Genomic DNA, 56,308 nt, shown 5'->3' with positions numbered 1-56,308 from the left:
TGGTTTACGCCGACCACTGAAGTACCGTTGTGCGGGCACGCCACGCTGGCCAGTGCATATGTGCTGTTCGAGATCTATAAGGAAACCGCCGAGCGTATCGACTTCACTTGTAAGTCCGGGGCGCTGAGCGTCACTCGTGAAGGTGATCGGTTGTGGCTGGACTTCCCTTCGATTGTGCCGTCAGAGATTGGTGTGACGCTGGATATCGAACGAGCACTCGGCGTTGAAGCCGTTGATGTTCTCGGCTCCAACGAACTGTTTGTGGTGCTGGAGTCAGAGCAGGCAGTGCTTGATTGCAAGCCGGATATGGTCGCTCTCGCCAAACTGCCGTGGCTGGGCGCGATCGTCACGGCGCGGGGCAATCAGCACGACTTCGTCTCGCGTTATTTCGCGCCGGCGATTGGCATCAATGAGGATCCGGTGACCGGCTCGACGCACTGCAGCTTGATTCCGTACTGGTCAAAACGTCTGGGCAAATCGAGCCTGACCGCGTGTCAGCGTTCAGCGCGGGGCGGGGAGTTGTTCTGTCGGCTAGAGGGCGAGCGAGTAAAAATCGGCGGCAATGCGACGCTGGTTGCGAGCGGTACATTGTTGTTGGGCTAGCCCAAAAACACTGTGGGAGCGAGCCTGCTCGCGAATACGGCCGGTCAGTCAAATCATCTGTGACTGATACATTGCATTCGCGAGCAGGCTCGCCCCCACAGTTTTGATCCAGAGCGGATCAGAGGGCGGTGCTGTAACGGCGCACGCCGCTTTCCACTGCCGGGATCTGTGCGGCGGTGCTGCCGGAGGCCTGGAAAAGTACCAAGTGTTCGGCTACTACACGAATTCCCACTTCCGCCCCAACCTGATGATCAGCATGACTAGGGAAAATCGATTCCAGCTGCGCCCCCGTCGGCAATTGCAGGCGATACAGCGTCGAAGCGCCAAGGAACGTCTTACCGACAATCCGTGCCTTCAACGCACTGTCCGGCGCATAAACGATGTCATCCGGGCGCAGCAGTACATCCACTGCCCCGCCAATTGGCCAGGTATAAGCCCGATTGCCGCGCAGCTCACCCAGTTCAGTCTGCACCGATTCCGGGCTGTCCAACTGGCCGCGAATGAAGTAACCCTGACCGATGAAGCTGGCCACGTACGGCGTTGCCGGTTCGTGATAGAGGTTGTACGGCGTGTCCCACTGCTCCAGTCGACCTTCCTTGAACACGCCAACGTGGTCGCTGACGGCGAAGGCTTCTTCCTGATCGTGGGTCACCAGAACCGCACTGGTGCCTCGGGTCTTGAGGATGTCGCGCACTTCATGACTGAGTTTGCGCCGCAGTTCGCCATCGAGGTTGGAGAACGGCTCGTCTAGCAGCAGCAGTTGCGGCTCTGGCGCCAGGGCACGGGCGAGGGCGACGCGTTGCTGCTGGCCGCCGGACAATTCGTGCGGGAAGCGCTTGCCGAGGTTCTTCAGGTTGACCAGTTCGAGCAGCTCTTCGGTGACGCGCTCTTTGTTTGGATGCTTGCGAATGCCGAAGGCGATGTTGTCGGCGACGCTCAGGTGCGGGAACAGCGCGTAGTCCTGGAATACCATGCCGATCCGGCGTTTCTCCGGAGCGAGGGTGAAACCCGCGCTGGAGATGGTTTCGCCACCGAGGGTGATCTCGCCTTCGTGCACCGGTTCGAACCCGGCGATGGCGCGCAGGGTGGTGGTCTTGCCGCAGCCGGACGAGCCGAGCAGGCAGCCGATGTCACCGGCGTTGAGGTGCAGATTGAGGTTCTGCACCACACGTTGATCTTGATAGCCGCAAGCGAGGTTGCGCAGGTTCAGCAGTAATTCATGGCTCATGCGTGGTGATATGCCGGTTCGACGAGGAACTCGAGCAGGGCCTTCTGTGCGTGGAGACGGTTTTCTGCCTGATCCCAGGCGACGGAGCGCGGGTCATCAAGCAGGTCGAGGCTGATTTCTTCGCCACGGTGCGCAGGCAAGCAGTGCATGAACAGCACGTCCTCGGCAGCGAGGTCGAGCAGGGCACGGTTGACCTGGAACGGCGCGAACAGTTTGAGGCGCTTGGCAGTTTCCTCTTCCTGACCCATCGAAGTCCAGACATCGGTGCTCACCAGATGCGCGCCGCGCACGGCGTCCTGCGGATCACGGACGATGGTCACGCGATCGCCGGCCTTGGCCACGAATTCAGGATTGGGCTCGTAGCCTGCCGGGCAGGCGATGCGCAACTGGAAGTCGAACTGGATCGCCGCTTCTATATAGCTGTTGCACATGTTGTTGCCATCGCCGATCCAGGCCACGGTTTTGCCCTGGATCGAGCCACGGTGTTCAAGGAACGTCTGCATGTCGGCCAGCAACTGGCACGGGTGCAGGTCATCGGACAGGCCGTTGATCACTGGCACGCGCGAGTTCGCGGCGAATTCGGTCAGGGTGCTGTGGGCAAAGGTACGGATCATCACCGCATCGAGCATGCTCGACATGACGATGGCGCAGTCGCCGATCGGTTCGCCACGGCCCAGTTGGGTGTCGCGCGGCGAAAGGAAGATCGCCTGGCCGCCGAGCTGGATCATGCCGGCCTCGAAGGAGATCCGCGTGCGGGTCGAGGACTTCTCGAAGATCATGCCCAGCACGCGGTTTTTCAGAGGCTCGAACAGTACGCCGCGGTTACGCAGGTCCTTGAGCTCAACGCCTCGACGGATCACGCTGACCAGCTCTTCGGGCGTGCAATCCATCAGGGAGAGAAAGTGCCTTGCGCTCATCATTGACTACCTTTTTGCTACAAACCGCAGATGCTCAAAGCCTTGTTTAACGGAACAACGGGCGAGACCTGCGGCGTAAGCCGCACGGGGCGACGAAATAGGGGAAGGCGCGATATTGACACTAAATGTCGCGTTTTTCCAATAGGCTACGGTTTTTGCGGAAATCGAAGGGCGCACTGGATGTTGCAGTCGCGCATTTGAGGCCGGGTTCAGGACAGCAGCAAGTCCCTTTGTACACTGGCCTCGCGGGGCTTGGCAATGCGCTGTGGCGGGGATCGTGTCGCTTGCGTCGGTTTACCACCGTGGCGCCATGCCACCACTTGGTCGGATGCTCAGGCTGAAACATTTGCTAAAGCAAAGTGCTGGGTTATAAATAAGTTTCGAGCGACGCAGGAAGCCTCCGCATGGAATCGAAAGAAAAACTGTTAATGGAATTGCTGGGCCATACGGCTCGTTCTCTGACCCATCTCACCGCGTCGGTGACCTCAATGTCCTTCGAACTGCTGCGCAGCGAAGATGAGGTCGTGAAGACCGCCGGCCGGCACATGATCGACCGTATGGCGACCATCAGCGCCGGTCTCGACGAACACTGGCGCTTGATCGGCGAACTCACCGGCGTGCACGTCGCCCACGAGCAGATCGAAACCATTCAGGAAATTCAGATGGCCGCGCCGCCGCAGCTTCCATCCAGTTGACCGCGTTGCTCTATCGGCGCACCTGATAGGCATCGATTCACAAGACGAACGTCGCTGGCGCCTGACCTGCGCCGGGGCCATAGTTTTGATCCCGCGGGCGTGATTGCCCGCCCAGAACAAGACAGAGACTGGCCATGACCAAGACTCTCCACCACCGTGCCTGCCACCTGTGTGAAGCCATTTGTGGTCTGACCATCGAGACCACCGAAACCGATGGCAACGTGGCGATCACCTCGATCAAGGGTGATGCGCTCGACACCTTCAGCCGTGGCCACATCTGCCCCAAAGCCGTGGCCCTGCAAGACATCCAGAACGATCCGGACCGCCTGCGCCAGCCAATGCGTCGCGTTGGTAGCGAGTGGCTGCCGATCGAGTGGGACGAAGCGTTTGCGCTGGTGGCCGAGCGGCTGGCGGCGATTCAGGAACGTCATGGGCAGAACGCCGTGGCGGTCTATCAAGGCAACCCGAGCGTGCATAACTACGGGCTGATGACTCACAGTAATTACTTCCTTGGGTTGCTGAAGACGCGCAATCGCTTCTCGGCGACTTCGGTCGATCAGTTACCGCATCACCTGAGCAGTTATCTGATGTACGGCCATGGTTTGCTGCTGCCGATTCCGGACATCGATCACACCGACTTCATGCTGATCCTCGGCGGCAACCCGCTGGCGTCCAACGGCAGCATCATGACCGTGCCGGATGTCGAGAAACGTCTGAAAGCGATTCAGGCACGCGGCGGCAAAGTGGTGGTGGTCGATCCACGGCGCAGCGAGACGGCGGCCATGGCTGACCAGCACCTGTTCGTGCGTCCCGGTGGCGATGCGGCGCTGTTGTTTGGCATGCTGAACACGCTGTTCAGCGAAGGCCTGACCCGCGACAGTCACTTGCCGGTCGATGGTCTGGATGAAGTGCGCGCGGCAGTTGCATCGTTTACTGCTGAAAGCATGAGTGCGTTATGCGCCGTACCTGCCGAGCAGATCCGTCAACTGGCCCGCGACTTCGCCGCAGCGCCGAGTGCGGTGTGCTATGGGCGCATGGGTGTTTCGACGCAAGCGTTCGGTACGCTGTGCCATTGGGTCGTGCAGTTGATCAATCTGGTCACCGGCAACCTCGACCGGGTTGGCGGCGCGTTGTGCACCGAACCGGCTGTGGATCTGGTGGCAACGACCTCGGGCGGGCATTTCAACAAATGGCAGAGCCGTGTTTCCGGGCGTCCCGAGTACGGCGGTGAGTTGCCGGTTTCGGCGCTGGCGGAAGAGATGCTTACCGAAGGCGAGGGCCAGATTCGCGCGTTGATTACCGTCGCCGGTAATCCGGTGTTGTCGACACCGAACGGGCGGCAATTGGAGCAGGCGCTGGACGGTCTGGAGTTCATGGTCAGCATTGACCTGTACATCAACGAAACCACGCGCTATGCCGACCTGATCCTGCCGTCGACCTCGGCGCTGGAGAATGATCACTACGACACCACTTTCAATCTGTTCGCGGTGCGCAACGTCAGCCGCTTCAACCGCGCGATCCTCGCCAAGCCCGAGGGTGCTTTGCATGACTGGGAGATCTTCGTGGGCCTGGCCAAGGCGTTTGCCGAGAAGACCGGCAAGGAGCTGAAACCGACGATGCCACCGGCGAAGATGATCGACATGGGTCTGCGCATGGGCCTCTATGGTGATAACGCTGAGCAAAAACTCTCGCTGGCAACGCTGTTTGATCATCCGCACGGTATTGATCTGGGGGCGTTGAAAGCCAATCTGGCGCCGCGCCTGAAAACGCCTGATCAGCATGTGCAGGCCGCTCCGCCGGAGATCCTTGCGGACCTCGCGCGTTTCGCCGCATTGCAGGCACCGGCCGCCGATGAGCTGTTGATGATCGGCCGCCGCCATGTGCGCAGCAACAATTCCTGGATGCACAACTACCACCGTCTGGTGAAGGGTAAACCACGTCACCAGTTGTTGATGCACCCGGACGACCTCGCCAGCCGAGGGCTCAACGATGGTCAGCGGGTGCGCGTCAGTTCGCGGGTCGGGCAGATCGAAGTTGAAGTGATCGGCAGTCTGGACATGATGAAAGGCGTGGTCAGCCTGCCGCACGGCTGGGGCCATGCGCGGCCGGGTGTGCAAATGGCAATTGCCAGTAGCCAGCCGGGGTCGAGCGCAAACGATCTGACCGATGAATGCCAGCTCGACGAGTTGTCTGGTAACGCGGCGCTGAATGGCGTTCCAGTGACGGTGGCGGCGGCTTGATCTAGTCTGTCGGGGAGACCGAGCATGGCGCTCGGGATTCCGTTACAATGCGCCACCGTGCCGACCCATGAGTCGGAAAGTTCAGCCGAGGTGCTCCATGGATATCATCGAAACGATTAAAGAGCAGATTGCCAACAACACCATTCTGCTTTACATGAAAGGCTCGCCGAATGCCCCACAGTGTGGCTTCTCCGCGAAAGCTGCGCAGGCTGTCATGGCGTGTGGCGAAAAGTTTGCGTACGTGGACATCCTGCAGAACCCGGAAATCCGCGCCAACCTGCCTAAGTACGCCAACTGGCCGACTTTCCCGCAACTGTGGGTCGGCGGTGAGCTGGTCGGCGGTAGCGACATCATGACCGAGATGGCTGCAGACGGTTCGTTGCAAACCACCATCAAGTCGGCTGTTGAAGCGGCAGCGGCGAACAAGTCCGAAGCCTGATCCGGCTTTTGTGGGAGCGAGCCTGCTCGCGAATGCTTCCTGCCGCTGACGACGTTGTCGGCTGACATGACGCTATCGCCAGCAGGCTGTCTCCCACAGGGATTACGGTATGACCGCAATCCGGGCAATAAAAAGCCCCGCGCCTCGAAAGAGGGCGGGGCTTTTTAGTGTCTCGAGTTTAGCGGGCGCTAACTTACTCTTCACCCATCTGCGATTGCAGATAGTTCTCAAGACCGACTTTATCGATCAGGCCCAGTTGGGTTTCCAGCCAGTCGATATGTTCTTCTTCGGATTCGAGAATGTCTTCCAACAGTTCACGGCTGCCGAAGTCGCCAACGGTTTCGCAATGCGCGATCGCGGCCTTCAGGTCAGCATGGCCGGTCTTCTCGATACGCAGGTCACACTCGAGCATTTCCTGGGTGTGCTCGCCGATGTGCAGCTTGCCCAGATCCTGCACGTTCGGCAGGCCCTCGAGGAACAGGATGCGCTTGATCAGCTTGTCCGCGTGCTTCATCTCGTCGATGGATTCTTTGTATTCGTGCTTGCCGAGCTTGTTCAGACCCCAATCTTCATACATGCGCGCATGCAGGAAGTACTGATTGATCGCGACCAGCTCATTGGCAAGGATCTTGTTGAGATGCTGGATGACTGTAATGTCGCCTTTCATGATGGGAGTCCTGCCCTGTATTAGCTGTATATACGGCAGAGTTTGAGCTTCGTACTTATAAGTGTCAAACCTAAGTTATTGAATAATATATGAAAATTAATCGGAATAAGAATGTTTGTGTTCCGCGTCTGGAGCCTAAGCAATTGATTTACAGGCATAAAAAAACCGGACATAAGTCCGGTTCTTTGAAATGGGGTGTTATTACGCAGCAGTAAATTCTACCGGATAGGGGATCGCGGCCTGAGCGGTTTGCAGCTTGGTCAGGGTTTCGCGTACGACTTCCTTGGCAAGGCAGGCACATTTGCCGCATTGGCTGGCGACGCCGGTGGCCTGGCGAACTTCTTTATAGCTGCAGCAACCTTCATAGATCGCTTCGCGGATCTGTCCGTCGGTGACGCCAGTGCAGAGACAAACATACATAAGTGAGAACCGTCGCTGGTTGTGACTCAATTGCGATGGATCTTAATGTTAACGAGAATGATTGTCAAAGTGCTTTCGGAAGGCTTCAGTCGATTAATAGTCATGACTGACGAACGGTAATTGCTGGCGATTTGCCTGGCCCCGTAAATGCAGCGCCGTTCTGCGCCCGCTTTGAAAAACCGTTGAGGACAGGCCAAATTCGCAGTGTATGATGGTCGGCCCTTGCGAAGGGGGTTCGTGTCACAGGGCTGTCGCCTGAGGGTGGCAGGCTGGCGCGGACCCTGAACTTCAAGTTTTTACACCAGGAGATATCAATGAGCGTACTCGTAGGCAAACAAGCCCCTGACTTCACCGTCCCGGCCGTACTCGGCAATGGCGAGATCGTTGACAGCTTCACCCTGTCCTCGGCCATCAAAGGCAAATACGGCCTGGTGTTCTTCTACCCACTGGACTTCACCTTCGTCTGCCCGTCCGAGCTGATCGCTCTGGACAACCGCATGGCTGACTTCAAGGCACGCAACGTTGAAGTGATCGCTGTGTCGATCGATTCGCACTTCACTCACAACGCATGGCGCAACACTCCAGTGAACAATGGCGGCATCGGTCAGGTGAAATACACCATGGCTGCCGACATGAAGCACGACATCGCCAAGGCTTACGACGTTGAATCCGAAGGCGGCGTGGCTTTCCGTGGCGCGTTCCTGATCGACGACAAAGGCGTTGTCCGCTCGCAGATCATCAACGACCTGCCGCTGGGCCGTAACATGGAAGAGCTGATCCGTCTGGTCGACGCTCTGCAATTCCACGAAGAGCACGGCGAAGTCTGCCCTGCCAACTGGAAAAAAGGCGACAAAGGCATGAACGCTTCGCCAGAAGGCGTTGCTGCCTACCTGACCGAGAACGCTGCTGCCCTGTAAGGCGCAACGTCGAGGTACAAAAAAACCGGCCCACGTGGCCGGTTTTTTTATGCGCGGGATTTGCCCGACGACCACCAATCAGTCGTCGAAATCTTCCCAGCCGCCCATCTGCTTCCAGCGATTGACGATGCCGCAGAACAGCTCAGCGGTTTTCTCGGTGTCGTAACGCGCGGAGTGCGCCTCACGACCGTCGAAATCGATGTCGGCAGCCTGGCAGGCTTTCGCCAGCACGGTTTGACCGTATGCCAGACCGGCCAGCGTCGCGGTATCGAAGCTGGAGAACGGGTGGAACGGGTTGCGCTTCATGTCCAGTCGCGCGACGGCGGCATTGAGAAAGCCAAGGTCGAAGCTGCTGTTGTGGCCGACCAGAATCGCGCGCTTGCAGCCGTTGGCCTTCAGCGCCTTGCGGATGCCACGGAAGATGTCGGTCAGCGCGGTTTCTTCGCTGACCGCCATGCGCAGCGGGTGATCGAGCTTGATTCCGGTGAACTCCAGCGCCGCTGCTTCGATGTTGGCGCCTTCAAACGGCTCAACGCGGAAGAAGTAGGTGTGATCCGGGTAAACGAAACCCTTTTCATCCATGGCGATGGTGGTTGCGGCAATTTCCAGCAAAGCATCGGTGGCCGAGTTGAAACCACCGGTTTCTACGTCAACGACAACCGGCAGGTAGCCGCGAAAGCGTGCTGCCATCGGGTGACGGGAACCGCCACCACCACTTTGACCGTCCAGTTCGTCGTCGAAATGGTCTTCACTCACGCGTGTTCCTCCAGCAGGCGCCAGCGCAGTTTTTCACCGGCGCGCAGCGGGATAACGGTCAGCTCGCCAAACGGCAGGCTGGTCGGGGCAGTCCATTCTTCACGAACCAGGGTGATGCGATCGGTGTTCGCCGGCAGGCCGTAGAAACGCGGGCCGTTGAGGCTGGCGAAGGCTTCGAGCTTGTCCAGCGCGTTACGCTGTTCAAAGGCTTCGGCGTACATCTCGATGGCGGCGTACGCGGTGTAGCAGCCGGCGCAGCCACAAGCGGCTTCCTTGGCGTGCTGGGCGTGTGGCGCCGAATCGGTGCCGAGGAAGAACTTCGCGCTGCCGCTGGTGGCGGCGTCGAGCAGGGCTTCCTGATGCGTGTTGCGTTTGAGGATCGGCAGGCAATAGAAGTGCGGCCGAATCCCGCCTACCAGCATGTGGTTGCGGTTGTAGAGCAGGTGATGCGCGGTGATGGTCGCGCCAACGTTGGCCGAAGCCTCGTTGACGAACTGTACGGCGTCGCCGGTGGTGATGTGTTCAAACACCACTTTCAGCGTCGGGAAACGCTCGACCACGCGGCGCATGTGCTCATCGATAAAGATCTTTTCGCGGTCGAACACATCGACGTCGCCACGGGTGACTTCACCGTGGATCAACAGCGGCATGCCGACTTCGGCCATGGCTTCCAGCGCCGGGAAAATCTTGTCGATGCTGGTCACCCCGGAATCGGAGTTGGTCGTGGCGCCGGCAGGGTACAGCTTGGCAGCGTGCACAAAACCACTGGCCTTGGCTTCACGAATTTCTTCGGGCTGGGTGCGGTCGGTGAGGTACAGCACCATCAGCGGCTCGAAGCGACTGCCAGCCGGGCGGGCAGCGAGAATCCGCTGGCGATAGCCGTCGGCTTCAGCGGCGTTGCGCACCGGCGGTACCAGGTTGGGCATGATGATGGCGCGGCCAAACGTGCGCGCAACATCGGCAACGGTATTGGTCAACACGGCACCATCGCGAAGATGAATATGCCAGTCGTCGGGACGCAGCAGGGTCAGGCGGTCGGACATGAGGGGATTCCAGGCGGGTCAAACTGAGGCGAATGCTACCGGAAAAGACTCTTGCAGGCACTCGCTATCAAGTTTTGCGGGAACCTTCCGATATCCCGTAGGTATGCCGTAAACATAGTGTGAATCGGTCTTTGTGTTTCAGAAGCCAATGGAGCCTCCCGTGCGCCAGCGTTATTTAGCCTTGCTCAGTGTGTTCGCCAGCCTTCCGGCGATGGCGCTCACGTACCAGACCCGTCTGGAGAACATTGAGTGGACGGTCGCCGGCGACAAGTTCGAATGTCGTCTGACTCAACCGATCACTGATTTCGGCTCGGGTGAGTTCGTGCGCAAGGCCGGTGAGCAGGCGATCTTCCGTCTGAATGCCTACAACGCCATGCTTGGCGGCGGTTCGGCGACGTTGCTGGCAGCCGCTGCGCCTTGGCAGCCGGGGCGTGGTGACATCAACCTGGGTTCCGTGAGGCTCGGCAGCGGCAACGTCTTGTTCAACAGCTCGCAATCCCAGGCCGGGGGCCTGATCAGCGGTCTGCTGGATGGTCGCAGTCCGGTCGTACGCCGCGCGTCTGGCGATGGCCGCGTCTCGGAAGTGCGTTTGTTGCCGGTGAAATTCAGCAAGGCGTTTAATGACTACCAAACATGTGTAGCGAAATTGCTGCCGCAGAATTTCGACCAGATCAAGCAGTCGCAGATCGGCTTCCCTGGCGAGGGTGTTGACCTGGACGCCGCCGCCAAGGCCAAGCTGCAAGTGATGCTCGAATTCATGAAGGCCGATCCGACGGTCAATCACATCGAGCTCGACGGCCATTCCGACAACAGCGGCAATCGTCTGACCAACCGTGAACTGTCGCGGCGCCGGGCGCTGGCAGTGGTCGACTTCTTCAAGGCCAACGGCATTCAGGAATCGCAGATCACCGTGCGTTTCCATGGCGAGCAATATCCCATTGTGCCGAACACCAATGCGGCCAATCGCGCGAAGAACCGTCGGGTCAATGTCAAACTGGCGCGGGTGGCTCCAGTCGCAACTCCGGCACCGCAAGCGAGTACGCCAGCGAGCACTGCAGCGACTTCCTGACCCGCCGGTCATCGTCGCGCTCTCGACAGATTCTGTCGCTTTGTCGTCTTAAGCTGTCGCGCCTCTGTAAATTATCGCGTTTGGGCGTTAGACTCCTCGGCTTTCCGTAGAACCCCGTGGAGTGATGGCATGGCGGACGTAAACAAGGTCGTTCTGGCGTATTCCGGCGGCCTGGACACTTCGGTGATCCTCAAGTGGCTGCAGGATACTTATAACTGTGAAGTGGTGACCTTCACCGCTGATCTCGGTCAAGGCGAAGAGGTCGAGCCGGCCCGCGCCAAGGCTCAGGCCATGGGCGTCAAAGAAATCTACATCGACGATCTGCGCGAAGAATTCGTGCGTGATTTCGTGTTCCCGATGTTCCGCGCCAACACCGTTTACGAAGGCGAGTACCTGCTGGGTACCTCCATCGCACGTCCGCTGATCGCCAAGCGTCTGATCGAAATCGCCAACGAAACCGGCGCTGACGCCATTTCCCATGGCGCCACCGGTAAAGGCAATGACCAGGTGCGTTTCGAACTGGGTGCCTACGCACTCAAGCCTGGCGTTAAAGTGATTGCCCCTTGGCGTGAGTGGGACCTGCTGTCCCGCGAGAAGCTGATGGACTACGCCGAGAAGCACGCGATCCCGATCGAGCGTCACGGCAAGAAGAAGTCCCCGTACTCGATGGACGCCAACCTGCTGCACATCTCCTATGAAGGCGGCGTGCTGGAAGACACCTGGACCGAGCACGAAGAAGACATGTGGAAATGGACCGTCTCCCCGGAGAACGCTCCTGATAAAGCGCAATACCTGGAACTGACCTACCGCAACGGCGACATCGTTGCACTGGACGGCGTCGAAATGACTCCGGCCACCGTGCTGGCGACGCTGAACAAGATCGGTGGTGCCCACGGTATCGGCCGTCTCGACATTGTCGAGAACCGTTACGTCGGCATGAAGTCCCGTGGTTGCTACGAAACCCCGGGCGGCACCATCATGCTGCGCGCTCACCGCGCCATTGAATCGATCACCCTGGACCGCGAAGTCGCTCACCTCAAAGACGAGCTGATGCCGAAATACGCCAGCCTGATCTACACCGGTTACTGGTGGAGCCCAGAGCGTCTGATGCTGCAGCAGATGATCGACGCTTCGCAGGTCAACGTGAACGGCGTTGTGCGCCTGAAGTTGTACAAAGGCAACGTGATCGTCACTGGCCGCAAGTCCGACGATTCGCTGTTCGATTCCAACATCGCGACCTTCGAAGAAGATGGCGGTGCTTACAATCAGGCTGACGCTGCGGGCTTCATCAAGCTCAACGCGCTGCGCATGCGCATTGCTGCCAACAAGGGCCGCAAGCTGTTCTAAGCGTTGCAGACTGACGCGCAATGAAAAGGGCGGCCTTGTCATCGAGACAAGGTCGCCCTTTTTGCATGATTCTTTGTCTGCCTCTGGTCGAGCCGTATTCCTGGTCTTCGCACGTGTGGCTACGACTCATCTTTCATGCCCGTCCCATTAGCGTCACCGCTTGTGAGCACAGGTTATAAACAATACACAGTGTTTTGCGTGAGCCTTTTTTTACCTGCCTGATTTGCAGCAACGTATTTTTTGTCAATACAACGTCCGACACGTGATTGGAAAGGAATACCACCACACGGGCAGTTTTCCTGTCGAGGTTTCGGATATTTTCCAGAATCGTGGCTAACTCTTTCGACGCATCGACATCTCGCGCATCAATGAGGTGCAGGTGGCTGATCCACGCGGGCAACTGAATGTTGTGCTGAACAATCAGACTCGACTTTGTGTTGGTGTCCGCAGGTGGGTCGGGCGCGGTGTGCACTCTACACGAGTCTTTGCATTCCACTGTGCCTGACTCGCTGGGCACGATACAACTTGATAGTCCAAATGTACCTTGCGCGGATGACTCCTGAATCGAAGTGTTTCGTTTGTTCTCGCGATCATTGTTGTCGATGACTTTTAGAAAGTTCTTGTCTTTGTCGAAATCTGATGGTGAGTAGAGGGAGCGATAGTTGAAGTTTAAAGTTATAAAGAATAGAAATAGCAAATAGAATGGAAAGCTGATCAGGAACCACACATATATCTCTCTGTCCTTATTGTCGAGAAATGGCAGGGAAATCGCGGCGGATGTTTCCGAGATGGCTGCGAATATGGCAATCACTGTCATTGGGTTAGTGATCTTTTTTTTTATTTTCAGCATGGTTGTACTCTTTTGTCTGGTCTTTCTCATAGTTGATGATTTTGTTTTGTTGGTTGTCTGATAGTTGGGTCTCGGGTGTTTATATTTATAGCAAAAGTATTTGCTTAGGTATAAATATCTTGTTTCAAGTGTTTATATTCTGCTCGGTGTTATCGAGGGCGTGTCCCTGCTATTGCCTTATATTTCTAATACTGATCTACGTCGTCGGTCGGGCGCAGACATGAAGATGTCAAGGTCGCTTGGGCCTGACGCAGATCAGCGGCGAGTGGCGAATTCGGTGTCGTCAGTCGTAGTCTGCGACAAGTTAAAAGAGAGCGATTGCGTTGAGCGGAGGAGGGAAATAACGTCGGATGTTTAGAGGGGGGGAGGTTTTTTGTAGGATTAATCCGCGATGGGTGTAGGGGATGTCTCTCGATGCAAGTGCATGATAACCCCGGCATGCCATAGATCAAGTGACTGGGCTATTGTGCGTGTTCTAAAAATTCGAACAGCGAAACTGGACTTGCCCATGAATAAAGTGCTGATCGTGGATGATCACCCTGTCATTCGTCTTGCGGTACGTATGCTGATGGAACGTCATGGCTACGAAGTCATCGCAGAAACTGATAATGGTGTAGATGCGTTACAACTTGCTCGAGAACAAATGCCGGATATTGTCATTCTGGATATTGGAATACCGAAACTTGATGGTCTGGAAGTTATTGCGCGCCTGACCTCAACCGCCATGCCCGTCAAAGTACTGGTATTGACTTCCCAGGCTCCCGGGCATTTTTCAATGCGCTGCATGCAGTCGGGTGCAGCCGGTTATGTCTGTAAACAGCAGGACCTGACTGAGTTGCTGAGTGCTATAAAGGCCGTCTTGTCTGGCTACAGTTATTTTCCCAACCAGGCTTTGCATACAGTGCGTACCAGTCTGGGTAATGCCAGTGAAGCCGATATGGTCGATCGTCTGTCCGGTCGGGAAATGATGGTGTTGCAGCAGTTGGCGCGGGGGAAGACCAACAAGGAAATCGCCGATGGCATGTTTCTGAGCAACAAAACCGTAAGTACTTACAAGACGCGTTTGTTGTTGAAGCTCAATGCGCGTTCTCTGGTTGATCTGATCGAGTTGGCACAGCGCAATGGTCTGGTGTGAATCTATCGATAGCTGACAGGGTCATGGGCCGATCGAACTCAGTTAGCCGCAGAAAGTGAAAAGCCTCCGGTTCGGGAGGCTTTCAAATGTCAGTCATCAAAATCGTATTCGGCCAATTGCTTTTGCAGTCGGCGCTCCTCAAGCAGGTTATCGATCGTACGGCGCTTGCTGAGATTGGTCTTGGCGACTTCGACCACTGGTTCTGCATCATCGAGGTCAGCGGCAGTAAACTCGTCCTCTACGTCCAATTGCTTTTCATCGGTACTCATAAGGTGAACTCCCGGCTAAGACTGCCTTTGGCGCTCCTTATATCGATATTCCTGCGGCGGGTAAAAAAGATTTTTTCAATCGACTCATCAATTATTCCAATAGCGGGTCAATCGTCAGAAGTTTTGTCCTTATACTCGCACAAATCCTCGATGCGGCAACTGCCGCAGCGTGGCTTGCGGGCCAGACACACGTAACGGCCGTGAAGAATCAGCCAGTGGTGGGAGTCGAGCAGGAAATCTTTGGGTACGAACTTCATCAGCTTCTTTTCCACTTCAACCACATTTTTGCCCGGTGCAATGCCGGTGCGATTGCTGACCCGGAAGATATGAGTGTCGACCGCCATGGTCAGTTGGCGGAAAGCCGTGTTGAGTACGACGTTGGCGGTCTTGCGGCCCACTCCCGGCAAAGCTTCGAGTTCCTCACGGGTTTGCGGGACCTCGCTGCCATGGCGCTCGACCAGCAAGCGGCAGGTCTCAATGACGTTCTTGGCCTTGCTGTTGTAGAGGCCGATTGTCTTGATGTATTCGGATAGACCTTCGACACCCAAAGCGTGGATGGCAGCCGGCGTATTGGCGACCGGAAACAGCTTTGCCGTGGCCTTGTTGACGCCGACGTCAGTCGACTGTGCTGACAGAATCACGGCAATCAGCAGTTCGAACGGCGAGGAGTAGGCCAGTTCAGTCTTCGGCTCCGGATTGTCTTCATGCAGGCGGCGGAAAATCTCCAGACGTTTTGCAGCATTCATGGGCGATGCGTTTCCTTGGATATCGAGTGCGGGCGAGTCAACGCCCGACGCGCCGCCAGCAGCAGCGCCAACAAAATAAAAGCACCGGGGATCAAGGTGATCAGGTGCAGCCCTTCGCTAAATACAACAAGACCTGGCCAGTATTCGGACAGCCCCCGACCGAGACTGCCGTGACCACTGAGTTCACGCAGCCCGGCGAGCAGCAACATCAATCCGCCGAACATGCCGCAGCGTTTCAAACGCTCGACCCGCGGTTGGCGCCAAAAGCCATGGTGTTCCAGTACCACGCATTGCAAGGCGATCAGGCCGACATAGAGGCCGAATGTTTGCTGCCAGGGTAGAAACCAGCGTTGCGCCAAAAGGTCTGCACAACTGCTGAAGGTCGCGGCGAGCAGCAGGCTGGTCAGCAATGCGCTTGTGCCGGTGAGGCGAGACCGTAAAAAAGACATGCACAGGCCATACAGACCGACAACACTGGCGAACATCAATAATGTCACCAGGGCGCCGGCCAAGGAGTCACTGGTGCCAAGCAGCAATGTCAGCATCATCGCATTCGAAAGAGTCGCCGACCGGTTCATGTGCCGCTCCCCAGCAGTGCCGCCCGATGTTCATCGAAGTAACGCAGGGCATCATGAATCGCGCTGATCGCCGCGCGCGAGGTGATGGTTGCACCGGCTATTTGATCAAATTGTCCTTGATCCTTTTTCAACGCCCAGCCTGCATCGGTTGGGCCATTGGCCGATTTGCCGGTAAACGTTTGCAGCCAGGCATTCGGCCAGTCGCCCAGATGCCCGCCGAGTGCCGGAGTTTCGTTCTGTTTGAGGGTTTTCACAGCCAATAATTTTCCGGTGGTATCGATGGCGATCAACAGTTCGATGGCCCCCGTATAACCCTGGGTCTGGCTGCGCAGCAATATCGCTACGGTCTGGCCGTCTCGGGTCGCGCGATAGCCGCCCGACAAGCTGCTGTGGCTCAAGGTGATGTCTGTCAAAGCCAGGGGCTGTTCCAGCGGTTGGTTGTCGTAGGTTTCGAGCGGGAGCAGATCAAGCAGTTTGCGGCTTTCGATCAAGCGCTGCTGCGCGACAATTTGCGGTGCGTTGATACGCTGTACGAAGTACGTCGCGCCGATGCCGATGACCGCCAACAGCAGCACAACAAGCGCGCTGGCCGTACGATTCATGGCCTTACCTCAACCTGACGGCCGGCGGCAAATCGCTCCAGCGCCGGCACACAAAGATTCATTAGCAGCACCGCAAACGCCACGCCATCCGGGAATCCACCCCACGTGCGAATCAAATAAGTCAGCAGCCCGACACCTGCGCCGAACAGCAGGCGGGCAAGTGCGCTTTTAGCGCCGGAAACCGGTTCGGTAATGATGAAAAACGCGCCCAGCATGGTCGCACCGCTTAGCAGATGAAACAGCGGTGAACCCTGCGAGTCCGAGCCTGAGCCATTCCAGCACAGCAGGCTGACGGTAAACAGGCTGGCAAGCATGCCCAGTGGTGCGTGCCAGCCAACGATCCGGCGTTGCAGCAAAAACAACCCGCCAGCAAGAAACGCCAGATTTACCCATTCGACACCCTGCCCACCAAAGCGCCCGAAGGCCGGATTGCTGGCGAACAACTCGTCCATGGTCAGACTTCTGTTGATGCGCAGACTGTCCAGCACAGTGGCCTGCGCCCAGGCATCCGGAGTCTGACCCAAGCCGAATACCTGTTGAAGGCTCGCCGTCAGGTCCAGGCCATGGGCCGGCCAATGGGTCATCGATTGCGGGAATATCACTACGACCAAGGCAAACCCGAGCATCGCCGGGTTGAACGGGTTTCTACCGACGCCGCCGTACACGTGCTTGCCAAACAACAAACCCGAGGCGATGGCCGTTACCGTCAGCCACCATGGGCAATAAGGGGGCAGGGCGGCGGCCAGCAATGTCGCGCTGACCAGGGCACTGCCGTCGCTGAGTGTCGGCTGCAATGGCTGTCGACGCAGACGGAGGACAGTTGCCTCGACCATCAGTGCGGTGACGATAGCCAGCATCAGATTGATCAACACGCCCCAACCGTACAACCAGAACAGCGTCAGCAGCCCTGGCAAAGCAGCGAGCAGCACCAGTTTCATCGCCTGTAGCAGGCGATCGTCCGGTGCCTCAAGGGGCGACATGATCTTGCACCTGGCGCTCGGCGTCTTGCAGGCGGGCGCGGGCCTTGTCGAGTGTTTCACTGGGCGTGTCGGCGCGACGCTCGAGTTTGTTGAGATCAGCGCGGGCGTAGGCCAGTGCGGTTTTCAACTGGCGAAGCTGGCTGTCGATCGGGCGTTTTTCGACGCGCACCAGATCAGGCAACGGCTGCTCGCTGGTGGCTTCGGCGGCGTGCAGGGCCTGCTCGGCATCGCTTAATGCTTGTTCCAGCGCGGCGATCTGCTCCGGCGCCGCTTCGGCGATTTGGGCTTTTTTCAGTTCGGCGCGGCGCATGGCCAACTGGATCTTCGCCCGTTTCAGATCGGCGTCTTTGGCTGGGGCAGGCACTACGGGCGCTGGCGCAGCGCTGCTTTCAACCGCCGCCAGGGCCAGTTCGGCCGCTTCGAATTGCTGCTGCAACACGATCAATTGCGCCTGCTGCTCGAACGTCGGCGGATGGCCGAAGGCCTTCAGCGATTTGTGCAGTTGCGCACGGCTCATGGCCACATCGATTTTGGCTTTCTTCAGCGCCGCATCCGCGGTCGCCGCTTTCTGTGCGCGCACCCGCTCCAGCGCTGCCTGCACCGGATCGGTGGCGCTCACTTCAGGTTGCGCCGCGCGTTTCGCCCGCGCTTCACGCTCCGCCTGCTTCTGTTGTTCTTCGCGTTGCAAGCGCTCGTTTCGACGCTCGAAGCGTTGACGCGCGTGATCGCGTTTGGCCGCGCGCGCGCGCTGTTCTTCAAGACTGAAGGCCAGACCGCCCACCACCGGCAACGTGCTCAGTGGCAATGGATGCATTTCGATGCAATCGACCGGGCATGGCGCAACACACAGATCGCAACCGGTGCACTCGTCAATGATCACCGTGTGCATCAGTTTTGCCGCGCCGACAATCGCGTCGATCGGGCAGGCCTGGATGCACTTGGTGCAGCCAATGCATTCGGCCTCACGAATGAACGCCACTTGCGGCGGCGCCGAACCGCGACTGACGTCCAGTTCCAGCACCGGCACTTTCAACAGTTCAGCCAGCGCGGCAATGGTTTCCTCACCGCCCGGCGGGCACTTGTTGATCGGCTCGCCCTCGGCGATGCCTTGTGCATATGGCTTGCATCCGGGATGGCCGCACTTGCCGCATTGGGTCTGCGGCAGGAGGGCATCGATGCGTTGAATCAGACTCATGTTTTGATCAGTCCACTGAATCCGAGAAAAATCACTGCGATCAAACCGGCGCTGATCAGATCGATCGGCAAGCCGCGAAAGGGCAGGGGAATATCGTTGTCGGCCGTACGGTCACGCAAATCCTGAAACAGGCTCAGCACCAGCCAGAAACCCAGCCCGGCACCGAGACTCAGCGCAGTCGCCTGCAGCAGACCTCGATCGTTTTGCGCGTTGATCAGCGTCAGCCCGAGCATACCGGCGTTACCGAGCAACAACGGCCACAAACCTTCGAAGGGCAGATTCGGCAACCCGCGCGCCAACAGTTTCAGTAGCGGCGCGATCAGCAACACACTCAATGGCAGAAACACGAACAGGCGCAGGGCTTCAAGATGGAGTGGCACCAGCAACCAATGCCAGATCACGTAACCGACTACACCGACGAGCAACATCAGGCACAACGTCGCCAGCCCCAACGCATGCACCTGACGCCGACTGCCCGCCAACAGCGGATCGACGCCCAGCGGCCAGTGCAACACGAAGTTGTTGAGCAGCGCAGCACTGATAAGCGTAAGCACGAGTTCGGTCATGGTTCTGCCAGCGAAACGGGCGTGTGTCTCTTAAGGTTAGGCATTATCCGGCCAGATATGAAAAATCCCACAGGCACGCCGGGCACGCCTGTGGGATCAATTGACCGCCAACTGTTACTTGATGCGCTGACCAGGCTTGGCGCCGCTGTCCGGGCTCAGCAGGTAGATTTCTTCACCGCCAGGGCCGGCCGCCATCACCATGCCTTCGGAGATACCGAACTTCATTTTCCGAGGCTTGAGGTTGGCGATCATCATGGTCAGGCGACCGTCAAGCTTGGACGGATCCGGATAAGCGCTCTTGATCCCGGAGAACACGTTGCGTTGCTCGTCACCGATATCCAGCGTCAGGCGCAGCAGCTTGTCGGCACCCTCCACGTGTTCGGCTTTGACGATCAATGCGACGCGCAGGTCGATGGCAGCAAAAGCATCGAAGTCGATTTCCGGCGACAGCGGGTCCTTGGCCAGTTCGCCATTGCCGGCAGGGGCGGCGGCACCGGTGTCGGTCTGGCTGGCGGTCAGGTCTTCTTTCGAGGCGTCGCTCATGGCTTGCACTTTTACCGGGTCGATGCGGGTCATCAACGGCTTGAATTCGTTGAGCTGATGGTTGGCCAGCAGTGTGGTGTGGTCGTTCCAGGTCAGCGGGGCGACGTTGAGGAACGCTTCGGCATCGGCGGCCAGCAGCGGCAGCACCGGTTTGAGGAAGATCACCAGTTGGCGGAACAGGTTGATGGCGGTGGCGCAGATCGCCTGGACTTCATCCTGCTTGCCTTCCTGTTTGTTCAACGACCATGGTGCCTTGTCGGCGATCCACGCGTTGGCGCGGTCAGCGAGGGCCATGGTTTCACGCATGGCGCGGGCGAAGTCGCGGGCCTCATAGGCGTCGGCAATGCTTGGCGCGGCGGCGAGGAAGGCCTCGGTCAGCTCTGGCGCGGCATTGGTGTCGACCAGCAGGCCGCCGTTGCCTTTCTGGATGAAACCGGCGCAACGGCTGGCGATGTTGACCACTTTGCCGACCAGGTCAGAGTTGACCTTCTGCACGAAGTCTTCGAGGTTCAGGTCGAGGTCATCGACGCCACGGCCGAGTTTGGCCGCGTAGTAGTAGCGCAGATATTCCGGCGACAGGTGATCGAGATAGGTGCGCGCCTTGATGAAGGTGCCGCGCGACTTGGACATCTTCTGGCCGTTGACGGTCAGGTAGCCGTGCACGTTGATGCCGGTCGGCTTGCGGTAGCCCGCGCCTTCGAGCATCGCTGGCCAGAACAGCGCGTGGAAATTGACGATGTCCTTGCCGATGAAGTGATAAAGCTCGGCGGTGGAGTCCTTGCCCCAGAACGCGTCGAAATCCAGTTCCGGCGTGCGCTCGCAGAGGTTCTTGAAGCTGGCCATGTAGCCGATCGGCGCGTCCAGCCACACGTAGAAATACTTGCCTGGCTCGCCCGGAATCTCGAAACCGAAGTACGGCGCATCGCGGGAGATGTCCCACTGCTGCAGGCCGGCGTCGAGCCATTCGGCGATCTTGTTGGCGACGGCGTCTTGCAGGGTGCCGCTGCGGGTCCAGGTCTGCAGCATCCGCTGGAAGTCTGGCAGTTTGAAGAAGAAGTGCTGGGAATCCTTGAGCACCGGGGTGGCGCCGGAGATGGCCGACTTCGGATCCTTCAGGTCGGTCGGTGCGTAGGTTGCACCGCATTTTTCGCAGTTGTCGCCGTATTGGTCTTCGGTGCCGCATTTCGGGCAGGTGCCCTTGATGAAGCGGTCGGCCAGGAACATTTTCTTTTCCGGGTCGAAATACTGGGTGATCGAGCGTTGGGCGATGTGCCCGGCGTCACGCAGCTTGATGTAGATCTGGCTCGACAGCTCACGGTTTTCTTCGGCATGAGTGGAGTGGAAGTTGTCGAAATCAACCAGGAACTCGGCAAAGTCGGCGCTGTGTTCAGCCTGCACATTGGCGATCAGTTGTTCCGGGGTGATGCCTTCCTTTTCCGCGCGCAGCATGATCGCCGAACCGTGGGCGTCGTCGGCGCAGACATAAATGCATTGATTGCCGCGATGCTTCTGGAAGCGCACCCACATATCGGTCTGGATATATTCCAGCATATGGCCAAGGTGAATCGAACCGTTGGCGTAGGGCAGGGCGCTGGTGACGAGGATCTTGCGTGGTTCGGACATGTGGGGCTTCGCTACTTGATGAAACGGAGGTCGGCCACTATAAAGCGCCGGGCAAGATATTTCACCCCTGCAAATCGTTGCCGGGCGTGCCGTCCGGAGGATAGAAGGGGTAGGATACCCGCCATCTTTTCCCAGTCTTGTTATCGGAGTTGCCCATGAGCGCCGTCACTCGCGCAGCGGTGGAAGCCGTCCTCAGCCAATACACCGACCCCTACCTGAACCAGGACCCGGTCAGCGCCGGATGCGTGAAGAACATCGAGATTGTCGGTGACCGCGTCAACGTGCAGCTGGAAATCGGTTACGCCGCCGGTCTGTTCAAGAGCGGCTGGGCGCAACTGCTGCAGCTGGCCATCGAAAACCTCGATGGCGTGGTGATCGCCAAGGTTGAAGTGACCAGTGTTATCGCTGCGCACAAGGCGCAGGCGCAGATTCCGGGGCTGGCCAACGTCAAGAACGTGGTTGCCGTGGCTTCGGGCAAGGGCGGTGTGGGCAAATCGACCACCGCCGCCAACCTCGCGCTGGCGCTGGCCCGTGAAGGCGCCAAGGTGGGGATTCTCGACGCCGATATCTACGGCCCGAGCCAAGGCATCATGTTCGGCATCCCCGAACGCACCCGCCCGGAGATCAAGGATCAGAAGTGGTTCGTGCCGCTCAAGGCGCACGGTGTCGAAGTCATGTCGATGGCGTTCCTGACCGACGACAACACGCCGATGGTCTGGCGTGGGCCGATGGTCTCCGGCGCGCTGTTGCAACTGGTTACGCAAACCGCGTGGGGCGATCTGGATTATCTGGTCATCGACATGCCCCCAGGCACCGGTGACATTCAACTGACTTTGGCGCAAAAAGTCCCGGTGGCCGGTGCGGTGATCGTCACCACGCCACAGGATCTGGCCTTGCTCGACGCGCGCAAAGGCGTGGAAATGTTCCGCAAGGTCAACATTCCGGTACTGGGCGTGGTGGAAAACATGGCCGTGCACATCTGCTCGAACTGCGGGCATGCCGAGCATCTGTTCGGTGAGGGCGGTGGTGAGAAGCTGGCGACTCAGTACGGCGTTGAACTGCTGGCGTCGCTGCCGTTGTCGATGCTGATCCGTGAGCAGGCCGATGGCGGCAAGCCAACGGTGATCGCCGAGCCGGACAGCCAGATTGCCATGGTCTATCAGGAACTGGCCCGCCACGTCGGTGCGCGGATTGTGTTGCAGGAAGCGGTGACGCCGGCGATGCCGAACATCACCATCAGCGACGATTGATTACTCAGCAACACCGATAACCCTGTAGGAGCGAGCTTGCTCGCGAAAGCGGAGTGTCATTCAACCTATCAGTTGTCTGATACGACGCCTTCGCGAGCAAGCTCGCTCCCACAGTGGTTTGCGGTGTGGGTTAGATGCGCAACCCGCCATCCATCTCCAGAATCCGCCCGGTGTAGTAGTCGTTCTCAAAGATATACGCCGCCGAATGGGCGATCTCCTCCGGCTTGCCCATGCGCTTGAGCGGAATCCCCGAAGTCATCTTCTCCAGCGCGTCCGGTTTCATGCCCAGGGTCATCTCTGTCTCGATGAATCCCGGCGCGATACCCGCCACACGAATGCCATAACGCGCCAGCTCTTTGGCCCAGGTCACGGTCGCTGCAGCAACACCGGCCTTGGCCGCCGAGTAGTTGGTCTGACCAACGTTGCCCGCCCGCGAGATCGACGAGATGTTGATGATCGCGCCGCTGTTCTTCAGCTCGACCATTTTCGCTGCCACTTCACGGGTGCAGAGGAATACGCCGGTCAGGTTGACGTCGATCACCGCCTGCCACTGTGCCAGGCTCATCTTGGTCATTTCGCCGTCCTTGACCTTGAGCAGCAGGCCATCGCGCAGGATCCCGGCGTTGTTGATCAGACCGTGGATCGCGCCGAAATCAGCGGCGACCTGGGCGACCATGTGCTCGACCTGCTCTTCATTGGCCACGTTGCACAGATAGCTGCGCGCCTCGACGCCCTTGGCCTTGCAGGCCGCGACCGCGGCGTCGAGTTTTTCCTGATTGAGGTCGACCAACGCCAGCTTCGCGCCTTTGCCGGCGAAATACTCGGCCATCGAACGGCCCAAACCCTGGCAACCGCCAGTGATAATGATTACTTTGTCGTTGAGTTGCATTCGCATGCCCCGATAGCAGGTCTGATTGGTTTTTGTTTTCAGCGACTCCCGATCTGCACCGGCCGTGGCAGGGTTGCACATGAGAATTGCCCGCTGGCGTGACGGGGACTTGATCCCGGGCGCCCGTCCGTTTTTTCGACGGATTCTATTTAAGGAGTCATAAATTGAGCGTTGAAGTGGCGAAGAATGCCCGAGAATTGCTTCTCAAGGAATACCGTGGAGTGCTGTCGACCCACTCCAGATCGATGCCCGGTTTTCCCTTTGGCTCCGTGGTGCCGTACTGCCTGGACGAGCCGGGCCGGCCGCTGATCCTGATCAGCCGTATCGCCCAGCACACCCACAACCTGCAGAAAGACCCGAAATGCTCGCTGCTCGTCGGTGAGCGCGAGGCCGATGACGTGCAAGCCGTTGGTCGCCTGACTTATCTGGCCGAGGCGCAAAAGCTCGAAGACGTTGCCGCGATCGAAGCCGCCGCCGAGCGTTACTACCGTTATTTCCCCGACTCGCAGAACTACCACAAGGCCCACGATTTCGACTTCTGGGTATTGAACCCGGTGCGTCACCGCTACATCGGCGGTTTCGGCGCGATTCACTGGGTCGATCGGCTGACCCTGGCCAACCCGTTCGCCGGCAAGGCTGAAATCAGCATGGTCGAGCACATGAACAGCGACCACGCCAAAGCCATCGCGCACTACGTCGACCTCGCCGGTCTGCCGAAAAGCGTGCCGGCGCAATTGGCCGGCATCGACACCGAGGGCATGCACCTGCGCATCGGTCAAGCGCTGTACTGGTTGCCGTTCCCTGCGCCTTGTAATACGCCGACACAAGTGCGCGAAGCCCTGGTTTCATTGGCTCACGCACAGGTCTGGCCAAAAAATGCAGTGGCCGACGCTTGAATTCACGAAAGGGCGACGTCATCTAAGGCTTACTGCAAGGCATTTCTTGCGTTGAGGAAACTTTGATGCGCCCTTTTCTGTTGCTCTTTCTGCTGTTTCCAGTGCTGGAGCTGTTCGTATTCGTCAAAGTGGCAGGCTCAATCGGGTTTTTCCCGGCCCTGCTGCTGATCATTCTCGGCTCGATGTTCGGCGTGTTCGTGCTGCGCGTCGCCGGTCTGGCCACGGCCCTGCGTGCCCGTGAAAGCCTGAATCGCGGCGAATTGCCCGCGCAAACCATGCTCGAAGGCCTGATGCTGGCGTTGGCCGGCGGCCTGTTGATCCTGCCTGGCTTCATCAGCGATGTGGTTGGTCTGATCATGCTGCTGCCGTTCACGCGTCGCCTGCTGGCCAACAAGATGCGTCAGCGCGCCGAAGACCAGGCCATGCGTCAACGTGCGTTCGCCGACGACCTGCAACCCCGTGGTGGTCCTGCACCGCGTCAGCCGCTGGGCCGTGAAGGTGATGTGATCGAAGGCGAGTTCGAACACCGCGACTCCAAGTAACATCTGCATCGACACGGCACCTTCGGGTGCCGTGTTCGTTTATGGGCTGCTTTTGTGCAACATATCGGTGAAAAATTTTTCGCCTCGCCCTTGTAATAAGCTTATGCGCCCTTATGTATCCGTCACCGAAAGGTTTCTGGCGTTTGAGCCAGTCAGACTTCCGCGGCTCGCTTGACGAACCGCAACCGGCGCAGGCCGGATTTGTTAAACCCGCCGGGACTACACCGGCCGATGAAAACCACAATTAGGAGAGATCGACAATGAAGCTTCGTCCTCTGCATGACCGCGTCGTTATCCGTCGCAGCGAAGAAGAAAAGAAAACCGCTGGCGGTATCGTCCTGCCAGGTTCGGCTGCTGAAAAAGCCAACCACGGTGTGATTCTCGCTGTAGGCCCGGGCAAAGCTCTGGAAAACGGCGAAGTGCGCGCACTGTCCGTTAAAGAAGGCGACAAGGTTGTGTTCGGTCCTTACTCCGGCAGCAACACTGTGAAAGTCGACGGCGAAGACCTGCTGGTAATGAGCGAGAACGAAATCCTCGCGGTTATCGAAGGCTGATACCCCCGTTCATTTTCCCGCTACTACAAAGTATTTAAGGAATATCGATCATGGCTGCTAAAGAAGTTCTGTTTGGCGATTCCGCCCGTAAAAAAATGCTCAAGGGCGTCAACGTCCTGGCTGACGCAGTAAAAGCGACCCTGGGCCCGAAAGGCCGTAACGTGATCATCGAGAAGAGCTTCGGCGCTCCGACCATCACCAAGGACGGCGTTTCCGTCGCTAAAGAAATCGAACTCGAAGACCGTTTCGAAAACATGGGCGCGCAGCTGGTCAAAGACGTTGCCTCCCGTGCCAACGATGACGCTGGTGATGGTACTACCACCGCTACCGTTCTGGCTCAGTCGATCGTCAACGAAGGCCTGAAAGCCGTCGCTGCCGGCATGAACCCGATGGACCTGAAGCGCGGTATCGACAAAGCGACCATCGCGATCGTCAAAGAGCTGAAGAACCTGTCCAAGCCTTGCGCTGACACCAAGGCTATCGCTCAGGTCGGCACTATCTCGGCCAACTCCGACAACTCCATCGGCGACATCATTGCCGAAGCCATGGAAAAAGTCGGTAAAGAAGGCGTGATCACCGTTGAAGAAGGCACTGGCCTGGAAAACGAACTGTCGGTTGTAGAAGGCATGCAGTTCGACCGTGGCTACCTGTCCCCGTACTTCGTCAACAAGCCGGAAACCATGGTTGCCGAGCTGGACAGCCCGCTGATCCTGCTGGTCGACAAAAAGATCTCGAACATCCGCGAAATGCTGCCAGTACTGGAAGCCGTTGCCAAAGCCGGCCGTCCACTGCTGATCGTTTCCGAAGACGTTGAAGGCGAAGCCCTGGCGACTCTGGTTGTGAACAACATGCGTGGCATCGTCAAAGTCGCAGCCGTCAAGGCACCAGGCTTCGGCGACCGTCGCAAGGCCATGCTGCAGGACATCGCTGTTCTGACCGGCGGTACCGTTATCTCCGAAGAGATCGGCCTGAGCCTGGAAGCCGCTACCCTGGAAAACCTGGGCAGCGCCAAGCGTGTGACCATCTCCAAGGAAAACACCATCATCGTTGACGGTGCCGGTGCAGAATCCGACATCCAGGCGCGCATCACTCAGATCCGTGCTCAGGTTGCCGAAACTTCCTCGGACTACGACCGTGAAAAACTGCAAGAGCGTCTGGCCAAGCTGTCCGGCGGCGTTGCAGTTATCAAGGTTGGCGCTGGTTCCGAAGTTGAAATGAAAGAGAAGAAAGCCCGCGTTGAAGACGCCCTGCACGCAACCCGCGCAGCCGTTGAAGAAGGCGTGGTACCTGGCGGTGGCGTTGCGCTGATCCGCGCTCTGCAAACCCTGGTTGACCTGAAAGGCGACAACGCTGATCAGGACGTCGGTATCGCTGTTCTGCGCCGCGCTGTTGAAGCTCCGCTGCGTCAGATCGCTGCAAACAGCGGCGACGAGCCAAGCGTTGTGGTCAACGAAGTCAAGAACGGCAAAGGTAACTTCGGTTACAACGCTGCGACTGGCGAGTACGGCGACATGATCGAAATGGGCATCCTGGACCCAACCAAGGTGACTCGTTCCGCTCTGCAAGCTGCATCGTCGATCGGCGGTCTGATCCTGACCACCGAAGCCGCTGTGGCTGACGCGCCGAAGAAAGACGGCGCTGCTGGCGGCGGTATGCCAGACATGGGCGGCATGGGTGGCATGGGCGGCATGATGTAAGCCAGCCTTACCCCGTAACGCAAAACCCCGCTGACGAAAGTCAGCGGGGTTTTTTATTGCCCGTATTTCAGCGTTACACCAATCCCCTGCTCGCGAAGGCGTCGGATCAGCCAACATTAATGTTGAATGACACACCGCATTCGCGAGCAGGCTCGCTCCCACAATTGGATCTATATTTCAGGCCCTGACCGGTTGTGCCTCGACCACGGCCTCGACCTTCACCGCCGGGCGATACAGCACCCAGTAATATGACCCCAGACAAATCAGCCAGCAGAAAATCGCCGTCCACACGTTGTGCGAGAAGAAGTGTGCGCCCTGCATCATCCGGCTGATCGAGAACACTGAACCCAATGCAAAGGCAAAGATAAACGCCTGTCTGGCCAGACGGGGACGCCGATCACGCAGAACAAAGAACAGCGCGAACAGAGTAAACCCCGTCGCCGCATGACCACCCGGCCAGCAACGCCCGGGCTTGTCGGTCTGTGGGCGATGCTCCATCAACTTGCTATAGGTTTCATGACCGCCAAACTGCTCCAGGCTCCACGGGCATTGCACTGCAGTCACAGCTTTGACCGGGGTGACAAACGAGGTCGCCAGGCCCAGCGACAGCACCAGACAGCCCAGCTCTCGCTTGAACGGTTTTAGTCTGGCGAGGAAAAACGCGCCGATGAAACCCAGGATGGCAAACACCGAGAACGCGATCACTACCTGCTTGGCGCGATCGTGAAGGATGTCTTCAAGAAAAAAGCTGTGCCGCCCGATAAAGTCGCCGGCAACCGGGTCGTAGAACAGGCGGGCCAGATCCATGTCCAGATCGGTCAATTCGAGCAGTACCAGAATGATCGCCGCGACGGCGGGTATTCCCAGACACAACCAGAAATTCAGTGGCCTGGAAACGGGACGGGCAGAAGTCGACGCCATGGGCAATTCCTTGGTCGGTAAGTATGTTCTGAGGAGCGCAACCGCGCGGAGTCTGCGCGTGTGGGCGTCGCCGATTTGTTAACCGAAAGTGAAAAAAACGTTGGCGGGCGCAATGAGCATTTTTATCGCTAAACAACCCGACGCACGCCTAGCCCTGAGCCACACTTGGCCGTAAGCTGCGCGGGCCAAGTAGGCCGTTACCCCGTACGGAGGAGGTGCCCATGCGAATTCTGTTGGTTGAAGACAACCGCGACATCCTGGCCAATCTGGCCGATTATCTGGGCCTCAAAGGCTATACCGTCGATTGCGCCCAGGACGGTCTGTCGGGTCTGCATCTGGCCGCCACCGAGCATTACGACCTGATCGTGCTCGACATCATGCTGCCCGGGATCGACGGCTATACCCTGTGCAAACGCCTGCGCGAAGACGCCCGCCGCGACACGCCGGTGATCATGCTCACTGCTCGTGATCAGCTCGATGATCGTCTGCAGGGTTTCAAGTCTGGAGCTGATGATTATCTGATCAAGCCATTTGCCTTGTCCGAGCTGGCTGCGCGGGTCGAAGCGGTGATGCGCCGTGCGCAGGGTGGTGGCCGTCGGGCGCTGCAGGTCGCCGATCTGAGCTACGACCTCGACACGCTGGAAGTGACCCGCGACGGCAAATTGCTCAAGCTCAACCCGGTCGGCCTCAAATTGCTGGCAGTGTTGATGCAGAAGAGCCCGCACGTGCTGCGCCGGGAAATTCTCGAAGAAGCGTTGTGGGGCGATGATTGCCCGGACAGCGACAGCCTGCGCAGTCACGTTCACCAACTGCGTCAGGTGATCGACAAACCGTTCACCAAACCATTGCTGCACACCGTGCACGGCGTGGGTTACCGGCTGGCCGATGTGTAATGGAGTTTAAGCAAAGCCTTTCCCAGCGGATCATCATCGCCTTCGCCTTGATGAGCGCCCTGGTCGCCGGTGCCTTTGCCATGGGCATCGTCGCGACCGTGCACCTTGTCGAAGAAAAACTGATTTCGGCAGGGCTGGGCGGTGATTTGCAGCGTTTGCTGCTGATGGACAACGTTTCGGACTGGAGCCACCGTCCGGAGCCGGATCAATTGTTCTATTTCAGCGGCGGACCGGGCGATTTCGAGTTGCCCAAGGATCTGCGCCACCTCGATTCAGGTTTTCATGAAGTGTTTCGCGAGCAGCTGTCGTATCACGCGATGGTCGAGATCGTCGACGGTCGGCGCTATGTGCTGCTGCAAGATCAAAGCGATTTCGAAGAGCGCGAGCGGGTGCTGTTTGCCGTGGTGCTGGTGGGTTTCGTGCTCAGCCTGGCACTGGCGGTGTTCCTTGGCTGGGTGCTCGCGCGCAAGGTGATGGCGCCGGTGGTGCGGCTGGCCCGGCAAGTGCGTCACCGCGACCAGTTACTGGGGCTGGCACCACCGCTGGCGCCGGATTATGCGGCTGACGAAGTCGGCGAGCTGGCGGTGGCCTTCGATGCCACATTGGGGCGCTTGCGTCAGGCGCTGACACGCGAGCGTTTGTTCACCAGCGACGTCAGCCATGAATTGCGCACGCCATTGATGGTGCTGGCCAGTTCCTGCGAACTGCTGCTGGAAAACCCCGGGATCGACCAGCGCGGTCGTTCACAAGTCGAGCGTATTGCCCGCGCCAGTGAGGAAATGCGCGAGTTGGTGCAAACCTTCCTGATGCTGGCGCGCGCCCAGCATGAAGATGCCGGCATGGCACTTCAGCAAAATCTCTCGCAAGTCGCCGAAAGCCTGTTGTGTCTGTGGCGCGGGCCGATCGAGAGCAAGGGTCTGAAACTGGTCTTCGAACCGGGCAATCCATCAGACACTCGCTACAACGCGACCCTGTTGAATGCCGTGATGGGCAACCTGTTGCGCAACGCGCTGCATTACACCGAAAGCGGCTTCATTCGCCTGACACTCACTGCCAACGGCTTCGCGGTAGAAGACTCCGGCGTCGGCATTCCGGAAGAAAAGCGCGAAGCCATGTTCGAGCCTTTCGTACGTGGCAGCGAAAAGCGCGGCGAAGGCCTGGGGCTGGGGTTGTCGCTGGTGCAGCGGATCTGCGAGAACCAGGGCTGGACCGTCAGTCTCAGCACGATGGAACCCAATGGTTGCCGCTTCGAAGTGGATCTTGGCAAAATCTGACGCAGGGGGTGGCGCAAGGCTACTCCCTCTAACCTGTCTGAATCCTGTATAACGCTGTAATAATTTGTCTGTTTACCTGACATTTTTTTCACAAATGGATGACCTGACGCTGACACGCCGCTCCCTAAGGTGGTGCCATCAGCAATTCAGGAGTCCTGGTGATGGCCGGCCCGATCAAACTCGATTTTTCCGAGAAGTACGACGATCAACACGCGCAGAAATACTTGCGCAAGCACAAAGAAAGCCTTGGACGTCGTCTCTCCCATTGGCGTGACGAACAGATGGCCCGCAAGGCGCTGGCGTCGGTGGGTGAGCCGGGACTGGTGCTGGATCTGCCTTGCGGTGCCGGGCGTTTCTGGCCCTTGTTGGGCGAAAAGGCCAACCGGGTGATTATCGGTGCGGACAATTCCGAGTCGATGATCAAGACGGCCATGCAGTCGCAACCGGCCGATGTGGTGAAACGGGTACAACCCTTGCACACATCTGCCTTCGACATTGCCTTGCCTGACAACGCCGTCGACAGCATTTTCTGCATGCGTCTGCTCCACCACATCGGTGAAGCCGAGCATCGCCGGGCGATTCTGCGCGAATTCGAGCGCGTCACCCGGGACAGTGTGATCGTTTCGCTGTGGGTTGATGGCAACTTCAAAGCCTGGAAACGCCAGCGAGCCGAGCGCAACCGTGACAAACGCGAGTATCAGAATCGCTTTGTGTTACCGGCCGCTACGGTGGAAAAGGAGTTCGAGGAGGCAGGTTTTCGAATTCAGGAACAACTGGACTTTATTCCGCTCTACGCCATGTGGCGAGTTTACGTATTACGCAAGAGGTAACAGGATGGCAGTGCAATTTGCAGCAGAAACGGATGTCGCTCCGCAAGATCGCTTTGACTTTTACTGGAACCAGCGCGGCGAGTGGGTGGAAGAACCCAATGTTCGACGCGGTGGGGAAAGTGGCGTGCAAAGGGTAGTGGGGCGCGATGGACAACTGCTGTACGCCAAGCGCCAGACCGGTCATATCTATCGCAGTTGGTTGCATCCTTTTGGCCGTCCCACTGTTCTGCGTGAACTTGATGCGCTGACTGGCGTGAGCAAGCTCGGTGTGCGCGTGCCAGAAATCGTTTTTTGCGGCGCCCAGCCTGATCCGCAGCACAAATGGCGTGCTCTGCTGGTGACCAGGTCCCTGGACGGTTTCCAGGAACTGGAACACTGGCTGGCGGCTGCCGGCGGTCGCGATCAGTGTGGCGACGGGGTTTATGAGCGCGTGCTCAAGGACCTCGCCGAAAACCTGGCGCGCATGCACAAGGGCCGTTGGCAGCACAGCTGCATCTACATCAAACACGTGTTTGTGCGTGTGACGGGCGAAGGCGAGTCGGCCAAGGTCGAGGTCGCTTTGATCGATCTGGAGAAATGCCGCCAGCGCCTGACCGCCTATCGCGCCGCTTCCCATGACATGAAGCAATTGCGCCGCCATTCGTCGTTCCGCGACGCGGACTGGAAAAAACTCGTCTATTTTTATGAGACGGCGTTTGGCAGCGCTATCAAAGGTTTATAGCGATGAAACTAGAAATTGCACGAGGTTTGTTTTTGGTTGGAGCCTTGGCAGTTGCTTCATTGGCGGTGGCTGCCTGGGAGCAGCCTCGCATGCAGGTGGTTGGCGCGTCCGTAGACGACGCCCACTGCGCAGTCCCACGGGTGGCGAAAGCCGCCGTGGCGACTCAACCCGATCATGATTTGTTGTTGTTCATGTTCGGACTTTCTCAAGGGATGAGGCCGCAGAGTTGAAACGATTGAAGCCCACATAAAAGGCCTCGCAGATGCGAGGCCTTTTTTTATGCGCGGGTTTTATGGATGCACGCCAACCCATGTGGGAGCGAGCCTGCTCGCGAAGGCTGTGTGTCAGGCACCATAAGTATTAACTGACAGACCGCTTTCGCGAGCAGGCTCGCTCCCACAGGGTTATGCGCTTGGTGTGGAATCGGGTTTCGCCAGCAGGGTGTACACGCACGGCAGGACAAACAGCGTAAACAACGTACCAATCGACATCCCCGTGGCAATCACCATACCGATATCAAAACGGCTGACCGCGCCGGCGCCCGTGGCGAGAATCAGCGGCACCATGCCAAACACCATCGCGGCCGTGGTCATCAATACCGGCCGCAAACGAATGGCGGCCGCTTCCTCAACGGCTTCCCGCGCCGTCAGGCCTTTGTCCTTGCGCAACTGGTTGGCGAACTCGACGATCAGAATCCCGTGTTTACTGATCAGACCGATCAACGTCACCAGCCCGACCTGGGTGTAGATGTTCATGCTCGACCAGCCGAGGAACAGCGGAATCAGCGCCCCGCAGATCGACAACGGCACCGTCACCAGAATCACCAGCGGATCGCGGAAGCTCTCGAACTGCGCCGCCAGCACCAGAAAGATAATCGCCAGCGCCAAGGCAAACGTCACCCACAACGCGCTGCCTTCCTGCACAAACTGGCGTGAGGCGCCGCCATAGTCGAAGGCAAAACCAGCCGGCGCCTCTTCGCGAGCGATCTGCAAGACCGTGTCGATGGCTTCGCCCATGCTCACCAGCGGGAAACCGGAAATCTTCGCCGCGTTGAGCTGCTGAAACTGGTTGAGCTGGCGCGGTCGGGCGCGGTCGCTGACCTTGATCAGCGTCGACAGTGGCAGCAGCTCACCCTGGGTGTTCTTCACGTAGTAATTGTTCAGCCAGTCCGGGTTATCGCGATACGGCCGTTCAACCTGAGCGATCACCTTGTAACTGCGACCTTCGATGGTGAAACGGTTGATTTCCGCCTCGCCCAGCAGCGTTGCCAGCGTGCTGCCCAGATCGAGCATCGACACGCCCATCTGCGCCGCTTTGGCGCGGTCGATATCGACCACCACCTCGGGTTTGTCGAACGCCAGATCGAGATCGACGAAGGCGAACTTGCCCGACTCCATCGCACGTTTCTTGATCCGGTCAGCCACTTGCAACAGCAGTTCATAGTCGTTGGCGGTGTTGACCACGAACTCAAACGGCAGGCCTTCACCGGTGCCGGGCAGGGAGGGCAGGTTGAAACCAAAGATCTGCAAGCCCGGAATGCCTTCCAGTTTGCCTTGCACCTCGGGGAGGATTTGCATCTGCGTGCGACTGCGCTCATTCCACGGCTTGAGCAGGAAGCCGCCGATCCCCGCCTGTACACCGTTGTAGCCGTTGATCTGGAACGAGGAGTAGTACTCCGGAAACTCTTTGAAGATCTTGATGAATTCGTCGGTGTAGGTGCTCAGGTAATCAAGGTTGGTTGGCTGCGGCGCAGTGGCCATCATGAAAATGATGCCCTGATCTTCGTCCGGGGCCAGTTCCGACTTGGTGAACTTGAGGAACACCGGGATCAGGCACAGCACGATCACCGCGAACACCAGCACCACCGGGCGTGTGTTCAGCGTGCCGTGCAGCATGCTTTGATAGCGGCGCTTGAGACCATCGAAGATACGGTCGAGGCGATGCGCCAGGCCACTGGGGTTTTCCTCGTGGCGCAGCAAAAACGCGCACATCATCGGTGACAGGGTCAGAGCGACGATCCCGGAAATCACCACCGCACCGGCCAAGGTCAGCGCAAACTCCTTGAACAACGCTCCGGTCAGCCCGGTGAGGAAGCCGATCGGCGCATACACCGCCGCCAGGGTGATGGTCATCGACACCACCGGCATGGCGATTTCCCGCGCGCCTTCCAGCGCGGCATCAAACGGCGTCTTGCCTTCCTCGATGTGCCGGTGAATGTTTTCCACCACGACAATCGCATCGTCCACCACCAGACCGATGGCCAGCACCATTGCCAGCAGCGTCAGCAGGTTCATCGAGTAGCCCATCATCTGCATGAAGAACATCACGCCGATCATCGACAGCGGAATGGTCACCACCGGGATCACCACCGAACGCAGCGCGCCGAGGAACAGGAACACCACAACGATGACGATCAGCACCGCTTCGAACAGGGTTTTCACCACTTCATCGATAGAGGCCTGAATAAACAGCGTGGCGTCGTAGGCAATCTCGCTCTTGAGGTTCGGCGGCAGTTGCGCTTCCAGCTCCGGCATCAGCTTGCGCACTTCCTTGATCACGTCCAGCGGGTTGGCGCCCGGCGTCGCCTTGATGCCGATGTACACCGACGGCGTGCCGCCGAACGAGCTGATCGAGTCGTAGTTTTCCGCGCCCATTTCCACCCGCGCGACATCGCTGAGCAGCACGCGGCTGTCGCCACTGACCTTGAGCGGAATCGCTGCGAAGGCTTCAGCGGACTTCAGTTCGGTGTTGGCGTTGATGCTGGTGACCACGTACTCGCCTTTCACTTCGCCGGCGGCGGAGAGGAAGTTGTACTGGCGCACGGCGTTGGTCACATCGCTGGCGCTGAGGCCGAAACCGGCGAGTTTTACCGGGTCGAGCCACAGGCGCATGGCGAACACCTGATTGCCGAGAATCTCCGCTTCGGCCATGCCCGGCAGCGTTGCCAGTTTTGGCTGGATCACCCGGGACAGGTAGTCGGTGATCTGCGGGTTGCTCAAGTCCTTGCTGAAGAAACTGATGTACATCAGCGCTGAAGCGTCGGCGGACTCCTTGCTCAGCACCGGGTCTTCGGCGTCCTGCGGCAGCTTGTTTTTCACCTCGTTGGCCTTGGCCAGCAGTTCGGTGAACAAACGGTCGGTGTTGGAGCCGATGCGCGCGTAGATCGAGATTACCGAGAAGTTCTGCCGACTGACCGAGGTCATGTAGTCGATGCCCTCGGCGCTGGCGAGGCTCTGCTGCATCGGCTGGGTGATGTAACCCTGAATGGTTTCGGCGTTGGCCCCGGGATAAGCCGTAGTGACCGTGATCAGGGCGTTTTCCATTTGCGGGTATTGGCGCAACGGCAGCTTGCTCCAGGCCTGAAAGCCGAGCAACACAATCAACAGGCTGACCACAGTGGCGAGCACCGGGCGGCGGATGAACGGATCGGTAAAAGCCATTGGGATTCCTTGATCAGTCGGCGCGGGGCGGACTGTTCTGCTCGCCGAGGGTCTTGTCGTCGCTGATGGCGATGTGGGCACCGTTGTCCAGTTTGATCTGGCCAGCCGTCACCACTTGTTCGCCGCTCTGCACGCCCTTGTTGATCATCACCAGGCCATCGCGGCGCTCACCGGTTTCGATGAAACGGCGTTCGGCGATCAGCACCGGTTGACCCTTGTCATCCTTTGCGAGGCTGCCGTCCTCGGCTTTCTTTTGCCCGACCACGTAGATCGAGTTGCCGTAGAGGGTGTAGGTGATCGCGCTTTCCGGTACGACGATGTGTTTCTGCGGATCCGGCAGCAGCACTTCAAGGCTGGTAAACATTCCCGGCAGCAGTTTGCCGTCGGCGTTGGCCAAGGTGGCTCTGATCAGAATATTGCGTGTGCTGCTTTCGACGATCGGGTTGATCGCGCTGATCTTGCCGGCGAAGTTTTGCCCGGGGTAAGCGGAGACCGCGATCTGCACCGGTTGGCCGATGGCCAGTTTCGGCACCGATTGCTCGGGCAGATAGAAGTCGGCGTAGAGGCTGCTCAGGTCCTGCAGCGTGGCGATTTTGCTGCCGCTGGCGAGGTAGTCGCCGACGTCGACCTGACGGATGCCGATGGTGCCGCTGAACGGCGCGAGGATGCGTTTTTTTGCCAGCGAGGCGTTGAGCTGATTGACCGTGGCCTTGTTCTTTTGCAGAACTGCGGAGAGGCGGTCGTACTCGCCTTTGGAGATGGCGCGGCTGTCGACCAGTTGCGCGCCACGGCCGAAGTCCAGTTGCGCCAGACCCAGATCAGCCTTGGCGGTTTCCAGCAGGGCGGTTTCAACGGCGCTGTCGAGTTGCAGCAGCGGTTGCCCGGCCTTGACCTTCTGTCCGGATTCGAACTTGAGTTCGGTGACAGTGCCGGCGACTTCCAGGCTCAGCTCGACACCTTGCAGCGCCTTGAGCGTGCCGACAGTCGGCAGACGCAGCTGCCACGGCTGCTCGCTGGCGTTGGCCACGGCGACGCTGATCGGCGGTTTCGGCTTGGAAAAGCCCTGGATCATCGTGTAGATCGAAAAGGCTTTGTACCCGCCCAGCACCAGGACGATCAGCAAAACAACACCCAACATGATCAGCATGCGGCGACGCAGCATATTTCCAGTTCCTTGGATAAATCAGGTGAGACAGGCGGGCACATTACTCCGAGTACAGGGGGGATTCCAACTGGCAGTTCTTACAGGTAATGAAAAGGGTGAGGGGGACGAAATCCCGCTCACCCTTGATGGCGTGTCAGTCGAAAAAACGGGCCGGTTATGCCATCAAGTGAAGATGGTTGTCCCAGAGCCCCGCCGGCAATTCCAGCGGCTTGGCCAGCAGCTCATCCTGACGGCAATCGTAGTAACGGCAACGCCCTTGCCCGGAGGTCACGACAAAACCGTCCTTCACCGCACCGACACCAGCGCAATCAGGCAATGGTGCATCGAGGCGCACCTCGCCGCTGTCCAGATCCCAGATAAAGAAGCGATTGCCTCGTGGCGCCGTCAGGGCGACCAGCCGCAGATCGCTGTGCACCGCGACGCTGGCGGTGTAGTGCCCCATCGACTGCAACTGATGCTCCGGCACCGGGAACGCCACGAACGGCTGCCCCGGACGCTTGATCGCCAACAGTTCCGAACGCTCATGCGAGGCGCCCATGAATTGCTGACCGGCAACGATGGTGCCGTCGCTGGCGATGCCCAGATGGCGCACGCTGTTCATCTGCTGGGCGAGGGTTTCCTTGCTCAGCAGGGTGCCATCGCGCTGCATCAGCACCAGGCTTGGCTCCATGGCATTGAGGTTCATATCGACGCGGCTTTCCGCCTCGGTGCGAATCCCGCCATTGGCCACCACCAGCGTCTCGCCGTCGGGCATCCACGACACCTGATGCGGGCCGAGGCCATGGGTGGAAATCTCGCCCGTGTGCACCAGTCGTTCGCCTTCGAACTTGTACACGCCGAGCAAACCGCGACCGGGGTCGGTGGTGTCGTTCTCGGTGGCGTACAGGTATTCGCCGTCCTTGTGCACCACGGCGTGACCGTAGAAGTGCCGGTTCGGCTGCGAGGTCACCGTCTGCAGCAACGTGCCGTCGCGCAGGTCGATCAGATAGCTCTCGGTACCCGGACGACGGGCGACGAACAGCGCAATCGGCTGCGTCGGGTGATTGATGATGTCGTGGCAACGCTGGCCGACTTCGGTGGCGAATACGCGCGTGCCATCAAGCCGATAACCGACGGCGTAATGCTTGCCGTCGGTGTCGTCGCGCGCCGACAGCAACAGCGGGCTCTGATCCTTGCGTTTGAACAGCGTCCAGCCGCCCAGCGTCACTGCTCCCAGCAGTGCACTACCTAAAGTCAGAACCTGACGTCGCAGCATGACACTTGCCCTCATCAGTCACCGTCGTTGGCGTTGAAGCCCAGTTGGATGCCCAGCGCCTTGGCCAGTTCGCCTTCGTGCAGGCGATGGACGACGTTGAGGCTGTCGTAGATGTCGTTGAGTTGCTGACGACCGGCGTCGTCTTCAAGCATTTCGCCGAGCGAACGCTGGGTGCTGTCGAACAGTTTCAGCGAGGCGGCATAAGCGGCGTCGATCTTGTCGGCCAATGGCTTTTGCTCAGTCGGCAACAAACCGCGCAGGCCTTTGTTGTCGACGCCTTCCCACACGGTTTTGGCGGCGGCGAGGCTGGCTTCCAGCGCGGTCAGGGACGACTGGCTGCGCCATGCGTCGGCCTGGAACGGCTGTGGCACGCCCTTGCTCTGACGGCCCATTGGCGTGCCGAGTTTTTTCTTCAGGGTGTCCAGCGCCGTGACCTGCACACGCAGCAGATCAGCGATCGCTTCGTGGGAGTCGGCGTAACGCTGGTTAGGGAACTTGGTCATCTGCGCGAGCATGCCGTCGCTGTTGTTCCAGCCCTGCAGAATCTCTTCGGCCAGTTGTTTCTGACGTTCGCCGATGGCGATCAGCAGTGGGCAGTATTTGGCTTTCTGTTCGGCATTGGCCACGTCAGGCTTGGCGTCGAAGAGGATGTATTCGTAAGCCGACAGGCCTTGCACGACCACACTGGATTTGGCCAAAGCGGCGGCATCGATCTGCGGCTGGGCGACGACCAGTTGCTCGACCTGACGGCCGACGAGGTTCTTCTTGTCCGGCCAGAACTGCACCTGCCACGAACGGTTGCCCTCGGCCAACGGGCCGATCAGCAGCGGTTGCAGCTCGGCCCAGGCTTTCTGCGCGTGGAGGAAGTCGGCACGGGCGGTCTCCAGGGTTTCTTTGCCCTGGCAGTAGGCGAGGGCACTGACGGCCAGTTGCTTGTCGGCTTCGACCCAACGGGTGTAGGTCGGCAGGATCACCGATTTGGCGATGGCCGCCGAGGTAACCGCTTGCGGATCCTGCGGCGAGCAGGCGCCGAGGGCGAGCGCGGCAAGGCTGGTGAACAGTAGCTTGGGACGGAACATGTCGGGCTCCAGATTCTTTTATCAGTGTTTAAAGTGAGTTCAGAAACGCCAGCAACGCAGCGCGCTGCTCGGCATTGAAAGACAAAACCTGTTGCTGTGCGGCTTGCGCTTCGCCGCCATGCCAGAGCACGGCCTCGAGTAAATTACGTGCGCGACCGTCATGCAAAAACTGGGTGTGTCCGCTGACCGCTTGCGTCAGGCCGATGCCCCACAACGGCGGTGTGCGCCAGTCGCGGCCGGAGGCCTGGAATTCCGTGCGGTTGTCGGCCAGACCGTCGCCCATGTCATGCAGCAGCAGATCGCTGTACGGGCGAATCACCTGATTGGCCAGTTCAGGTTCGGCCGCATTGGCGGCGGTGGTGTATTTCGGCGTGTGGCACGAATCGCAGCCGGTCTGGAAAAACAGGTTCTTGCCTGCCAGAACTTCGGCATCGTTGATACCACGGCGTGCCGGCACAGCGAGATTGCGGCTGTAGAACAGCACCAGACGCAGGATGTTATCGCTGACTTCCGGCTCGCCGTCCGGGCCATTGCCGTTCGGCGCCTGTTTGCAGGCGGTTTGCGCGTCGGTGCAGTCATCGAAGGGGCGCAGGCTGGTCGTGAGGCCCATGTCACCGGAAAACGCGTGAACATTTTGTTGATTGAGGTTCGGTTGTCCGGCTTTCCAGCCGAATCTGCCCATGACGGTCTTCTGCAAAGCGTCATCCCAGACCTGATTGGGGCGGCCATGGATGCCATTGTTGCCTTTGGCCTGCGCGGCAGCGTTGGCGAGGATCGCTTCTTCGGGGATCGCTTCAAGCAGGCCGAGGCCGATCATTGGCGGCGCAACCCGTGCGGAAAAACGCGTGTCCGGGTGCATCGGGCCGTAGCCCAGTTGCGTGATCTGCAAGACAGGTTTGCGTAATTCGACTTCGGTGCCGTCCCTGAAACGAATCGGCACTGGCGTGTAATCGACGCGAACCTTGCCTTCCGGGGCGATGCCGGGGACGGCCATGTCCTGGAACTGGCCGCCGTACACCGGCTCCGGCACCACGCCGACTTGCTCGATGACTTTGGCGAATTGCGGCGCATCAGGAATCGACAGCCTGACCAGCATCGACACCGCGTTGGTCGCATCGGGCGTCGGCGGATGACCGCGACCGTCCTTGATGTGGCAGTTCTGGCAGGCGTTGGTGTTGAACAGCGGGCCGAGACCATCGCGCGCAGTAGTGGTCGACGGGGCGATCACCCATGGACTGCGGAAGAAACTGTTACCGACGCTGAAATCAACCCGACGCGACGGCGGCAGATTCGCCGAAGGCAGCGAAAACGCATTCTGATCAGTCTTGCGCACGGTCGCTGCACCGCCCGAACGTGCTTCACCAGGCTCGGCCTTGGTGAAACGCGGGGCGTCATCGCAGGCACTCAGGCCCAGGGCCAGCAACAGTGCGGACAAGCGAAGAGGCAGCGAGGGCATCAGACATCCTGCGGACGGGCGAAAACAAAGGCGCAAAGTCTAACAGGGCCGGGGTGATTGAATAAGAGGAATTATCGTTTGCTTGATACAGCGCAAGCCTTGAAGTCCATGTAAACCCTGTGGGAGCGAGCCTGCTCGCGAAAGCGGTGTCCGCCGCGCTGACGATGTTGTCCCTGATGACGCCTTCGCGAGCAGGCTCGCTCCCACAGGGATGGGTGGCGCACTTGATATTGGGTATACCCTGAAGCACGGGTTTGTGTTTGGCAGGTATGAAAAAGGCGACCCGAAGGTCGCCTTTTTTGAATCGGACGCTGTGATCAGAACTCGTGATCAGCGTTGTCCGGGTTCAGGTCGCTGATGCCCAGTTTGCCGGCAGCGGCTTCGATCGAACCGGTCTGCTTGACCAGCGAGGCGATGGCGTCGCGAACGATCTGGTTGCCAGCGGTGTTGCCGGCAGCGATCAACTGGTCGTAGTGCTCACCCTTGTTGGCGTGATCGACCATGACCTGGATCTTCGCTTCGGTAGCGGCCAGATCGGCTTTCAGTGCGGTGTCGGCAGCCGGGTCAGCCTTGGCCACCAGCGACGACAGGCTGGCGCCGGTCATCTTGGTGCCGTCAACACGGGTGTACTCGCCCAGGTAAACGTTACGAATGCCTTTGGCATCGTAGAAGTGCGAGTTGTGGGTGTTGTCGCTGAAGCAATCCTGCTCGTCTTCAGGGGAGTTGGCTTCCAGGGAAACCTTCATGCGCTCGCCCGCCAGTTCGCCCAGAGACAGGCTGCCCATGCCGAAAAGCATTTTGCGCAGACCGGTTTCGCCCGGCTCGGCTTCCAGAGTGGCGCGGTAGTTGTCAGCCACGTTTGGCTTCCAGTTGCCGACCATTTCTTCCAGATCGCTGACCAGCAGTTGAGTCACCGACTTCAGGTAGGCACGACGACGATCGTTGTGACCGCCAGTAGCGCCAGCGCCTTCCAGGTAGTCGGAGGCCGGACGGTTGCCAGCGCCAGGGCCGGTGCCGTTCAGATCCTGGCCCCAGAGCAGGAATTCGATGGCGTGGTAGCCGGTGGCGACGTTGGCTTCGGAACCGCCCAGCTCGTTGAGGCTGGCGAGTTTTTCCGGGGTGATGTCTTTGACGTCGACCTTGTCTTCGCCAACCTGAACTTCGGTGTTGGCGATGATGTTGGCGGTGGCGCCCGGGTTACCCAGTGCGTGCTCGTAGGACTTGTCGACGTAGTCGATCAGACCCTCGTCCAGTGGCCAGGCGTTAACCTGACCTTCCCAATCGTCGATGATGGTGTTGCCGAAGCGGAACACTTCGCTCTGCAGGTACGGAACGCGCGCGGCGACCCAGGCAGCCTTGGCGGCTTTCAGGGTGTCGGCGTTCGGCTTGGCGAGGAAGGCGTCGACGGCGGTTTGCAGGGTTTTCGCGGTGGATTCGGCATCGCTGTAGACGGCGAAGACGATGTCGGCGTAGTGCGCGACCACAGCCTTGGCGGCGGCTTCGTCGACTTTACCGGCAGCAGGCGCAGGCGTAGCGGCTGGGGCTGGAGCAGCGCTGCTGGAAGCCGGCGTCATTTCGGAGGCTTTGTCTTTGTCCTTGCCTTCGCCGCAACCGGCGAGGGAAATAGCGATGGCCAGCAGACTGGCGGTAGCCAGAGGCATACGAATCATGGCGAACATCCTGCTTCGATAGTTGAGTGGACTCGCGCTGGGGGGGCGCAAAACTGCGACATAATGCAAATCTTTCGCATTATGTGTAAAGGGTTGTGGCTGGAAATATTTCTTATTTACGCAGATCAAAAGATCGCAGCCTGCGGCAGCTCCTACAGGGGGAACGAATTCCGAATGTAGGAGCTGCCGCAGGCTGCGATCTGTTGATCTTCTAGAGAATGGCCGCGTTACTGCGTTGGGCCTGCTTGAGATAGGCGCCCAGTTCCCGCGCCGGCAATGGCTTGCTGTAGTGATAGCCCTGACCTTCGTGGCAGCCTTCGGAAATGATGTAGCTTTCCTGTTCGGCGGTTTCCACGCCTTCGGCGATCACCTGCATGCCGAGGCTCTTGCCCAGTTGAATGATCGCGCGAACGATGGTCGCATCGTCGTCGTCATCGAGCAGATCCTGAACGAAGCTCTTGTCGATCTTGATCTTGTCCAGCGGCAAGCTTTTCAGATAGCTCAGCGATGAGTAACCGGTGCCGAAGTCGTCGATGGCGATCAACGCACCGGAGCGGCGCAGGCTCAACAGGTGTTGCGCGGCGGTGCTGATGTCTTCCATCAGGCCGGTTTCGGTGACTTCCAGTTCCAGGCTGCGCGGTGGCAGGCGGTACATCTGCAGCAGGTTGTTGACCACGCGCGGCAGCTCGGCGTGATGCAGCTGAACTGTGGACAGATTGACCGCCATACGCAGGTCGACAAAGCCCTGATCGTGCCATTCGCGCAACTGTTTGCAGGCCTGATCGAGCACCCATTCGCCGATGGCGATGATCGTGCCGTTCTGCTCGGCCAGCGGAATGAACAGGTCCGGCGGTACCAGACCGTGTTCCGGATGCTGCCAGCGGATCAGCGCTTCGACGCCGACCACGCGGTGATCGCGATAGCTGATCTGCGGCTGATAAACCAGGTAGAACTGATCGCGCAGCAAGGCATCACGCAGATCTTTTTCCAGTTCGCGACGGCGACGCATTTCGCTGTCGACGCTGGCGATATAGAACTGATAGCGGTTGCGTGAGCGGGTCTTGGCCAGCGTCATGGTCTGCTCGGCCTTCTGCAACAGCTTCTCTGTGCTGTCGCCGTCCTCCGGGAACAGGGTGATGCCGATGGTCGCGCGCAGGCGGATTTCCTGATGGTCGAGGGCAAACGCCGCTTCCAGGTCATCGAGGATGCTTTGCGCCAGTTCCGCTGCCTCGTAAGGTTGTTCGATGTCGGCCTGTACCAGCGCGAACTGGTCGCCACCCAGGCGGGCGAGGGCGCCGAGGCGGCCGCTGTGGGCGCGCAGGCGATCGGCGAGGGCCAGCAACAACTGGTCACCGGTCTGGTAGCTGAACTGCTCGTTGATGCCTTTGAAATCGTCCAGCCCCACGCACAACACTGCGACCCGGCGTTGCAGCTTGCCGGCGTCGATCAGAATCTTGTCCAGTTGCTGCTGTAGTTGCTGGCGGTTCGGCAGGCCGGTGAGGAAGTCGTACTGGGCCATGCGCAGCAGGCTGTTTTCCGCCTCGTGGCGCAGGTGAGTGTTGCGTTCGATCGACTCGAGCAACTGGTTGGCGGTGTTGATCCAGATGCCCAGTTCGTTTTTCTCGTGGCCTTTGAGCTGTGGAATCTTGTGTTCGCTGGGACGATCCGGGTTGATCTCTGTAAGGTGCTCGATAATCCGCGACAGCGGTTTGGTCAGCAGCCAGTGATAAACCAGATACAGCACCAGGCCCATGGCCAAGGCGCGCAACACGCCGGAAATAAAGATGATCACCGAGCTGACAATAAACCCCTCGCCATACGTGGCGGTGTCGAGGGTAATGCTCAAGTCACCGTAATATTCGCTGTATGGGCCACGCCCCACCAATTGGGTGGTGAACGTACGTTCCTGGCCGAGGATCAGGTCGGTCAGCCAGCGGCTGTTTGAATGCTGCAACTCGCGGGATTTCTGCGCGAGCATCGCTTCGTTGGGATGGCCGATGGAAGCCTGACGCACGGCATCGTCCTGGAACAGGCCTTCGATCACCTGCATGCCCATTTCCCGGTCGAGGCTGTAAACCGCCTGGGTCGAGGGGTCGCGGAACATGTCGAGGATGCGTTCGGCGTCGCCGGCAACGGCCTGACGGGTTTTGTAGGCATCGAAAACAATCTGCGCGCAGCTCAAGACTACGCCGACGATCAATGCCGACAGGAGCACGACCCGGAGCAACTTCACCGACAAGCTGTTCTTGAGTTCCAGCTTCAAAGGGTTATTCCTTGTTCCGTGCGGGTAGCGTCAAGTTGCCATGAGTATTGGCAATCCCGTGTTGGCAGTCAAAGGGACAATAAGGCCCAGTATGATTCGCCCGTGGCGTTGGCCGAAATACTGCTGTCTGGAGTATTAGCCCTAATCTGTACTGTGTCGGTAGTTTCGGCCCTCAACTTGAGCGGTTCGCAGCATTTTTCCTCTTTTTGATGGTAGCCCGCTGTGGCACGGCAGCAAGCAGCGGCAGACAGCTTTCATCGTGAGAGAAACGCCATTGTTATGCAGGAGCTGCCGAAGGCTGCGATCTTTTGATCTTCGGCGTATTTGAAGACGCCAAAAGATCGCAGCCTTCGGCAGCTCCTACAGGAAATCGAAAGCGTTGACTGCTCGCAGGTTCCGGCAGTGCCAACAAATCACAGGCATAAAAAAACCCGGCAAAAGCCGGGTTTTTTGACTGGCGCACAGCTTAAGCGGTGAAGGTTTTGCCTTCGAACTGCTCAGCAACGAACTTCCAGTTGACCAGGTTCCAGAACGCTTCGACATATTTAGGACGAACGTTGCGGTAGTCGATGTAGTAAGCGTGTTCCCAGACGTCGCAGGTCAGCAGCGGGGTGTCGCCGCTGGTCAGCGGGTTGCCGGCGCCGATGGTGCTGGCCAGAGCCAGGGAGCCGTCAGCCTTTTTCACCAGCCAGCCCCAGCCGGAACCGAAGGTGCCGATCGAGGTTTTGCTGAACTCTTCCTTGAACTTGTCGAACGAACCGAAAGCAGCGTTGATGGCTTCAGCCAGCGCGCCGGTTGGTTGACCGCCGGCGTTTGGCGCCAGGCAGTTCCAGTAGAAAGTGTGGTTCCAGACCTGAGCGGCGTTGTTGAAGATACCGCCCGAAGAAGTCTTGACGATTTCTTCCAGGGTCTTGCCTTCGAACTCGGTGCCTGGCACCAGGTTGTTCAGGTTCACGACATAGGTGTTGTGGTGCTTGTCGTGGTGGTATTCCAGGGTTTCCTTGGAAATGTGCGGCTGCAGGGCATCGTGTGCGTAAGGCAGCGGCGGCAATTCGAAAGCCATGATGATTCTCCTAATCAGGTCTGTTGCGGTGAGCGCAAGGCCGATCACGGGCGGCCAGAAATGCACCGGCGAGTTTTTACTCTTTGCGGCGCAGGGTTTCGATCATAGCACCGGGGTTGCGCCATAACCACGCAACAACTGTGTGGGATAGAGGTTCCAGAGCTGTTTGGAATAAATCAGCTCGCGAAAATTAATTGCCCAGCCACGGTAAACATCATCAACGCCACCACCAGATCGAGAATCCGCCAGGTACTCGGTCGGGCCAACCATGGCGCCAACCACGCTGCACCCAATGCCAAGGTGAAAAACCACAACAGCGAAGCACTCGCAGCACCGATCACATAAGCCCCCGGCACCGATTGTTGCGCGCCGAGCGAGCCGATCAACAACACGGTATCCAGGTAAACATGCGGGTTGAGCAGCGTCACCGCCAGCGCGCTGAGCATCACCGCACGCAGCGAACGCACGGTCTGATTCTCGCCTTGACCCATGCTCTGTTTCGAACAGGCCCGGCGCAGCGCCTGACTGCCGTACCAGATCAGAAACGTCGCGCCGCCCCAACGGGCAATCGCCAGCAGCGTCGGGTTCTGCGCCAGAATCGTCGCCAGGCCGAATACCCCGGCGGCGACGAGAAGCGCATCGCAGACAACGCACAGTGCTGCCACCGGCAAATGGTGTTCACGCCGCAAACTTTGCGCCAATACAAATGCGTTCTGCGTACCGATCGCCATGATCAGCCCGAACGCCACCAGCAGGCCGTTCACATAGCTTTGCCACATAAGGTTTACTCCGCGTGGGCTGCGAGATCGCGCAGCACTTGCATGGCGCGCTCGGCATCGGCCTGACCGACGAACAAATGGTCGTGGTAATAACCGGCGATCACGTTGCAGCTGATTCCGGCCTTGCCCAGTGCCGTGGCGAAAGCCGCGGTGAGGCCAACGGCTTCCAGCGCCGAGTGCACGTTGAGGGTGATCCACGCGGCGACGTAATCGAAGCTGAAACCGGCCTGTTCGGCGCGGGAGCGTTCGACAATCACGGTCAGGCCCTCCTGCTCGCGGAAGCTGCCGACAACCTCCAGACCGTTCGGCAACACACCGTCGCGCAGGGTGCAGAACACGTATTCGCCGGCATTGAGTTGCGGGCTCATGCTGCGCAATAAAGTCGAAAGTGAAGTTTCGCCAGCCATGGAAGTGTTCCTTGAGAAAGAGTGCTTGCTGGCTATTCTCCGGCTGAAACCTGTATAAGAAAAACCAATAGTGCTGATCGCTCATTAGGAAAACTGATGTTCGACTACAAATTGCTTTCTGCTTTGGCCGCCGTGGTTGAGCAAGCCGGATTCGAACGCGCCGCACAGGTGCTCGGCTTGTCGCAATCGGCGATCTCGCAGCGGATCAAATTGCTTGAAGCGCGGGTCGGCCAGCCAGTGTTGATTCGCGGTACACCACCGTCGCCGACCGAGATTGGCCGGCGTCTGCTCAACCATGTGCAGCAGGTGCGATTGCTTGAGCGTGACCTGCAAACCCTGGTGCCGGCGCTGGACGAAGAGGGCCTGCCGGAGCGTTTGCGCATCGCATTGAATGCTGACAGCCTCGCCACATGGTGGGCCGAAGCGGTGGGTGATTTCTGCGCCGAACAACATTTGCTGCTTGATCTGATCGTCGAAGACCAGACCGTCGGCCTCAAACGCATGCGCGCCGGAGAAGTGGCCGCGTGCCTTTGCGCCAGCGAACGGCCGGTGGCCGGTGCGCGCAGCGTGTTGCTCGGGGCCATGCGTTATCGCGCCCTGGCCAGCCCGGCATTCATCGAGCGGCATTTCCCCGATGGTGTGCGCGCTGAACAATTGCCGCGTACACCGGCGCTGGTGTTCGGCCCGGACGACTTTCTCCAGCACCGCTATCTCGCCTCGCTGGGCGTCGATGGTGGGTTCGAACACCATTTGTGCCCGTCCTCGGAAGGTTTTATCCGCCTGACCGAAGCCGGACTCGGCTGGGGGCTGGTGCCGGAGCTGCAAGTGCGCGATCAACTGCAACGCGGGTTGTTGCGCGAACTGTTGCCAGATAAACCGATCGACGTGCCGTTGTACTGGCATCATTGGCGCAATGGCGGTCAGCTGCTGGGCTTGCTGACCGAGCAATTGCTGCGTTCTTCGGCGCAATGGCTGGTGCCGTTGGACTGACGGCCAGCGTCAAGACACTCGAATCAGGCAAAACGAAAGACATCGGAGCTTTACATGAAAATTCTGGTCACCGGCGCAAGCGGCTTCATTGGCGGACGCTTTGCGCGTTTCGCTTTGGAGCAGGGCCTGGACGTGCGGGTCAACGGTCGCCGGGCCGAGAGCGTCGAACATCTGGTGCGCCGTGGTGCCGAGTTTGTGCCCGGCGATCTGATCGATCCCGACCTGGTCCGCGAACTGTGCTCGGATGTCGAAGCCGTGGTGCATTGCGCCGGTGCTGTCGGACTGTGGGGCCGCTATCAGGACTTCCATCAAGGCAACGTGCAGGTCACCGAAAACGTCGTCGAAGCCTGTCTGAAGCAGCGCGTCCGGCGTTTGGTGCATCTGTCGTCGCCATCGATCTATTTTGATGGCCGCGATCACCTCAATCTGACCGAAGAGCAAGTGCCCAAGCGTTTCAAGCATCACTACGCCGCGACCAAGTACCTGGCCGAGCAAAAGGTCTTCGGTGCCCAGGAATTCGGCCTCGAAACCATTGCTCTGCGCCCGCGTTTCGTCACCGGCGCCGGCGACATGAGCATCTTCCCGCGCCTGCTCAACATGCAGCGCAAGGGCCGCCTGGCGATCATCGGCAATGGCCTGAACAAAGTCGACTTCACCAGTGTGCACAACCTTAATGAAGCGCTGCTCAGCAGCTTGCTGGCCGCCGGTTCCGCACTGGGCAAGGCCTACAACATCAGCAACGGCGCGCCGGTGCCGCTTTGGGATGTGGTCAATTACGTGATGCGCAAAATGGAAGTGCCGCAGGTCACCAAGTACCGTTCGTATGGTCTGGCCTATAGCGTCGCGGCACTCAACGAAGGTGCGTGCAAGCTCTGGCCCGGACGTCCGGAGCCAACCCTGTCGCGCCTGGGCATGCAGGTCATGAACAAAAATTTCACCCTCGACATCAGCCGCGCCCGGCATTATCTGGACTACGATCCGAAAGTCAGCCTGTGGTCGGCGCTGGATGAGTTCTGTGCGTGGTGGAAAGCTCAGGACATCCGTTGAAACCATTCGGTCGGGCGGCAATGAACCGTGTAGCCGCTTGGGGGTCAATCCCTGCGGCTGCGGCGGTTATACTTCGCAGCATTTAGCCATCACCGCGTTTCCCAAAGGTTGCCTCAATGTCCATGCGTAATGATGCCCACGACGATTTCGACGATGTCCCGAGCCTGCGTGCCGACACCTTCGACGACGATGACATTCCGACCACCGCCCGCACCTCCGTACACTCACGCACGCCGCCGGTGGTCAAGGTCAAAGCCGCGAGCACCGGGCCGTTGTGGGCCTTGGTCGGCGCATTGTTCTTCGCCTTTGTTGGCCTCGCCTGGTGGAGCTTCCAGCAGATATCGTTGATGGAACAGCAATTGGTGGCGACCCAGGAAAGCTTCGCGCGGATCAGCGAAGAAGCAGCCGGTCGCTTGCAGGACATTTCCGGCAAGGTCGTGGCCAGTCAGTCCAACGTTACCAGCGACAGCGAAGCGCTGAAGCTGCAGATCAAACAGCTCGAAGGCAAGCTGCTCGATCAGAGCAAACAGCAGCAAGGCGTAGCGGGGCAGGCCAGCGATCTGGACAAGCGTCTGGCACAGATGACCGCGCAGACTACCGAACAGCAGAACGCCAACACCCAGTTGCAGGCACAGGTCAAAACCTTGAGCGCTGAGCTGGCGACCATGAAAAGCACACCGGCCGACACCAGCAAGGTCGACACGCAGTTGAAGGCCTTCGACGCTCAGTTCAAAAGCCTCGGTGCCGATATCGTTGCACTGAAAAAGCAGGGCAACCCGAGCGCGGCGATCGATCGTCTTGAGCAGGAAATCGTCGTGCTCAAAAGCGAACAGGACAACCGCCCGGCAACACCGCAGGGTGGCGGCAATACCGCCGAATTCGACGCCTTCCGCGCCCAGATGACCCGCAACATCAACACCCTTCAGGCGCAGATTCAGAATTTGCAGCAGCAGATCAATTCCCGCCCTTGAAGCTTGATCACCTGTGGTGGGGCCATTCCTCACCACAGGATCCGCGAAACGTTCAGAAACCCTCTGAATATCCATACATGCCCCCAAGCCGTCTACGCTCTTGAAACACCAAAAAGAACGAGGGATGCGTCATGGGGTTTGTGCAAAAAATCGCCTGTCTCTGTTTGATGTTGCTGGCCGGCTTCGGCCAGGCCAGCGCTGCCACCGCCAAGGATGACAGTCAGGCTGCCATCGCCTTGCTGGAAAAAGCCCTGGCCTATTACCACGACAACGGCGACAAGGCATTCGCCGCGTTCAGCCGTCAGGGCGAGTTTGTCGACAAGGATCGCTACGTGTTCGTGCTCGACACCAAAGGTGTGATGCTCGCCAGTGGCGGGCCCTCATCGGCGTTGATCGGTCGTGATGTCAGTGAAGTGCTCGGCCCGGATCTGCAGAAAACCTTCAAGGACGCGTTGAAAGTGCCGGAAGGCAATGGCATCCAGCAGGCCGAATACCGTTGGCAGAACTGGGCCGATGGCAAGGTTGAGCGCAAGCACGTGTATTACCAACGCATCGGCCAGCGGATTCTGGCGGTCGGTTATTACTTGCCACGGGCGTCGGCCGAGCAGGCTAGAGCGCTGCTGGACAAGGCAGCGACCGGTTTGGGCAAAGACGAGAAAGGCACACTGACCGCAATCAATTCGCTCAAGGGCGGCTACTTGCAGGACGACTTGTATGTGTTTGTGGTCGATCTGGACACCCAGCGCTACGTTGCCCACGGCACCAACCTGCGCTTGATCAATACAGACTTCGGCAAGGTCAAGGATCCCGAAGGCAAACCGGTGGGCGAACCGATTCTGGCGCTGATAGGCAAGCAGGATGAGGGTGAATATGAATACCGCTGGAAGAATCCGGTGACCGGCAAGGTCGAGGACAAACATGCTTACCTGAAGAAGGCCGGGCATTTCCTCGTTGCAGTCGGTTACTACAGCCCTTGAAGATCAAAAGATCGCAGCCTTCGGCAGCTCCTACAGGGTTATGCATGCCCTTGTAGGAGCTGCCGAAGGCTGCGATCTTTTGCGGTTATTTGGCGCCGTGCTCGCGACCGCGCAACAGGTTGTTCGGCATCGCAATCGCCGCTGCCAACCCAAGCAACGACACCGCTGCACTCACCCACAACAGATGCCGGAACGTCACCAGCAATTCCGCCCGCAAGGCGTTCTGCGCATCCCCCGGCGCGGCGTTCAAACCATCGAGCAGAACGTTGCCGGAATGCCCTTCGCTCATCAGCGAACTGCTCGCCAGATGGGCGAAATTCGAATCCTGCAACAACGCCAGCAACAGCGCCGACATCAACGCCACGCCCACCGCGCCGCCGAGAGAGCGAAACAGGTTGGTGGTGCTGGTCGCTACGCCGATGTCGCGTTGCTCCACCGAGTTTTGTGTACCGACCAGCGAAGTCGGGAACTGCATGCCGCTGGAAATACCGCAGAGCAACATGAACAGTCCGCTGATCAGCGTCGCCTCTGGAGGGCTGAACGCCATGCCGAGAATCGCGATCGGCATCAGCAGAGCGCCGGTCAGAATCTGTGGTTTGTATCGCCCGGTGATCGACGTGCGCCGGCCAGCGAAAAATGCACCAATCGGCAACCCCATTGCCAATGGCAACAAGTGCAAAGCGGCACTGTCAGCCCCGGCCCCGGTGACGCTCTGAAAGCGCAGCGGCATCAGCACGATCAGCGAGATCGCCTGGAAACTGGTGAAGAAAATCGTGCACCAGCACAGCAGGGCATTACGGTTGGCGAACAGGTGCATCGGCAGCAAAGGCTCCCGCGCCCGGCGCTCGTGCCAGACAAACACCGCCAGTACCACCACTGCACAAGCGAACAGGCCAAGCACTTCACCGCTGCGCCACGAATGACCCTGACCAACCTGAGTAATGCCCAGCAGCAGGGCAGTGAGACCGATGATCATCAACAACGTACCGAGGTAGTCGATGACCGGTTTGCGCTGCGGAATCGGCAGCCCGCGCAAATTGCGCCGCGCCACCCACCAGGCACCGAGGCCCAGCGGCAGATTGATCAGAAACACCCAGCGCCACGACAGGTATTCGGTCATGTAGCCGCCCAACACGGGACCGGCGACACTGGCCACCGCGTACATGCTGCTGAAGTAGCCCTGATAGCGCCCGCGTTCACGCGGCGGCACGATGTCGCCGATGATCGCCTGACTCACCGAGATCATCCCGCCAGCGCCGATGCCCTGAAGGATCCGCGCCAGTACCAGTTGCTCCATGCTTTGCGCCATGCCGCAGAACAGCGAGGCCAGGGTGAACAGGCCCATGCCGAACAGCATCAGTTTGCGCCGCCCATACAAGTCGCCGAGCTTGCCGTAGATCGGCACGGCCACCGTCATCGCGACCATGTACCCGGAAATCACCCAGGCCAGCAGGCTGACATCCTTGAACTGCGCAGAGATGGCCGGCATCGACACGGCGACGATGGTTTGATCCAGCGCGCCGAGAAAGATCGCCATCATCAGCGCGACCAGCACGCTGCGAATGGCCGGTTTGGGCGTTTCGGGGTGATTGAGATTGGTCACGGGCAAAACCTGCGGGCAGTGAGAGTCCCGCAGATCGTCAGGCGAGCGGGGATGCTCGCCAGTGTAAGTCGGTAGCAGGCTATTCGATAGCCTCATAAGGAAGTCCGACGTAATTTTCTGCAATGGTTTTTCGCCCCGCTTCTGAACTGACAAAGTAGTCCAGTTCCGAGGCGCTGATGCGTTGGCTGAACGCATCATGATCATCGAAGCGGTGCAGCATCGAAGTCATCCACCAGGAAAAGCGCTCGGCCTTCCACACTCGGCGCAGGCAGATTTCCGAGTATTTTTCCAGCAGGTCGGTGCGGCCGTCGCGGTAAACCTTCAGCAGAATATTGAACAACGTGCTGACGTCACTGGCGGCCAGATTCAAACCCTTGGCGCCGGTGGGCGGGACGATATGCGCAGCGTCGCCGACCAGAAACATGCGCCCGTACTGCATCGGCTCAACGACGAAGCTGCGTAGCGGTGCGATGCTCTTTTCAATCGACGGGCCAGTGACCAGCTTCTCGGCAAGCTCAACCGGCAGACGATTTTTCAGCTCATCCCAAAAGCGCTGATCGCTCCAGTCTTCGACGTTTTCATCCGCCGGCACTTGCAGGTAATACCGGGTGCGGGTTGCCGAGCGCATGCTGCACAAAGCAAAACCGCGTTCATGGCGGGCGTAGACCAACTCGTCATGCACCGGCGGCGTGTCGGCAAGAATACCGAGCCAGCCGAACGGATAAACCCGCTCGAACACTTTCAGACTTTCGGCCGGAATCGACTGGCGAGCGACGCCGTGGAAACCGTCGCAACCGGCGATGTAGTCGCAATCGACGCGAAAGGTTTCGCCGTCCTTTTCAAAGGTGACAAACGCCTCGTCGCTTTTCATGCCATGAGGAACGACATTGCTTGCCTGGTAAATCGTTGGTGCACCAGCCTCCCGACGAGCGGCCATGAGGTCGCGGGTGACTTCGGTCTGGCCGTAGATCATCACGCTCTTGCCGCCGGTCAATGCGTGCAGATCGATGTGCACCTGACGCCCGTCCAGGGCCAGATCGAAACCGCCGTGCACCAGCCCTTCGGCGTCCATGCGCCGACTCACGCCAGCCTGACGCAACAGCTCTACCATGCCTTGTTCAAGCACACCGGCGCGGATGCGGCCGAGGACATAATCGGGTGTCTGACGTTCGAGGATGAGGGTGTCGATGCCGGCGTTGTGCAACAACTGGCCGAGGAGCAATCCGGACGGACCGGCGCCAATAATGGCGACTTGGGTTTTCAGCGTTTTCATTGTTTTTATGACTCGCAAGCTTCACGCGGCCAAGACCGCTGAATGATTTTTATGGATCGAGTGCTTGCATTTTTCCCTTGCGGGTCTGTCAATTGAAGGTGAAAACTGAGCCGATACCTGTACATTCTGCCAATCGGTGCGATTACCGCCCACAACCCCGAGGCCTGGATTGAAGTGATGAACAAGCCTGAGCTGCCTTCGATTCCAGTGTTCAAGCTCTACGGTGAAAGCCTGGACTGGCCGACCCCTGACTTGCTGCACTGTGAAACCATTTCCTCCCGCAGTCGCGAACACGAGTGGGAAATCAAACCCCACCGCCATGCGGATTTGTGCCAGTTACTTTTCGTCTTCAAAGGTCAGGCAGAGCTTGAGATCGAAGGTCAGCGCACGCAACTCGACACCCCGGCCATTCAAGTGCTGCCACCGCTGTCGGTGCACGGCTTTCGTTTTTCCGAAGATGTCGAAGGGTTCATCGTTACCCTCGCCACACCGCTGATCAACCACTTGCAGGCGCAACTGGGCGATTCGGTACACGCGCTGGCCAGCGCAGAAAACTACCCGGCAGGCAACGACGGCGATTACCTCAACAGCCTGTTTTCGGCGCTGCAGGCCGAATACAACGGTCATCAACCGGCGCGGGAAATGCTCATGCATTCGCTGGTCAGCGTGATCATGGTCTGGGTCAGCCGTCAGGCAATCGTGCGGCACAAAGCCAGTCAGCGTCCGCAGCGTCAGCGCGAATACCTCAATGGTTTCATTCAGTTGGTCGAGGAGACTTATCGCCAGCATGTGAAGGTTGAGGATCTAGCCCATCGACTGGGCATTTCAGTGTCGCACCTCAACGGCACCTGCCGTGAACTGGCGGGACAACCGGCGTTGCAGATCATGCATGAACGTCAGTTACTGGAGGCCAAGCGCTTGCTGACTTACACCAGCATGACGATTTACGAGATGTCGGAGTTGTTGGGGTTTTCCGACCCGACCAACTTCACGCGGCTGTTCCGGCGCCGCGTGGGGATCTCGCCCAAGGCTTTCCGCGACAGCCTCAAGGCCGAACAGTAATCACTGACCCCACAAAACCCTTGTGGGAGCGAGCCTGCTCGCGAAGGCGTCCTGTCATTCGACTCAAGTGTTGACTGACCCACGGCTTTCGCGAGCAGGCTCGCTCCCACAGAATCGCATTCCAGCCTAGATGATTCAGCGCAATGCGTTCAGCGTGGCATTGTGCGGAATGCAGCGCTCGAAGTTGCAGCTCGCATACTCGCGCGGCAACTGTCGCAACTGCTCGACCCGCCAGGCCGCGGTGCCGTACAGCGCCAGCGTGGCGGCGCAGGTGATGAAAATCGCGACGTACCTTCTTGTTTTGATGTTCATGGCGTAGACCTCTGAACGACATACCCTGCGGTATTACTTTCAGCATAGGTCAGCGGCGGGGAGTTGCCAGCGAGTGCGGTTGGGCTTGTAACTGGCCATTCAGCACATCGATAGCCACTGTGGGAGCGAGCCTGCTCGCGAAAGCGATGTCTCAGTTACTGAAAAGTTGGCTGAACGAACGCTTTCGCGAGCAGGCTCGCTCCCACATTGGATCGGGTTTACAGATCAACGTCCCATTGCGGATGCTCAGGAAAGCGCTCTACCAGAAAATCCAGCATGCTGCGCAGCGCCGCCGGCATGTGTTTGCGTGAGGCGTACACCGCGTAGATGCTCATCTGCCGCGGCTCGGCATGGGGCAGCAGTCGGATCAGTTCACCGCTGTGAATATGCACACCGGCCTGATAGGTCGGCAGCATCGCCACCCCGGCGCCGGCCAGCGTCGCGCGCAATAACGTACTGGCCTCGTTGGCGCTGATATTGCCCTGCACCGGCACCGAAACCGGTTCGCCATCCTCTTCGAAATGCCACAGGCTCTTACCGAAATACGAGTGCGTCAGGCAGTTGTGTCGGCTCAGTTCCTCGACCCGTAACGGCGCCGGGTGTTCTTGCAGATAAGCCGGCGCGGCGCAGACCACCGAACGACAAACGGTCAGGCGTCGGGCAATCAGATTGGGATCGAGATCGTTACTGGTACGAATCGCCAGATCGATCCGCTCATCCACCAGATTCACCGTGCGATCGAGCATTTGCAGATCGATACTTACACCGGGATAGCGTTTGACGTAAGCGGCCATCGCATCGGCCAGTTGCGCCTGGCCAAACGAGGTACTGACGCTGATCCGCAGCAGCCCGCGTGGGGCGTCGTGGGGTTCGCTGACGGCGGCCTGCATGTCGGTCGACAGTTCGATCATCTGTCGGCAACGCGGCAGAATTTCACTGCCGGCAGCGGTCAGGCTCAACTTGCGCGTGGTGCGGTGCATCAGGCGCGCACCGACCCAGTCCTCCAGCTCCGCCAGATATCGTGAAACCACTGGCCGCGAAAGGTCCAGATGATCGGCCGCTGCCGACTGGCTGCCCAGATCCACCACGGTGACAAATACCCGCATTGCTTGGAGACGATCCATGATTTGCCCGCTTTCAGAAACAAACTATGTTCAAGCATCGCATTTTTTGTACTGAGTCAGGCAACTAAGCTCTGTCCCATCGCCAAACACGGCATTCGGACATCGGAGCAACAGATGATCGGCTTCACCACACTCAAACGCGTTCTGCTCGCCACCGCTTCCCTGGGTTTCGCTGCGCATGCGGCGGCTGCCAACCTGAACCTTGACGTCTACAACCCGGGAACCAACGCGATTTTCCCGGTGACCTCGGTGCTGGTCAGCGGCGAGAAAGACGCGATCCTCGTCGATGCCCAGTTCGGCAAATCCCAGGCTGAACAGGTCGTGGAAAAGATCCGCGCCAGCGGCAAGCACCTGACCACCATCTACATCAGCCATGGCGACCCGGATTACTATTTCGGCCTCGACACCCTGACTCAGGCGTTCCCTGACGCCAAGGTGTTGGCCTCGCAGCCGACCGTCGATCACATCAACAAAACC

General features: G+C 59.0%; 55 protein-coding genes (2 of these 55 cut by a window edge). 24 read left to right on the top strand and 31 right to left on the bottom strand.

Annotated features, from left to right (window positions below; translation table 11 throughout):
- Window positions 1–603, top strand: partial view of a PhzF family phenazine biosynthesis protein gene (locus ACRRSD_RS09305; RefSeq protein ID WP_435037889.1) — the 3' portion only. The gene continues 180 nt to the left of window position 1, outside the view; the window shows 603 of its 783 coding nt (coding positions 181–783); its start codon lies off the left edge, out of view; its stop codon occupies window positions 601–603.
- Between the two features lie 118 nt (window positions 604–721).
- Here the strand turns inward: ACRRSD_RS09305 and ACRRSD_RS09300 are convergent, their stop codons facing one another.
- On the bottom strand, window positions 722–1,831 hold the full coding sequence (locus ACRRSD_RS09300; RefSeq protein WP_435037888.1) for an ABC transporter ATP-binding protein: 1,110 nt from the start codon (window positions 1,829–1,831) through the stop codon (window positions 722–724).
- The gene (gene argF / locus ACRRSD_RS09295; protein WP_122844542.1) at window positions 1,828–2,748 is read right to left on the bottom strand and encodes an ornithine carbamoyltransferase; all 921 of its coding nucleotides are present in this window, start codon (window positions 2,746–2,748) and stop codon (window positions 1,828–1,830) included. The genes ACRRSD_RS09300 and argF overlap by 4 nt, the downstream gene beginning before the upstream one ends.
- Before the next feature lie 404 nt (window positions 2,749–3,152).
- Between argF and ACRRSD_RS09290 the strand changes: the two genes are divergently transcribed.
- From ACRRSD_RS09290 to grxD, 3 genes are all read left to right on the top strand, one after another.
- Window positions 3,153–3,443 carry a hypothetical protein gene (locus ACRRSD_RS09290; RefSeq protein ID WP_435037887.1) on the top strand — a complete coding sequence of 97 codons (291 nt, stop codon included), beginning with the start codon at window positions 3,153–3,155 and terminating at the stop codon, window positions 3,441–3,443.
- A gap of 134 nt (window positions 3,444–3,577) precedes the next feature.
- Window positions 3,578–5,683 carry a molybdopterin oxidoreductase family protein gene (locus tag ACRRSD_RS09285; protein ID WP_435037886.1) on the top strand — a complete coding sequence of 702 codons (2,106 nt, stop codon included), beginning with the start codon at window positions 3,578–3,580 and terminating at the stop codon, window positions 5,681–5,683.
- A gap of 97 nt (window positions 5,684–5,780) precedes the next feature.
- A complete protein-coding gene (grxD, locus tag ACRRSD_RS09280) occupies window positions 5,781–6,122 on the top strand; it encodes a Grx4 family monothiol glutaredoxin (protein ID WP_007916674.1) in 342 nt (113 codons plus the stop codon).
- Window positions 6,123–6,315: 193 nt separating this feature from the next.
- On the opposite strand, the gene bfr is transcribed toward grxD, so the two are convergent.
- On the bottom strand, window positions 6,316–6,789 hold the full coding sequence (bfr, locus tag ACRRSD_RS09275; protein WP_095190453.1) for a bacterioferritin: 474 nt from the start codon (window positions 6,787–6,789) through the stop codon (window positions 6,316–6,318).
- 201 nt (window positions 6,790–6,990) lie between these two features.
- A complete protein-coding gene (locus ACRRSD_RS09270; RefSeq protein ID WP_003227725.1) occupies window positions 6,991–7,209 on the bottom strand; it encodes a bacterioferritin-associated ferredoxin in 219 nt (72 codons plus the stop codon).
- Between the two features lie 314 nt (window positions 7,210–7,523).
- On the opposite strand from ACRRSD_RS09270, the gene ACRRSD_RS09265 reads away from it, so the two are divergent.
- Window positions 7,524–8,126 carry a peroxiredoxin gene (locus tag ACRRSD_RS09265; RefSeq protein ID WP_003227723.1) on the top strand — a complete coding sequence of 201 codons (603 nt, stop codon included), beginning with the start codon at window positions 7,524–7,526 and terminating at the stop codon, window positions 8,124–8,126.
- 78 nt (window positions 8,127–8,204) lie between these two features.
- Here the strand turns inward: ACRRSD_RS09265 and rnt are convergent, their stop codons facing one another.
- Together rnt and pyrC are read right to left on the bottom strand one after the other, a co-directional pair.
- Window positions 8,205–8,882 (bottom strand): ribonuclease T, encoded by a 678-nt coding sequence (rnt, locus tag ACRRSD_RS09260; protein WP_007916667.1) that lies wholly within the window; start codon window positions 8,880–8,882, stop codon window positions 8,205–8,207.
- Window positions 8,879–9,925 (bottom strand): dihydroorotase, encoded by a 1,047-nt coding sequence (pyrC, locus tag ACRRSD_RS09255; RefSeq protein ID WP_093430577.1) that lies wholly within the window; start codon window positions 9,923–9,925, stop codon window positions 8,879–8,881. Before pyrC ends, rnt begins: the two co-directional genes overlap by 4 nt.
- Window positions 9,926–10,085: 160 nt before the next feature.
- Between pyrC and ACRRSD_RS09250 the strand changes: the two genes are divergently transcribed.
- On the top strand, window positions 10,086–10,994 hold the full coding sequence (locus ACRRSD_RS09250) for a flagellar protein MotY (protein ID WP_435037885.1): 909 nt from the start codon (window positions 10,086–10,088) through the stop codon (window positions 10,992–10,994).
- A 129-nt stretch (window positions 10,995–11,123) separates the two neighbouring features.
- Window positions 11,124–12,341 (top strand): argininosuccinate synthase, encoded by a 1,218-nt coding sequence (locus ACRRSD_RS09245; protein ID WP_007916658.1) that lies wholly within the window; start codon window positions 11,124–11,126, stop codon window positions 12,339–12,341.
- 133 nt (window positions 12,342–12,474) lie between these two features.
- Here the strand turns inward: ACRRSD_RS09245 and ACRRSD_RS09240 are convergent, their stop codons facing one another.
- Window positions 12,475–13,191 (bottom strand): hypothetical protein, encoded by a 717-nt coding sequence (locus ACRRSD_RS09240; protein ID WP_435037884.1) that lies wholly within the window; start codon window positions 13,189–13,191, stop codon window positions 12,475–12,477.
- Window positions 13,192–13,699: 508 nt separating this feature from the next.
- Between ACRRSD_RS09240 and ACRRSD_RS09235 the strand changes: the two genes are divergently transcribed.
- Entirely contained in the window at window positions 13,700–14,326 is a 627-nt protein-coding gene (locus ACRRSD_RS09235) for a response regulator transcription factor (RefSeq protein WP_122598861.1), read from the top strand.
- Between the two features lie 89 nt (window positions 14,327–14,415).
- Here the strand turns inward: ACRRSD_RS09235 and ACRRSD_RS09230 are convergent, their stop codons facing one another.
- The 8 genes from ACRRSD_RS09230 to metG form a co-directional block, all read right to left on the bottom strand.
- Window positions 14,416–14,595, bottom strand: a complete 180-nt coding sequence (locus ACRRSD_RS09230) for a PA3496 family putative envelope integrity protein (RefSeq protein WP_122598860.1) — start codon at window positions 14,593–14,595, stop codon at window positions 14,416–14,418.
- A gap of 107 nt (window positions 14,596–14,702) precedes the next feature.
- Window positions 14,703–15,341, bottom strand: coding sequence for an endonuclease III (gene nth / locus ACRRSD_RS09225; protein ID WP_435037883.1), 639 nt, complete (start codon window positions 15,339–15,341; stop codon window positions 14,703–14,705).
- Window positions 15,338–15,919, bottom strand: a complete 582-nt coding sequence (locus tag ACRRSD_RS09220) for an Rnf-Nqr domain containing protein (RefSeq protein WP_435037882.1) — start codon at window positions 15,917–15,919, stop codon at window positions 15,338–15,340. The genes nth and ACRRSD_RS09220 overlap by 4 nt, the downstream gene beginning before the upstream one ends.
- Window positions 15,916–16,521 (bottom strand): RnfABCDGE type electron transport complex subunit G, encoded by a 606-nt coding sequence (locus tag ACRRSD_RS09215; protein ID WP_435037881.1) that lies wholly within the window; start codon window positions 16,519–16,521, stop codon window positions 15,916–15,918. The genes ACRRSD_RS09220 and ACRRSD_RS09215 overlap by 4 nt, the downstream gene beginning before the upstream one ends.
- A complete protein-coding gene (locus tag ACRRSD_RS09210) occupies window positions 16,518–17,501 on the bottom strand; it encodes an RnfABCDGE type electron transport complex subunit D (RefSeq protein ID WP_435037880.1) in 984 nt (327 codons plus the stop codon). The genes ACRRSD_RS09215 and ACRRSD_RS09210 overlap by 4 nt, the downstream gene beginning before the upstream one ends.
- Window positions 17,488–18,696, bottom strand: coding sequence for an electron transport complex subunit RsxB (rsxB, locus tag ACRRSD_RS09205; protein WP_435037879.1), 1,209 nt, complete (start codon window positions 18,694–18,696; stop codon window positions 17,488–17,490). Before rsxB ends, ACRRSD_RS09210 begins: the two co-directional genes overlap by 14 nt.
- Entirely contained in the window at window positions 18,693–19,262 is a 570-nt protein-coding gene (locus tag ACRRSD_RS09200; protein WP_435037878.1) for an electron transport complex protein RnfA, read from the bottom strand. The genes rsxB and ACRRSD_RS09200 overlap by 4 nt, the downstream gene beginning before the upstream one ends.
- 114 nt (window positions 19,263–19,376) lie before the next feature.
- A complete protein-coding gene (gene metG / locus ACRRSD_RS09195; protein ID WP_435037877.1) occupies window positions 19,377–21,428 on the bottom strand; it encodes a methionine--tRNA ligase in 2,052 nt (683 codons plus the stop codon).
- Window positions 21,429–21,583: 155 nt separating this feature from the next.
- Here metG and apbC point away from each other — a divergent pair, with 155 nt between their 5' ends.
- Complete coding sequence (apbC, locus tag ACRRSD_RS09190; protein ID WP_435037876.1) at window positions 21,584–22,678, top strand: iron-sulfur cluster carrier protein ApbC; 1,095 nt, start codon at window positions 21,584–21,586, stop codon at window positions 22,676–22,678.
- 130 nt (window positions 22,679–22,808) lie between these two features.
- On the opposite strand, the gene ACRRSD_RS09185 is transcribed toward apbC, so the two are convergent.
- Window positions 22,809–23,567 (bottom strand): SDR family oxidoreductase, encoded by a 759-nt coding sequence (locus ACRRSD_RS09185; RefSeq protein ID WP_435037875.1) that lies wholly within the window; start codon window positions 23,565–23,567, stop codon window positions 22,809–22,811.
- A gap of 164 nt (window positions 23,568–23,731) precedes the next feature.
- On the opposite strand from ACRRSD_RS09185, the gene ACRRSD_RS09180 reads away from it, so the two are divergent.
- The 4 genes from ACRRSD_RS09180 to groL all read left to right on the top strand — a co-directional run bounded on the left by ACRRSD_RS09180 (window position 23,732) and on the right by groL (window position 27,256).
- Window positions 23,732–24,463, top strand: coding sequence for a HugZ family protein (locus ACRRSD_RS09180; RefSeq protein ID WP_435037874.1), 732 nt, complete (start codon window positions 23,732–23,734; stop codon window positions 24,461–24,463).
- 65 nt (window positions 24,464–24,528) lie between these two features.
- Entirely contained in the window at window positions 24,529–25,005 is a 477-nt protein-coding gene (locus tag ACRRSD_RS09175) for an FxsA family protein (RefSeq protein WP_007916611.1), read from the top strand.
- 260 nt (window positions 25,006–25,265) lie between these two features.
- Window positions 25,266–25,559, top strand: a complete 294-nt coding sequence (locus ACRRSD_RS09170; protein ID WP_007916610.1) for a co-chaperone GroES — start codon at window positions 25,266–25,268, stop codon at window positions 25,557–25,559.
- A 50-nt stretch (window positions 25,560–25,609) separates the two neighbouring features.
- Window positions 25,610–27,256, top strand: coding sequence for a chaperonin GroEL (gene groL, locus ACRRSD_RS09165; protein ID WP_038369060.1), 1,647 nt, complete (start codon window positions 25,610–25,612; stop codon window positions 27,254–27,256).
- Between the two features lie 177 nt (window positions 27,257–27,433).
- Here groL and ACRRSD_RS09160 read toward each other — a convergent pair whose 3' ends face one another.
- Window positions 27,434–28,177, bottom strand: a complete 744-nt coding sequence (locus tag ACRRSD_RS09160; RefSeq protein WP_435037873.1) for a phosphatase PAP2 family protein — start codon at window positions 28,175–28,177, stop codon at window positions 27,434–27,436.
- A gap of 221 nt (window positions 28,178–28,398) precedes the next feature.
- Between ACRRSD_RS09160 and colR the strand changes: the two genes are divergently transcribed.
- From colR to ACRRSD_RS09135, 5 genes are all read left to right on the top strand, one after another.
- Window positions 28,399–29,070, top strand: a complete 672-nt coding sequence (colR, locus tag ACRRSD_RS09155) for a two-component system response regulator ColR (RefSeq protein ID WP_095123294.1) — start codon at window positions 28,399–28,401, stop codon at window positions 29,068–29,070.
- Window positions 29,070–30,344: a sensor histidine kinase gene (locus ACRRSD_RS09150; RefSeq protein ID WP_435037872.1), complete on the top strand. Its 1,275-nt coding sequence runs from the start codon at window positions 29,070–29,072 to the stop codon at window positions 30,342–30,344. Before colR ends, ACRRSD_RS09150 begins: the two co-directional genes overlap by 1 nt.
- A 161-nt stretch (window positions 30,345–30,505) precedes the next feature.
- Window positions 30,506–31,174, top strand: a complete 669-nt coding sequence (locus tag ACRRSD_RS09145; RefSeq protein ID WP_016986675.1) for a class I SAM-dependent methyltransferase — start codon at window positions 30,506–30,508, stop codon at window positions 31,172–31,174.
- Window positions 31,175–31,178: 4 nt separating this feature from the next.
- Window positions 31,179–31,895 carry a lipopolysaccharide kinase InaA family protein gene (locus tag ACRRSD_RS09140; RefSeq protein ID WP_435037871.1) on the top strand — a complete coding sequence of 239 codons (717 nt, stop codon included), beginning with the start codon at window positions 31,179–31,181 and terminating at the stop codon, window positions 31,893–31,895.
- 2 nt (window positions 31,896–31,897) lie between these two features.
- On the top strand, window positions 31,898–32,125 hold the full coding sequence (locus ACRRSD_RS09135; protein WP_435037870.1) for a hypothetical protein: 228 nt from the start codon (window positions 31,898–31,900) through the stop codon (window positions 32,123–32,125).
- Between the two features lie 174 nt (window positions 32,126–32,299).
- Here the strand turns inward: ACRRSD_RS09135 and ACRRSD_RS09130 are convergent, their stop codons facing one another.
- From ACRRSD_RS09130 to ACRRSD_RS09085, 10 genes are all read right to left on the bottom strand, one after another.
- A complete protein-coding gene (locus ACRRSD_RS09130; RefSeq protein ID WP_435037869.1) occupies window positions 32,300–35,335 on the bottom strand; it encodes a multidrug efflux RND transporter permease subunit in 3,036 nt (1,011 codons plus the stop codon).
- A gap of 13 nt (window positions 35,336–35,348) precedes the next feature.
- Window positions 35,349–36,497 (bottom strand): efflux RND transporter periplasmic adaptor subunit, encoded by a 1,149-nt coding sequence (locus tag ACRRSD_RS09125; protein WP_435037868.1) that lies wholly within the window; start codon window positions 36,495–36,497, stop codon window positions 35,349–35,351.
- Window positions 36,498–36,654: 157 nt separating this feature from the next.
- Window positions 36,655–37,755 (bottom strand): DUF1513 domain-containing protein, encoded by a 1,101-nt coding sequence (locus tag ACRRSD_RS09120; RefSeq protein WP_435037867.1) that lies wholly within the window; start codon window positions 37,753–37,755, stop codon window positions 36,655–36,657.
- Window positions 37,756–37,769: 14 nt separating this feature from the next.
- Window positions 37,770–38,834, bottom strand: a complete 1,065-nt coding sequence (locus ACRRSD_RS09115) for an imelysin family protein (protein WP_435037866.1) — start codon at window positions 38,832–38,834, stop codon at window positions 37,770–37,772.
- 28 nt (window positions 38,835–38,862) lie between these two features.
- Entirely contained in the window at window positions 38,863–40,290 is a 1,428-nt protein-coding gene (locus tag ACRRSD_RS09110) for a di-heme oxidoredictase family protein (RefSeq protein ID WP_435037865.1), read from the bottom strand.
- Window positions 40,291–40,607: 317 nt separating this feature from the next.
- Complete coding sequence (locus ACRRSD_RS09105; protein WP_435037864.1) at window positions 40,608–41,960, bottom strand: imelysin family protein; 1,353 nt, start codon at window positions 41,958–41,960, stop codon at window positions 40,608–40,610.
- Between the two features lie 211 nt (window positions 41,961–42,171).
- On the bottom strand, window positions 42,172–44,223 hold the full coding sequence (locus tag ACRRSD_RS09100; RefSeq protein ID WP_435037863.1) for a putative bifunctional diguanylate cyclase/phosphodiesterase: 2,052 nt from the start codon (window positions 44,221–44,223) through the stop codon (window positions 42,172–42,174).
- 466 nt (window positions 44,224–44,689) lie between these two features.
- Window positions 44,690–45,286 carry a superoxide dismutase gene (locus ACRRSD_RS09095; RefSeq protein ID WP_007918933.1) on the bottom strand — a complete coding sequence of 199 codons (597 nt, stop codon included), beginning with the start codon at window positions 45,284–45,286 and terminating at the stop codon, window positions 44,690–44,692.
- A gap of 176 nt (window positions 45,287–45,462) precedes the next feature.
- A complete protein-coding gene (locus tag ACRRSD_RS09090) occupies window positions 45,463–46,065 on the bottom strand; it encodes a LysE/ArgO family amino acid transporter (protein WP_435037862.1) in 603 nt (200 codons plus the stop codon).
- Window positions 46,066–46,070: 5 nt separating this feature from the next.
- Complete coding sequence (locus tag ACRRSD_RS09085) at window positions 46,071–46,472, bottom strand: ACT domain-containing protein (protein ID WP_435037861.1); 402 nt, start codon at window positions 46,470–46,472, stop codon at window positions 46,071–46,073.
- 96 nt (window positions 46,473–46,568) lie between these two features.
- On the opposite strand from ACRRSD_RS09085, the gene ACRRSD_RS09080 reads away from it, so the two are divergent.
- The 4 genes from ACRRSD_RS09080 (at window position 46,569) to ACRRSD_RS09065 (ending at window position 50,457) form a co-directional block, all read left to right on the top strand.
- On the top strand, window positions 46,569–47,462 hold the full coding sequence (locus ACRRSD_RS09080; protein WP_435037860.1) for a LysR family transcriptional regulator ArgP: 894 nt from the start codon (window positions 46,569–46,571) through the stop codon (window positions 47,460–47,462).
- A 54-nt stretch (window positions 47,463–47,516) separates the two neighbouring features.
- Window positions 47,517–48,509, top strand: a complete 993-nt coding sequence (locus ACRRSD_RS09075; RefSeq protein WP_435037859.1) for an NAD-dependent epimerase/dehydratase family protein — start codon at window positions 47,517–47,519, stop codon at window positions 48,507–48,509.
- Between the two features lie 116 nt (window positions 48,510–48,625).
- On the top strand, window positions 48,626–49,480 hold the full coding sequence (locus ACRRSD_RS09070; RefSeq protein ID WP_435037858.1) for an ATPase: 855 nt from the start codon (window positions 48,626–48,628) through the stop codon (window positions 49,478–49,480).
- A 131-nt stretch (window positions 49,481–49,611) separates the two neighbouring features.
- Window positions 49,612–50,457 (top strand): cache domain-containing protein, encoded by an 846-nt coding sequence (locus tag ACRRSD_RS09065; protein WP_435037857.1) that lies wholly within the window; start codon window positions 49,612–49,614, stop codon window positions 50,455–50,457.
- An 85-nt stretch (window positions 50,458–50,542) separates the two neighbouring features.
- Here the strand turns inward: ACRRSD_RS09065 and ACRRSD_RS09060 are convergent, their stop codons facing one another.
- The gene (locus ACRRSD_RS09060; protein WP_435037856.1) at window positions 50,543–52,060 is read right to left on the bottom strand and encodes an MDR family MFS transporter; all 1,518 of its coding nucleotides are present in this window, start codon (window positions 52,058–52,060) and stop codon (window positions 50,543–50,545) included.
- A gap of 79 nt (window positions 52,061–52,139) precedes the next feature.
- Window positions 52,140–53,324 carry a 4-hydroxybenzoate 3-monooxygenase gene (gene pobA / locus ACRRSD_RS09055; RefSeq protein WP_435038491.1) on the bottom strand — a complete coding sequence of 395 codons (1,185 nt, stop codon included), beginning with the start codon at window positions 53,322–53,324 and terminating at the stop codon, window positions 52,140–52,142.
- Between the two features lie 186 nt (window positions 53,325–53,510).
- Here pobA and ACRRSD_RS09050 point away from each other — a divergent pair, with 186 nt between their 5' ends.
- Entirely contained in the window at window positions 53,511–54,395 is an 885-nt protein-coding gene (locus tag ACRRSD_RS09050) for a helix-turn-helix domain-containing protein (RefSeq protein WP_116030017.1), read from the top strand.
- A gap of 135 nt (window positions 54,396–54,530) precedes the next feature.
- Here the strand turns inward: ACRRSD_RS09050 and ACRRSD_RS09045 are convergent, their stop codons facing one another.
- Window positions 54,531–54,707, bottom strand: a complete 177-nt coding sequence (locus ACRRSD_RS09045) for a hypothetical protein (RefSeq protein ID WP_007912636.1) — start codon at window positions 54,705–54,707, stop codon at window positions 54,531–54,533.
- Window positions 54,708–54,925: 218 nt separating this feature from the next.
- The gene (locus ACRRSD_RS09040; protein WP_435037855.1) at window positions 54,926–55,831 is read right to left on the bottom strand and encodes a LysR family transcriptional regulator; all 906 of its coding nucleotides are present in this window, start codon (window positions 55,829–55,831) and stop codon (window positions 54,926–54,928) included.
- A gap of 114 nt (window positions 55,832–55,945) precedes the next feature.
- Between ACRRSD_RS09040 and ACRRSD_RS09035 the strand changes: the two genes are divergently transcribed.
- Window positions 55,946–56,308, top strand: the 5' portion of a protein-coding gene (locus tag ACRRSD_RS09035) for an MBL fold metallo-hydrolase (protein ID WP_435037854.1). It continues 516 nt past the right edge of the window; only the first 363 of its 879 coding nucleotides appear in the window; its start codon is at window positions 55,946–55,948; its stop codon lies off the right edge, out of view.

Source organism: Pseudomonas neuropathica (genome assembly GCF_051174785.1).
GTDB classification, from domain to species: domain Bacteria; phylum Pseudomonadota; class Gammaproteobacteria; order Pseudomonadales; family Pseudomonadaceae; genus Aquipseudomonas; species Aquipseudomonas neuropathica_A.
Note: the sequence above shows the minus strand (reverse complement) of the source record. Positions and strands in the feature narration are given on the sequence as shown.

Coding starts and splice junctions, on each gene's coding strand:
- ACRRSD_RS09300 (WP_435037888.1), bottom strand. CDS start 1,831: ATGAGCCATGAATTACTGCTGAACCTGCGCAACCTCGCTTGCGGCTAT.
- argF (WP_122844542.1), bottom strand. CDS start 2,748: ATGAGCGCAAGGCACTTTCTCTCCCTGATGGATTGCACGCCCGAAGAG.
- ACRRSD_RS09290 (WP_435037887.1), top strand. CDS start 3,153: ATGGAATCGAAAGAAAAACTGTTAATGGAATTGCTGGGCCATACGGCT.
- ACRRSD_RS09285 (WP_435037886.1), top strand. CDS start 3,578: ATGACCAAGACTCTCCACCACCGTGCCTGCCACCTGTGTGAAGCCATT.
- grxD (WP_007916674.1), top strand. CDS start 5,781: ATGGATATCATCGAAACGATTAAAGAGCAGATTGCCAACAACACCATT.
- bfr (WP_095190453.1), bottom strand. CDS start 6,789: ATGAAAGGCGACATTACAGTCATCCAGCATCTCAACAAGATCCTTGCC.
- ACRRSD_RS09270 (WP_003227725.1), bottom strand. CDS start 7,209: ATGTATGTTTGTCTCTGCACTGGCGTCACCGACGGACAGATCCGCGAA.
- ACRRSD_RS09265 (WP_003227723.1), top strand. CDS start 7,524: ATGAGCGTACTCGTAGGCAAACAAGCCCCTGACTTCACCGTCCCGGCC.
- pyrC (WP_093430577.1), bottom strand. CDS start 9,925: ATGTCCGACCGCCTGACCCTGCTGCGTCCCGACGACTGGCATATTCAT.
- ACRRSD_RS09245 (WP_007916658.1), top strand. CDS start 11,124: ATGGCGGACGTAAACAAGGTCGTTCTGGCGTATTCCGGCGGCCTGGAC.
- ACRRSD_RS09240 (WP_435037884.1), bottom strand. CDS start 13,191: ATGCTGAAAATAAAAAAAAAGATCACTAACCCAATGACAGTGATTGCC.
- ACRRSD_RS09235 (WP_122598861.1), top strand. CDS start 13,700: ATGAATAAAGTGCTGATCGTGGATGATCACCCTGTCATTCGTCTTGCG.
- ACRRSD_RS09230 (WP_122598860.1), bottom strand. CDS start 14,595: ATGAGTACCGATGAAAAGCAATTGGACGTAGAGGACGAGTTTACTGCC.
- nth (WP_435037883.1), bottom strand. CDS start 15,341: ATGAATGCTGCAAAACGTCTGGAGATTTTCCGCCGCCTGCATGAAGAC.
- ACRRSD_RS09220 (WP_435037882.1), bottom strand. CDS start 15,919: ATGAACCGGTCGGCGACTCTTTCGAATGCGATGATGCTGACATTGCTG.
- ACRRSD_RS09215 (WP_435037881.1), bottom strand. CDS start 16,521: ATGAATCGTACGGCCAGCGCGCTTGTTGTGCTGCTGTTGGCGGTCATC.
- ACRRSD_RS09210 (WP_435037880.1), bottom strand. CDS start 17,501: ATGTCGCCCCTTGAGGCACCGGACGATCGCCTGCTACAGGCGATGAAA.
- rsxB (WP_435037879.1), bottom strand. CDS start 18,696: ATGAGTCTGATTCAACGCATCGATGCCCTCCTGCCGCAGACCCAATGC.
- ACRRSD_RS09200 (WP_435037878.1), bottom strand. CDS start 19,262: ATGACCGAACTCGTGCTTACGCTTATCAGTGCTGCGCTGCTCAACAAC.
- metG (WP_435037877.1), bottom strand. CDS start 21,428: ATGTCCGAACCACGCAAGATCCTCGTCACCAGCGCCCTGCCCTACGCC.
- apbC (WP_435037876.1), top strand. CDS start 21,584: ATGAGCGCCGTCACTCGCGCAGCGGTGGAAGCCGTCCTCAGCCAATAC.
- ACRRSD_RS09185 (WP_435037875.1), bottom strand. CDS start 23,567: ATGCAACTCAACGACAAAGTAATCATTATCACTGGCGGTTGCCAGGGT.
- ACRRSD_RS09175 (WP_007916611.1), top strand. CDS start 24,529: ATGCGCCCTTTTCTGTTGCTCTTTCTGCTGTTTCCAGTGCTGGAGCTG.
- ACRRSD_RS09170 (WP_007916610.1), top strand. CDS start 25,266: ATGAAGCTTCGTCCTCTGCATGACCGCGTCGTTATCCGTCGCAGCGAA.
- groL (WP_038369060.1), top strand. CDS start 25,610: ATGGCTGCTAAAGAAGTTCTGTTTGGCGATTCCGCCCGTAAAAAAATG.
- ACRRSD_RS09160 (WP_435037873.1), bottom strand. CDS start 28,177: ATGGCGTCGACTTCTGCCCGTCCCGTTTCCAGGCCACTGAATTTCTGG.
- colR (WP_095123294.1), top strand. CDS start 28,399: ATGCGAATTCTGTTGGTTGAAGACAACCGCGACATCCTGGCCAATCTG.
- ACRRSD_RS09150 (WP_435037872.1), top strand. CDS start 29,070: ATGGAGTTTAAGCAAAGCCTTTCCCAGCGGATCATCATCGCCTTCGCC.
- ACRRSD_RS09145 (WP_016986675.1), top strand. CDS start 30,506: ATGGCCGGCCCGATCAAACTCGATTTTTCCGAGAAGTACGACGATCAA.
- ACRRSD_RS09140 (WP_435037871.1), top strand. CDS start 31,179: ATGGCAGTGCAATTTGCAGCAGAAACGGATGTCGCTCCGCAAGATCGC.
- ACRRSD_RS09135 (WP_435037870.1), top strand. CDS start 31,898: ATGAAACTAGAAATTGCACGAGGTTTGTTTTTGGTTGGAGCCTTGGCA.
- ACRRSD_RS09130 (WP_435037869.1), bottom strand. CDS start 35,335: ATGGCTTTTACCGATCCGTTCATCCGCCGCCCGGTGCTCGCCACTGTG.
- ACRRSD_RS09125 (WP_435037868.1), bottom strand. CDS start 36,497: ATGCTGCGTCGCCGCATGCTGATCATGTTGGGTGTTGTTTTGCTGATC.
- ACRRSD_RS09120 (WP_435037867.1), bottom strand. CDS start 37,755: ATGCTGCGACGTCAGGTTCTGACTTTAGGTAGTGCACTGCTGGGAGCA.
- ACRRSD_RS09115 (WP_435037866.1), bottom strand. CDS start 38,834: ATGTTCCGTCCCAAGCTACTGTTCACCAGCCTTGCCGCGCTCGCCCTC.
- ACRRSD_RS09110 (WP_435037865.1), bottom strand. CDS start 40,290: ATGCCCTCGCTGCCTCTTCGCTTGTCCGCACTGTTGCTGGCCCTGGGC.
- ACRRSD_RS09105 (WP_435037864.1), bottom strand. CDS start 41,960: ATGATTCGTATGCCTCTGGCTACCGCCAGTCTGCTGGCCATCGCTATT.
- ACRRSD_RS09095 (WP_007918933.1), bottom strand. CDS start 45,286: ATGGCTTTCGAATTGCCGCCGCTGCCTTACGCACACGATGCCCTGCAG.
- ACRRSD_RS09090 (WP_435037862.1), bottom strand. CDS start 46,065: ATGTGGCAAAGCTATGTGAACGGCCTGCTGGTGGCGTTCGGGCTGATC.
- ACRRSD_RS09085 (WP_435037861.1), bottom strand. CDS start 46,472: ATGGCTGGCGAAACTTCACTTTCGACTTTATTGCGCAGCATGAGCCCG.
- ACRRSD_RS09080 (WP_435037860.1), top strand. CDS start 46,569: ATGTTCGACTACAAATTGCTTTCTGCTTTGGCCGCCGTGGTTGAGCAA.
- ACRRSD_RS09075 (WP_435037859.1), top strand. CDS start 47,517: ATGAAAATTCTGGTCACCGGCGCAAGCGGCTTCATTGGCGGACGCTTT.
- ACRRSD_RS09070 (WP_435037858.1), top strand. CDS start 48,626: ATGTCCATGCGTAATGATGCCCACGACGATTTCGACGATGTCCCGAGC.
- ACRRSD_RS09065 (WP_435037857.1), top strand. CDS start 49,612: ATGGGGTTTGTGCAAAAAATCGCCTGTCTCTGTTTGATGTTGCTGGCC.
- ACRRSD_RS09050 (WP_116030017.1), top strand. CDS start 53,511: ATGAACAAGCCTGAGCTGCCTTCGATTCCAGTGTTCAAGCTCTACGGT.
- ACRRSD_RS09045 (WP_007912636.1), bottom strand. CDS start 54,707: ATGAACATCAAAACAAGAAGGTACGTCGCGATTTTCATCACCTGCGCC.
- ACRRSD_RS09040 (WP_435037855.1), bottom strand. CDS start 55,831: ATGGATCGTCTCCAAGCAATGCGGGTATTTGTCACCGTGGTGGATCTG.